Source organism: Xenorhabdus aichiensis (genome assembly GCF_028598775.1).
In the GTDB taxonomy this organism is placed as follows: Bacteria; Pseudomonadota; Gammaproteobacteria; order Enterobacterales; family Enterobacteriaceae; genus Xenorhabdus; species Xenorhabdus bovienii.
The window spans coordinates 1-47,159 of sequence record NZ_JAQRFO010000036.1; the positions used below are offsets into that span (position 1 = coordinate 1).

44 protein-coding genes and 2 pseudogenes are annotated in these 47,159 nt (G+C 40.8%); 21 read left to right on the top strand and 25 right to left on the bottom strand.

Annotated elements, in window-relative coordinates:
• Positions 1-288 precede the first annotated feature (288 nt).
• Positions 289-669, top strand: a complete 381-nt coding sequence (gene panD, locus PSI22_RS14965) for an aspartate 1-decarboxylase (protein ID WP_038187878.1) — start codon at positions 289-291, stop codon at positions 667-669.
• A gap of 82 nt (positions 670-751) precedes the next feature.
• Here the strand turns inward: panD and PSI22_RS14970 are convergent, their stop codons facing one another.
• Positions 752-1,522: an ABC transporter permease gene (locus tag PSI22_RS14970; RefSeq protein WP_273580448.1), complete on the bottom strand. Its 771-nt coding sequence runs from the start codon at positions 1,520-1,522 to the stop codon at positions 752-754.
• Positions 1,519-2,445 carry an ABC transporter ATP-binding protein gene (locus PSI22_RS14975; RefSeq protein ID WP_273580449.1) on the bottom strand — a complete coding sequence of 309 codons (927 nt, stop codon included), beginning with the start codon at positions 2,443-2,445 and terminating at the stop codon, positions 1,519-1,521. Before PSI22_RS14975 ends, PSI22_RS14970 begins: the two co-directional genes overlap by 4 nt.
• Positions 2,446-2,626: 181 nt before the next feature.
• On the opposite strand from PSI22_RS14975, the gene can reads away from it, so the two are divergent.
• Complete coding sequence (can, locus tag PSI22_RS14980; RefSeq protein WP_038187888.1) at positions 2,627-3,280, top strand: carbonate dehydratase; 654 nt, start codon at positions 2,627-2,629, stop codon at positions 3,278-3,280.
• Positions 3,281-3,356: 76 nt separating this feature from the next.
• Here can and hpt read toward each other — a convergent pair whose 3' ends face one another.
• Both hpt and PSI22_RS14995 read right to left on the bottom strand, forming a co-directional pair.
• Complete coding sequence (gene hpt / locus PSI22_RS14985) at positions 3,357-3,902, bottom strand: hypoxanthine phosphoribosyltransferase (protein ID WP_012990014.1); 546 nt, start codon at positions 3,900-3,902, stop codon at positions 3,357-3,359.
• A 487-nt stretch (positions 3,903-4,389) separates the two neighbouring features.
• Positions 4,390-4,566, bottom strand: a pseudogene (locus PSI22_RS14995) (integrase domain-containing protein); the annotation flags it as partial.
• A 1,115-nt stretch (positions 4,567-5,681) separates the two neighbouring features.
• On the opposite strand from PSI22_RS14995, the gene PSI22_RS15000 reads away from it, so the two are divergent.
• The 4 genes from PSI22_RS15000 to PSI22_RS15015 are packed head-to-tail and all read left to right on the top strand — an operon-like array spanning position 5,682 to position 9,110.
• Entirely contained in the window at positions 5,682-6,920 is a 1,239-nt protein-coding gene (locus PSI22_RS15000; protein ID WP_273580450.1) for a DNA methyltransferase, read from the top strand.
• An 11-nt stretch (positions 6,921-6,931) separates the two neighbouring features.
• On the top strand, positions 6,932-8,047 hold the full coding sequence (locus PSI22_RS15005; protein ID WP_273580451.1) for a DUF262 domain-containing protein: 1,116 nt from the start codon (positions 6,932-6,934) through the stop codon (positions 8,045-8,047).
• Positions 8,044-8,733 carry an MAE_28990/MAE_18760 family HEPN-like nuclease gene (locus PSI22_RS15010; protein ID WP_273580452.1) on the top strand — a complete coding sequence of 230 codons (690 nt, stop codon included), beginning with the start codon at positions 8,044-8,046 and terminating at the stop codon, positions 8,731-8,733. The genes PSI22_RS15005 and PSI22_RS15010 overlap by 4 nt, the downstream gene beginning before the upstream one ends.
• A 32-nt stretch (positions 8,734-8,765) precedes the next feature.
• Complete coding sequence (locus tag PSI22_RS15015; protein ID WP_273580453.1) at positions 8,766-9,110, top strand: hypothetical protein; 345 nt, start codon at positions 8,766-8,768, stop codon at positions 9,108-9,110.
• Between the two features lie 170 nt (positions 9,111-9,280).
• On the opposite strand, the gene PSI22_RS15020 is transcribed toward PSI22_RS15015, so the two are convergent.
• The 5 genes from PSI22_RS15020 to PSI22_RS15040 all read right to left on the bottom strand — a co-directional run bounded on the left by PSI22_RS15020 (position 9,281) and on the right by PSI22_RS15040 (position 11,356).
• Entirely contained in the window at positions 9,281-9,643 is a 363-nt protein-coding gene (locus tag PSI22_RS15020; RefSeq protein WP_273580454.1) for a DUF7079 family protein, read from the bottom strand.
• Positions 9,628-10,161, bottom strand: a complete 534-nt coding sequence (locus PSI22_RS15025) for a hypothetical protein (protein WP_273580455.1) — start codon at positions 10,159-10,161, stop codon at positions 9,628-9,630. The genes PSI22_RS15020 and PSI22_RS15025 overlap by 16 nt, the downstream gene beginning before the upstream one ends.
• 26 nt (positions 10,162-10,187) lie before the next feature.
• Positions 10,188-10,406, bottom strand: a complete 219-nt coding sequence (locus PSI22_RS15030; RefSeq protein WP_273580456.1) for a hypothetical protein — start codon at positions 10,404-10,406, stop codon at positions 10,188-10,190.
• A gap of 4 nt (positions 10,407-10,410) precedes the next feature.
• A complete protein-coding gene (locus tag PSI22_RS21400; RefSeq protein WP_306310603.1) occupies positions 10,411-10,965 on the bottom strand; it encodes a PAAR domain-containing protein in 555 nt (184 codons plus the stop codon).
• Positions 10,966-11,146: 181 nt separating this feature from the next.
• Entirely contained in the window at positions 11,147-11,356 is a 210-nt protein-coding gene (locus PSI22_RS15040) for a hypothetical protein (protein WP_442316498.1), read from the bottom strand.
• A 146-nt stretch (positions 11,357-11,502) separates the two neighbouring features.
• Here PSI22_RS15040 and PSI22_RS15045 point away from each other — a divergent pair, with 146 nt between their 5' ends.
• The gene (locus tag PSI22_RS15045; RefSeq protein ID WP_273580457.1) at positions 11,503-11,850 is read left to right on the top strand and encodes a YacC family pilotin-like protein; all 348 of its coding nucleotides are present in this window, start codon (positions 11,503-11,505) and stop codon (positions 11,848-11,850) included.
• Positions 11,851-11,923: 73 nt separating this feature from the next.
• On the opposite strand, the gene PSI22_RS15050 is transcribed toward PSI22_RS15045, so the two are convergent.
• From PSI22_RS15050 to sbnA, 3 genes are all read right to left on the bottom strand, one after another.
• Complete coding sequence (locus PSI22_RS15050) at positions 11,924-12,463, bottom strand: cysteine hydrolase family protein (protein WP_273580458.1); 540 nt, start codon at positions 12,461-12,463, stop codon at positions 11,924-11,926.
• A 134-nt stretch (positions 12,464-12,597) separates the two neighbouring features.
• Complete coding sequence (sbnB, locus tag PSI22_RS15055) at positions 12,598-13,605, bottom strand: 2,3-diaminopropionate biosynthesis protein SbnB (RefSeq protein ID WP_273580459.1); 1,008 nt, start codon at positions 13,603-13,605, stop codon at positions 12,598-12,600.
• 9 nt (positions 13,606-13,614) lie between these two features.
• The gene (sbnA, locus tag PSI22_RS15060) at positions 13,615-14,550 is read right to left on the bottom strand and encodes a 2,3-diaminopropionate biosynthesis protein SbnA (protein ID WP_273580460.1); all 936 of its coding nucleotides are present in this window, start codon (positions 14,548-14,550) and stop codon (positions 13,615-13,617) included.
• Positions 14,551-14,774: 224 nt separating this feature from the next.
• On the opposite strand from sbnA, the gene PSI22_RS15065 reads away from it, so the two are divergent.
• The 6 genes from PSI22_RS15065 (at position 14,775) to PSI22_RS15090 (ending at position 22,453) form a co-directional block, all read left to right on the top strand.
• Positions 14,775-15,575, top strand: coding sequence for a formyltransferase family protein (locus PSI22_RS15065; protein WP_273580461.1), 801 nt, complete (start codon positions 14,775-14,777; stop codon positions 15,573-15,575).
• 3 nt (positions 15,576-15,578) lie between these two features.
• Positions 15,579-16,220: a LysE family translocator gene (locus tag PSI22_RS15070; RefSeq protein WP_273580462.1), complete on the top strand. Its 642-nt coding sequence runs from the start codon at positions 15,579-15,581 to the stop codon at positions 16,218-16,220.
• A gap of 410 nt (positions 16,221-16,630) precedes the next feature.
• A complete protein-coding gene (locus PSI22_RS15075; protein WP_273580463.1) occupies positions 16,631-17,662 on the top strand; it encodes an ABC transporter substrate-binding protein in 1,032 nt (343 codons plus the stop codon).
• Positions 17,663-17,773: 111 nt separating this feature from the next.
• Positions 17,774-19,852, top strand: a complete 2,079-nt coding sequence (locus PSI22_RS15080; RefSeq protein ID WP_273580464.1) for an ABC transporter permease — start codon at positions 17,774-17,776, stop codon at positions 19,850-19,852.
• Positions 19,853-19,867: 15 nt separating this feature from the next.
• Positions 19,868-20,923 (top strand): ferric ABC transporter ATP-binding protein, encoded by a 1,056-nt coding sequence (gene fbpC, locus PSI22_RS15085; protein WP_273580465.1) that lies wholly within the window; start codon positions 19,868-19,870, stop codon positions 20,921-20,923.
• 189 nt (positions 20,924-21,112) lie between these two features.
• Complete coding sequence (locus PSI22_RS15090; protein ID WP_273580466.1) at positions 21,113-22,453, top strand: MATE family efflux transporter; 1,341 nt, start codon at positions 21,113-21,115, stop codon at positions 22,451-22,453.
• A 78-nt stretch (positions 22,454-22,531) separates the two neighbouring features.
• Here the strand turns inward: PSI22_RS15090 and PSI22_RS15095 are convergent, their stop codons facing one another.
• The 4 genes from PSI22_RS15095 to PSI22_RS15110 form a co-directional block, all read right to left on the bottom strand.
• Complete coding sequence (locus PSI22_RS15095) at positions 22,532-23,191, bottom strand: DUF799 domain-containing protein (RefSeq protein WP_273580467.1); 660 nt, start codon at positions 23,189-23,191, stop codon at positions 22,532-22,534.
• On the bottom strand, positions 23,191-23,547 hold the full coding sequence (locus tag PSI22_RS15100) for a DUF4810 domain-containing protein (protein ID WP_038249110.1): 357 nt from the start codon (positions 23,545-23,547) through the stop codon (positions 23,191-23,193). Before PSI22_RS15100 ends, PSI22_RS15095 begins: the two co-directional genes overlap by 1 nt.
• A gap of 21 nt (positions 23,548-23,568) precedes the next feature.
• Positions 23,569-24,240, bottom strand: a complete 672-nt coding sequence (locus tag PSI22_RS15105; RefSeq protein ID WP_038196718.1) for a CsgG/HfaB family protein — start codon at positions 24,238-24,240, stop codon at positions 23,569-23,571.
• Positions 24,241-24,773: 533 nt separating this feature from the next.
• On the bottom strand, positions 24,774-25,820 hold the full coding sequence (locus PSI22_RS15110; protein WP_273580468.1) for a 3-oxoacyl-[acyl-carrier-protein] synthase III C-terminal domain-containing protein: 1,047 nt from the start codon (positions 25,818-25,820) through the stop codon (positions 24,774-24,776).
• 915 nt (positions 25,821-26,735) lie between these two features.
• Here PSI22_RS15110 and PSI22_RS15115 point away from each other — a divergent pair.
• Complete coding sequence (locus tag PSI22_RS15115) at positions 26,736-28,061, top strand: SLC5/6 family protein (RefSeq protein ID WP_273580469.1); 1,326 nt, start codon at positions 26,736-26,738, stop codon at positions 28,059-28,061.
• Between the two features lie 948 nt (positions 28,062-29,009).
• Positions 29,010-29,564: pseudogene (locus PSI22_RS15120) on the top strand (tyrosine-type DNA invertase); the annotation flags it as partial.
• Between the two features lie 325 nt (positions 29,565-29,889).
• Here the strand turns inward: PSI22_RS15120 and yjiA are convergent.
• The 4 genes from yjiA to PSI22_RS15140 form a co-directional block, all read right to left on the bottom strand.
• A complete protein-coding gene (gene yjiA / locus PSI22_RS15125; RefSeq protein ID WP_273580470.1) occupies positions 29,890-30,843 on the bottom strand; it encodes a GTPase in 954 nt (317 codons plus the stop codon).
• 61 nt (positions 30,844-30,904) lie between these two features.
• Positions 30,905-31,108 (bottom strand): YbdD/YjiX family protein, encoded by a 204-nt coding sequence (locus PSI22_RS15130; RefSeq protein ID WP_012989953.1) that lies wholly within the window; start codon positions 31,106-31,108, stop codon positions 30,905-30,907.
• Between the two features lie 104 nt (positions 31,109-31,212).
• Positions 31,213-33,366, bottom strand: coding sequence for a carbon starvation CstA family protein (locus PSI22_RS15135; RefSeq protein ID WP_273580471.1), 2,154 nt, complete (start codon positions 33,364-33,366; stop codon positions 31,213-31,215).
• Positions 33,367-33,620: 254 nt separating this feature from the next.
• Positions 33,621-35,099, bottom strand: coding sequence for a phosphoethanolamine transferase (locus PSI22_RS15140; RefSeq protein WP_273580472.1), 1,479 nt, complete (start codon positions 35,097-35,099; stop codon positions 33,621-33,623).
• 583 nt (positions 35,100-35,682) lie between these two features.
• Between PSI22_RS15140 and PSI22_RS15145 the strand changes: the two genes are divergently transcribed.
• The 3 genes from PSI22_RS15145 (at position 35,683) to PSI22_RS15155 (ending at position 37,957) form a co-directional block, all read left to right on the top strand.
• Positions 35,683-36,288 (top strand): plasmid pRiA4b ORF-3 family protein, encoded by a 606-nt coding sequence (locus tag PSI22_RS15145; RefSeq protein ID WP_273580473.1) that lies wholly within the window; start codon positions 35,683-35,685, stop codon positions 36,286-36,288.
• 228 nt (positions 36,289-36,516) lie between these two features.
• A complete protein-coding gene (locus PSI22_RS15150) occupies positions 36,517-37,476 on the top strand; it encodes a hypothetical protein (protein WP_273580474.1) in 960 nt (319 codons plus the stop codon).
• Positions 37,477-37,486: 10 nt separating this feature from the next.
• Positions 37,487-37,957 carry a hypothetical protein gene (locus PSI22_RS15155; RefSeq protein ID WP_273580475.1) on the top strand — a complete coding sequence of 157 codons (471 nt, stop codon included), beginning with the start codon at positions 37,487-37,489 and terminating at the stop codon, positions 37,955-37,957.
• Between the two features lie 34 nt (positions 37,958-37,991).
• Here PSI22_RS15155 and PSI22_RS15160 read toward each other — a convergent pair whose 3' ends face one another.
• Positions 37,992-39,005, bottom strand: coding sequence for a Fic family protein (locus PSI22_RS15160; RefSeq protein ID WP_273580476.1), 1,014 nt, complete (start codon positions 39,003-39,005; stop codon positions 37,992-37,994).
• Positions 39,006-39,161: 156 nt separating this feature from the next.
• On the opposite strand from PSI22_RS15160, the gene PSI22_RS15165 reads away from it, so the two are divergent.
• The 3 genes from PSI22_RS15165 to mutS all read left to right on the top strand — a co-directional run bounded on the left by PSI22_RS15165 (position 39,162) and on the right by mutS (position 43,033).
• Complete coding sequence (locus tag PSI22_RS15165) at positions 39,162-39,551, top strand: GFA family protein (RefSeq protein WP_273580477.1); 390 nt, start codon at positions 39,162-39,164, stop codon at positions 39,549-39,551.
• A gap of 221 nt (positions 39,552-39,772) precedes the next feature.
• On the top strand, positions 39,773-40,093 hold the full coding sequence (locus PSI22_RS15170; RefSeq protein ID WP_273580478.1) for a hypothetical protein: 321 nt from the start codon (positions 39,773-39,775) through the stop codon (positions 40,091-40,093).
• Positions 40,094-40,471: 378 nt separating this feature from the next.
• On the top strand, positions 40,472-43,033 hold the full coding sequence (gene mutS, locus PSI22_RS15175; RefSeq protein ID WP_273580479.1) for a DNA mismatch repair protein MutS: 2,562 nt from the start codon (positions 40,472-40,474) through the stop codon (positions 43,031-43,033).
• Between the two features lie 166 nt (positions 43,034-43,199).
• On the opposite strand, the gene rpoS is transcribed toward mutS, so the two are convergent.
• The 4 genes from rpoS to surE all read right to left on the bottom strand — a co-directional run bounded on the left by rpoS (position 43,200) and on the right by surE (position 46,852).
• Positions 43,200-44,195: an RNA polymerase sigma factor RpoS gene (gene rpoS / locus PSI22_RS15180; protein WP_038180995.1), complete on the bottom strand. Its 996-nt coding sequence runs from the start codon at positions 44,193-44,195 to the stop codon at positions 43,200-43,202.
• A gap of 53 nt (positions 44,196-44,248) precedes the next feature.
• Positions 44,249-45,316, bottom strand: a complete 1,068-nt coding sequence (gene nlpD / locus PSI22_RS15185; RefSeq protein WP_273580480.1) for a murein hydrolase activator NlpD — start codon at positions 45,314-45,316, stop codon at positions 44,249-44,251.
• Between the two features lie 151 nt (positions 45,317-45,467).
• On the bottom strand, positions 45,468-46,094 hold the full coding sequence (locus tag PSI22_RS15190) for a protein-L-isoaspartate(D-aspartate) O-methyltransferase (protein ID WP_273580481.1): 627 nt from the start codon (positions 46,092-46,094) through the stop codon (positions 45,468-45,470).
• Positions 46,088-46,852, bottom strand: coding sequence for a 5'/3'-nucleotidase SurE (surE, locus tag PSI22_RS15195; RefSeq protein WP_273580482.1), 765 nt, complete (start codon positions 46,850-46,852; stop codon positions 46,088-46,090). The genes PSI22_RS15190 and surE overlap by 7 nt, the downstream gene beginning before the upstream one ends.
• Between the last annotated feature and the right edge of the window lie 307 nt (positions 46,853-47,159).

The following is a 47,159-nucleotide window of genomic DNA, read 5'->3' on the forward strand; positions in this document are numbered from 1 at the left end:
TAAATAAAATCTATAATTTATTTAAGTCAAATTCTAATTAACAATATTGTCGAAAATTCAAAATTATGTGAACCACTTCAAACTTTGGAAATGATCATGATATTTTTTGGTTTTGACATTCAAATTATACCAATTATTCAAATACATACAAAAATATCGCCTTAAATACATCGAAATAATATTTTAAAATTGCATTTTGGTGTTTTTTTGACAACCTGATATAGTCATCCCTTCCGTGTCCTGTCTTACTTCCGCAGGTACGGCATCATCAATTTAGGAGCAACAAACATGTTACGCACCATGCTACAGGGGAAATTACATCGAGTAAAAGTGACACAGGCCGATCTTCATTACGAAGGTTCCTGTGCCATCGATCAGGATTTTATGGATGCAGCCGGCATTCTGGAATATGAAGCGATTGATATTTATAACGTTGATAATGGAGAACGATTCTCAACTTATGCAATTGCCGCTGAACGTGGTTCCAGAATCATCTCCGTCAACGGTGCTGCGGCACGTCGTGCGGCGGTAGGCGATAAGCTGATTATTTGTTCATATGTCCAAATTGCTGATGAGCTGACTAGATTTCACAAACCCAAAGTAGCTTATTTTGACGGTGATAATGTGATGAGCCGGCTGGCAAAAGCGGTTCCCGTTCAGGTCGCATAACCGTTCCCACCAATGACCGACTCACTATTGCGCCACTCCGCCGTAAACAACGGCGGAGCGTTATATTTATAAATTCTTGTTTTTAGGTTCTCAGCCCTCGCCCTGACTCGATCAAATACCAAGCCAACAGATAAAAAACAAAGATAAACATACCCAGCATACCTAACGTCATCGTCAGAGAAACATCAGTAATACCAAGAAAACCGTAGCGGAAGCCGCTGATCATGTAAACGATCGGGTTGAGCTTGGATACTATTTGCCAGAATTCAGGCAGCAGGGTCAGGGAATAAAATACGCCGCCCAAATAAGTCAAAGGCGTCAGAACAAAAGTCGGGATGATGCTGATGTCATCGAACGTTTTCGCATAAATGGCATTCAATAACCCTGCCAACGAAAACAATGTGGATGTTGCCAGCAAGGTGATCACCACCATACTCCATGAATGGATCTGCACAGGTACGAATAATTGGGAAACCAGTGTCACCAAAATACCCACGCACACTCCACGGGTAACTCCACCGCCAACAAATCCAGCAATAATGATATGAGTTGGCACGGGAGCGACCAGCACTTCTTCAATGCTCCCCTGGAATTTAGCGCCAAAGAAGGAGGAGGAAACGTTAGCATATGAGTTGGTGATCACAGACATCATAATCAGCCCTGGAACAATGAACTGCATGTAACTGAACCCACCCATCTCACCAATACGGGAACCCACCAGATTACCGAATATGACGAAATAGAGGGACATTGTGATCACCGGCGGCAATAATGTCTGTACCCAAATACGGCCAAAGCGGGTTATTTCTTTCATCCAGAGGGTTTTTAACGCGACCCAGTACAGTTGAATCATTGACTCGCTCCTTGATTATTATTGGTCAACCCAACAAATAGCTCTTCCAGACGATTCGCTTTGTTGCGCATACTGCTGATTTGAATACCCTGCATGCTCAGTTGGGAAAAAAGATCATTCAATCCCTGACCACGCTTGACATCCACTTCCAGCGTTACCGCATCGACCAGACGATAATCATAACCCTCAACGACAGGCATCACACCGCTGGGCGTTAAGTCGAGCAAAAACGTTTCGCGTTCTAATTGGCTGAGTAGATCTTTCATACTGGTATTTTCCACCAACTCACCATGTTGAATAATACCGATGTTACGGCAAAGCATTTCAGCCTCTTCCAGATAGTGAGTGGTCAAGATAATGGTGGTTCCCTGCGCATTCAAGGCTTTCAAAAACTCCCACATGGAGCGACGCAGTTCAATATCGACCCCCGCCGTCGGCTCATCAAGGATCAGCAACTTCGGCTGGTGCATCAGAGCACGGACAATCATCAGGCGGCGCTTCATTCCTCCTGACAGCCGATTCGCCCGCTCGTTACGTTTTCCCCATAGATCCAGTTGGGACAGATAGGTTTCTGCTCTGCTATACGCGACATTGCGGGGTACGCCGTAATATCCCGCCTGATTCAGTACAATCTGAATCACGGTTTCAAATGGGTTGAAATTAAACTCCTGCGGAACAAGCCCTAGTTGCCGTTTCGCATTGACAAGATCCGTGTCAATATCGTAACCAAACACCTTGACCTTACCGCTGCTCTTATTGACCAAAGAACTAATGATACCAATAGTGGTCGATTTCCCTGCACCATTGGGTCCCAACAATGCATAAAAATCGCCTTCTTCTACACGTAAATCAATCCCATGCAACGCCTTCACTCCGCCTGCATAGGTTTTCGTAAGCTGTGTCAATTCCAATGCATAAGTCATAAATAAAAAACACCTTTATTCTTTGCTATTTTTGAGTGCAAGAGACAAATTATGCCATTATTTTGCCTGCCTTTCTTTGCAACGACAGGGATCAAACAAAAAACATTGTTCAATTAAATATTAAATTCTCAATTAATGTTGTATATGATTCTATCTCAAAAACGTTGCTAGGCTATTAGTTATGATGAGAAAAATTGAAGAATTGTTTGCCAGGAACAAGCAGTGGTCACAATCCGTAAACGAAGAAAATCCTCACTTCTTCAAAGAATTGTCAAAAGTACAAAACCCCCATTTTCTGTGGATAGGTTGTTCTGATAGCCGCGTGCCTGCTGAAAAACTGATTGACGCTGCACCGGGTGATCTTTTTGTTCACCGAAACGTCGCTAATCTGGTTATCCATACTGATTTAAACTGTTTATCTGTTGTTCAGTACGCCGTTGATGTGTTACAGGTTGAGCACATTATCATCTGTGGTCACTACGGCTGCGGAGGCATAGAAGCTGCGGTAGATGGCACTGAATTAGGCTTAATCAATAACTGGCTGCTCCACATTCGGGATTTATGGTACAAACACAGCTCCATGCTCGGCGAGTTGCCGCCTAATGATCGGCTGAATCGTTTATGTGAGTTGAATGTCATTGAACAGGTTTATAATCTCGGCCACTCGACTATTATGCAAGCAGCGTGGAAACGTGGGCAGAAAGTCATGATCCATGGCTGGGTATATGGCTTGAAAGATGGCGAACTCCATGATCTGGATGTTACCGCTGACAGCCGTGAAAAATTGGAACTTAATTACCGTCAGGCCATTTCCAAGCTGGCGCATAAGAAATAACAGATCCACATAAAAACAAATGGCAGCCTTGTGCTGCCATTTACTCACAGTTCCCTATACGGTTTACCGCAGGAATTTACTCTTCCAGCAGAGTCACATGCCCAATGTAAGGCAAGTGGCGGTAATGCTGGGCATAATCAATGCCATAACCGACCACGAATTTATCTTCAATCGAATAGCCAATCCACTCAACCGGCACATCGACTTCACGGCGGGAGGGTTTATTCAGCAACGTACAGATCGCCAGAGAGTTCGGTTCACGGAGCGCAAAAATCTCACGGATCTTATTCAGTGTATTGCCTGAGTCGATAATATCTTCAACGATCAACACATCTTTGCCACGAATATCTTCATCCAAATCCTTGAGGATTTTCACATCGCGGGTAGAGTTCATCTCATTGCCATAGCTGGACGCAGTCATAAAATCCACTTCGTGGGGAACCTGAACTTCACGGCACAGGTCTGCCATGAATATAAATGACCCCCTCAACAAACCAACCAGCACCAATTCACGGTCGCTATTGCGATAGTGTTCTGTAATCTGTTGCCCCAATTCAGCAATACGTTGTTTAATCTCTTGTTCAGAGATCATCACTTCTACAATATGTTTTGGTTTACTCATAACTATATATTTTTAAACAAAAATTAAAATAAAATCATGTGTCTTTTTACGAAAAGTGATACACCGATTGATATACCGTTCACCACACAAAGACGCACACACAAAAACATGAGAACAAAATATTTTGCAAAGCATATCAGAATTCACCACCTACAGTAAAAGAAGGGTTGAATCTATGACTACCTACAAATATCGTTGCCAGTGAGTAGATCAGTAAACTAAACATTCTGGCCTTGTGATAGGAGGTTGCGGCGCATTTCGTCGGAAGGTATTAAAGATTGCGGTGACGGATAACCAATTGTGCCACCTCATCAAAACAAATAACATCGTGGATAATTAGATTATGTGACTATTTCCCTGATATTTTCCGGTATTAGAATAATTATTTTAATGATTTATCGCGAATTTTGCGTTCGATAAGATTACCGTTCATATCAAAATAACGGCTAGACCAGATTTCAGACAGGTGAGTGTTGAGATAATTCCATCATTCCAAACCTCCCTGACTATAAACTCTTTCGACGTAACGCCCGCGACCATTACTATGCCCCAAATCCATTGAAACCAGTGCCCTTACCTCCTGACGACTAAAACCATTTTGTTGGTAAAAACTCAGTGCATCCTGTGCCCACGCATAACGCAAACTATGGGGAGAATGGCAGCTCTTTAAACCAATTATGGCTACCACCACCCTGCCGGGCAAAAAATTTTAATTCCTTAATCAATCGGCTCATCTGCTTCTCCCTACTTATACCTGACAACATGCAATCTCTGGCGCGCGACAATGCTAACAAAACAAGAAATACCTGCTTTGTCCTTGACGGATATCTGGGCGCCAGAGTGAACGCGTGCGGGGTATCGGTTGAGTACGCTGTACTGCCGCCTGCATAAACAGGTCATCCCCACTGACAAAAAACCAGCCTCGATATCGTCAAGTTCTCCTTTTGATGCTTTTTCAATCTATAAAATGCAGTGTCAGATTCACTGCGCTGTTAAACAGGCGAGAGCCTGTAATAGCGATGTTGTCCTTTTGCTGCGGCGTCACTTTCAGCGATAAATCTGCAAAAAGTGACGCCTTAAGTCCCGCAAACGGTCAGCAAAAGTAGTGCGAGAATTGAAATGCCAACAGGCACAGCAAAATGCCGCAAGGTTAAGTGTCAAACGGTTGCAATGAGCTAATTGTTTTGGTGTGGAAAATCTGTTCACTGCATATTTCAAACGGAGATAGTTAGAAGTATGAACTGGATGTGCGAAGGCCATCTTGCGCGTATGACGTGAAATGGGATCAAAACGTAGCTCAATTCCATTGGACAAAAGATAAATGAAGATATGGTCTGATGCTGATATGAAAAATAAATGCATGATTCAACGTTCAATACACTTGAATGACAATATAAAAACACCCTTTTGAGGTATTTTTTAGTTTAGTTTAAGAGACCTTTATCACCGAACTTGCTAGGATTGTTCATACTGGCGATATCTGCTGCCAAAGGTGTACAGATGTACCACAATTCTTGCTCTCCCTTTCAGGCTACGGGAGTTCTTATAGTCGTTTTTGGCGGCTATGTGACCATCTGTGATGGTGAGTAAGTTGGTGCAGGTTAGCAATTCTTTTGAGTTGTGACAAAAAGATGCGTCAGTTCTGAGTATGTTGAATACTGTTTAACGACGCATACCGACAGTGTTTCTCAGGCAAGGTCATGTTACAATTATATATCCCCTAATTTCTTGAAGTAAGGTGAATCATAGAAATGACTCTAATTTATTATGGTAAAATGTGTGAAAACGTTAGCATTACATAATCCAAAGCGTATTACAGAAAAAGAATACAGAGCTGAATGGTACAGCTATTATGCTGGCTTTTCTCACACATTTGTTCGAGATGTTTTACGCACACTCAACCCTGAAAAAGATGCAATCATTCTTGACCCTTGGAATGGTGCAGGAACCACTACCTTAGCAGGTGCTTTGGAAGGTTATCAAGCTATTGGTATTGACTTAAATCCTGCAATGGGAATCATTGCAAGAGCAAAATTGTCAACTAAAGAAGATATTAAAAGAGCGCTAGAAATTGTTAAACGTTTACGTGTAAACATCCTGCCTAAAAATATTTTAAATAATGACGACTATTTGCTAAATTGGTTTTCTTCAAATACGGCAAGTTATTTTAGGTATATATCAAATAGCGTAATTAAAAAAAACAAATCTATTTCTGACTCAAAAACTAATTCCGTCATTTTACTGGCTTTGTTTAATGTTGCAAGAGAGCTTGTCTCCAAATTTATTCCCTCAAACCCTATGTGGGTGAAAAAAGCAAAAAAAGAAGAGGACAAAATCACAATATGTAACAAAGAAATAAAAAAAAGAGTGATTGAATTTCTTTACCAAAAAATCGATACTATTTTAGATGATGATTTTAGTGATAAAGTATCTTTATACTGTGCTTCCTCTACTAGCATTCCAGTTTCTGATAACACAATAGATATTATTGTTACGTCTCCTCCATATTGTACAAGAATTGATTATGGTATAGCTACATCACCAGAACTTGCCATTTTATTTGGAAATGATCCATCAAAAATAGACTTTGTTAGACGTTCTCTAATTGGACGCACCACTATTGATAAAAAAACACACGAAAAAACATCTTATGGAAATACTGCCGATACTATTCTTTATAAAATCCTAAATCATAATTCACACGCATCATCTACTTATTACTACAAGAACTATAAGCAATATTTTCACGAAATTAAAAAATCCATTTCAGAAATCAGAAGGGTGCTGAAAGTTGATGGATTATTTGTATGCGTAGTGCAAGATTCCTATTATAAGGAAATATATTGTGATCTTGCTGAAATATTAATAGAAATGGCAAAGGATAATAATCTAGAATTTATATCAAGAAAAGATTTTAACGCAAAGATAGTAATGGCTAATATTCATAAAGGTACCAGAAAGTATAGACCCAATATAAGCGCAAAAGAGTCAATATTAGTTTTCAAATCAATAAACTAAGGATTAAACATATGAGCTCAGAAGAAATCTTGCTAGACATTGAACAACAAATTGATAAAGTTCACACACAAAGTCTTGATTTATCCTTTAATGAATTGTTGGATATGTACGAAAGCAGTGAACTTGATATCAGTCCTGATTATCAGAGACTTTTCAGATGGACAGAAGGTGCACGTTCACGTTTTATAGAATCACTACTATTAGAAATGCCTGTACCTCCTATTTATGTGGTTGAAACAGAGAATGGAGTCTATCAACTTATTGATGGTCTCCAGCGTTTCTCGTCGTACCTTCATTTGCGTGGGGAACTAATAGCCGACCATATGGAAATTCAAAAAGGGGAAAAATTAATTTTATCCGACTGTGACATCTTAAAAAGTTTAAACGGGTTAACATATGATGACCTACCTCTAGCTTTAAAAATAAAACTAAAAAGATCATTTGTGCGTGTCGAAGTTGTTAGAAAAGGTAGTGATAATAAATTTAAATATCATATGTTTAAAAGACTCAACACGGGTGGTGAAGCCCTTACTCAGCAACAAATCAGAAATTGCACTATCAGGATGCTAGACCCTAAATTTAATGATTTCATCATCAGACTATCGAAGGATGAAAATTACTCTAAATGCATAAGTTTTATTTCTGAATCACAACGATTCGGAGCTTTCGACCAAGAACTTGTATTGCGATATTTTACTTTTAAAAATAACAGAAATGAATTTAAACATGATATAGCAGATTTCCTAACCGAATATATGGAAAATATTTCATCAGGACAACTAGAATTTGATTATGACGATAACGAAAATAATTTTAAGAAAGTCTTTGAAATTTTATCTAAAACACATGGCGAACGTATCTTTGGCCGGATTGGTACTGATGATAGACTTCAATCTAACTTTAGTATATATCACTTTGAATCAATTACAATTGGAATACAATCAATAATAAATTGTATTGATCAAACAGATGATGAAATAATTAATAAATTGAAAAATAAAATTATAGAACTTAAGAAAGACAGTACGTTTAAAGCTGAAACAACTGGAGGTGGTAAAAACTCACCAGGTCCTTTAACAAGAAGAATTGATATAGCTAAACAATATTTTGAGGATGCTATAAAATGAGCCCTGATGAATTTCTCTCTCAAGTTGAAATTGAGCGAAGCTGGAGAGAGGAAGAGATTCGCTCTTTGAATAACCTAATATCCAAAACTGGTGATGATGCAGACAAAAACCGGATTCGTCGTGCTGTAATTTGTTTACTCTACGCTCATGTTGAAGGGTTTGTTAAATTTTCATTTAATTTATATATAGAGGCAATTAATAAAATGAATCTTAGCTGTCAGCAAGTCAAGCCTATTTTAGCTGCTGCTGTTTATTATACCGATTTTTTGAAAATGAATAATCCTGACATAAAAAACAAAATTTTCAAGAAAGTTTTACCTGATGATTCTCATCTTCATCGTATTTACAGATATGAGGAATTTTTCGAAAAAATACATAACGTTTTAGATTCGACAATTAAAATAGAAGACGGCTATATAAATACCGAAAGTAACGTCGGTAAAGAAATTTTACAAAAATTACTCTATCAAGTAGGACTTTCTCATAATTCCTTAGATAGAGTTATTGGTCCCTTAACTAGGCTAAAAAACAAAAGAAACAACATTTCTCACGGTATTGATAAGTCTATAATTGACACTACTGAATATTCCGAATTTTATAATTGCTCCATGAGTATTATGGGTGAATTATCTAAAGTTTTATTTTCTGCATTTCAAAGTAAAGACTTTTTACTTAAAGCAAGCTGAAATACAATTTTTTTCAAAATAAGGAGGTGGATATGAATGAAGGCATCGCAGACATTGAAGCCTTAACATTACGTTATAGATCCGAACAATCAAAAAGCTACATAACTGAAGCTACAATTTATTATCGTGCTGCTATAGTAAATACATGGATATCCGTTGTTTTTAATTTAATAGGCAAAATAAGAGAACTATCTCTTAATGGAAATACGACTGCGCGTAGCATCGATACCTCATTTCAAACATACATAGATCAAATCAATAAAGGAAACTTACAAGACATATCAAAAGCTCTGGAGTTTGAACGTGAAATCATAAACACTTGCCGCGATAAACTTCAATTTTTCTATCAAAAAAAATTAGCAATATTAATGAATTAAGAGAAAATCACCATAGATATGCACATCCTTCATTCCAATAAATTAGAATACCATATACCCCTTCTGCTGAATATGCGAGATTGCATATTCGCAATACGATAGTTCATGTTCTTTCACACCAGCTGTGCTGGGTAAAAAATACCTTGCCGAAATAAATTTGAATATTCTTCTCAAGAAGAATTAGTCAGCTTTTTCTTCAAATGTTGCCACTCTTTTTCAAGGTACTTACGCAAAAAACATCGCCTGATATTTTCTTTTATTTTTTCTATCTTACCTCCTGTTATTTGTTTTCGCCTTAGCTCCTGAACATCTTCCCAAAGTTGTTCACGATCAAAAAAAGTCCATACAGGAGGCACAGGGGTAAGCCCATTGGTATAACATATCGGAGCTACCCACTCGAAGAAGACCATTTCCACATGCTCAAGAGGGAAACGTTTAGCTACAGAAACGATATATTCGTAGTCAACTTCATTATCTACAAAGATATCAGATAACGCTTCACACAAATCTATATCTGTTAGTTGATTGCCCAATGAGTAAACTCCTCTATTTCATCATCTAAAGCATCGGCAACTACCGAACCAGCAACTCCTCCAGCTATGCTACCTAATAACACTACAGCAATAGCACAAACGGGAGCACCAGGGCCACATAGTGGCGTTACAGCTAAACCAGCGAGGCTTCCACCTGCCACTCCACCACCAATTTGTATACCTTGTTTGACCGCTTCTTTAGATTTATTTTCAGCATTCAATATTTCATGCGTTGCTAATATTGCCGTAAATATTGTGCCTGCTTTTCCTATGATTCTTAACCTTTTGTTAGCTGTTGTAAATTTAGGGTTATCTCTGGCTGATGATTCTATTATCTCATAATAAATAGCATTTTTTTGATTTGGAGTAAGATTGGAAAATACGTTACTAAATTTTTTTCGAGAGTATTTATCAAGAAGATCGTTGAGAGAAGGAGGTGTTTTTTTATGCCTTTCAGCAACTGCCAACCCTTGTGCTGACGTGATTTTTCTATGTTCAGCCATGATTTGGTTACGCATTTCATAGCAAAATTCCGCGGCTTCTTTTACTGATATTTTTTCGATCTTACCATCTGCTTAACTTCAGAAGTCACCCTTTTTATATTTGAAGCGTAGTTTTGCCTAACCTTAGCATCACTTATAGCATCAGTAGAAAACTTGAGGGCAGAACCTTCTAATGCTGCAACGGCCTTATCCAATATAGGATCATTAATAGAATGTTCTTGTTTTCCCGAAAATGTTCCTTCAACCATTTCATATGCCATGATTTCATCCAATAATTTTGCTTAATAAAATTTCTGTTAAACTTTGTGAAGAACTTTCTTTTTCAAAATTTTCTATTTCAAGTTTCACACACTTATGGCCTGTTATTGATGTGAACATGACTTTATTTTGTTGATTAAATTCGCCATTAAGAACCGAGCCATCATCAAGCGTAACAAGACATTTAATACCGCAATAATCAATCTCAGGAGAGACACTAAAACCAATCCATTTTTTTGTTTCTGATTGCAATTCCAGTGGCTCTGTCTTTCCAGAAAAGTGTGCTTCATTTTGATAACTATCAGGAATGGAGTTAATAAGATTTGCCCTACAAGGACAAGTGCTCTGACTATCCAACGTCCCAGCCAATTTAGTTCCCATATCAAAAAAGCAATTCACACCGCCCATAATCGAAAAGTTACCTGAATGTTTTCCACAGGTAACAAAAGAGCCTTCTATCGCAGCATTCCTCCCATAAAATGTAATGTTACTGGTTCCTGTAAGAACTACCCCTCCACAGCTTGTCTTATCCCCTACAGCCAAAAAATGTCCTATAGCCATATTCCTTTCTCCCTATGCTGATACAATTTCACTGATAGAACAATTTATGAGCACCAGGATATAACAAAAAAATTTAATAATTCCACTATGAGCAAGAGTCATTCAATAAAAATGTGATAAATGTCATTTTTCAATCAAAATCAGATTATTACCTATTTTAAATTTCACGTAATACAACAGATTAAAACCATGCTGACGCGCTATGCTTGTGTCTGGCTGGCTTGGATTCTGGCAAAGGCAACGCCAGCGCATCAGCAACAACTTTTGCCGCCTCAGTGATGAAGATCACTTTAGTTCTTGCCACTAAATCCAAACCATCACCATATCTTGGTTCGTCACACTGGTGGCAATGCCCGTTACCGTTATGATGGTCGTCAATAACAAGAGTCACTTTCCCCTTAACCCACGTGTTCGCAGCGTCAGCATGCCGCAGAAAAAATGGCAATTTTCCTAAAGTTGAGAAAATAAAGTTTGGCTAACAAAGATATTAATATGTTAGTTTAGGTAAAACAGTAGAAAATCAGTATAATAGAAATTATGCAAAAGATTGCTTTGTTCACTTACATCCTGGTTCTGTTCAGTTTCGCTCAACCCGCAAAAGCCCTGTCTGAGGAAGAAGCTGAAAGTCTTGCTGATATGACAGCCGTTTACATTTATTTGAAATATGATTGTGGCTATAGCCAGATCCCAGACCGTGAGATCAGGCGTGCCATTATTTATTTTGCCCAACGTAACAAGTGGGATCTCAATAACTACAACAGTCAGTTAATGGAAGAACTGAATCAGTCAGGCTACAACGATCTGAAGGGAATCAATCTGCCTCAAAAGGCAAAATGCCAATCGCTTGCCCGACTCTCTCTCAGCCTGCTCGCTTATGTAAAATAATTTCACTGGCAGATAATTAATCTGCCAGTTATATATTCCATTTACCCAACAGAATATTCATATTTTACTCAGATCATACTCCGAATGCTTTGCTTGTCGTAATTTCAACCCCATAGATGGTTTTCAGATAATCAAGGGCAGCTTGTTCATCGATACCAGGAAAAGCACAAACAGCATCGGACAATACCGTAATGCCATAACCACGAATAAATGCACCGTAAGCCGTATGGCGGATGCAGCAATGGATATGCTGACCTGTCAGCACCACTTCAGTCACGCCATATTGTGCGAGAACATCTTCCAGATCCGTTCCGTCGAACGCATTATAAAATCGCTTAGGAGAAACGATTTCACGCTCCATGCCGATTGGAGCCAACTCATCAATCACATCCGCCCCCCGCGTACCGGCCATGGCATGTTTTCCCCAGATTTCCATTTCCCGATCATCCGCACGATGGGCATCATTGGCATAGACCACCAACCAATTAGGATTGTTTCTGGCATGTTTGATCATTCGCTGAATAGACGGAATCATTTTCATCGCATTTTCTTCATTGGCGAGGACGCCGGTTACAAAATCATTCAACATGTCGATTATGATAAGTGCTTTCATCTGTATGGCCTTCTTTTGATTCTTGTATGCTTAAATGCCAATTGGAAAAATCCAACCTATCCTCCATCATATATCGTATATTAAAAAAATAACCCTCTTAATTTAGTCTATTAATTAATTTATTAAAAATACATTCATCTCATTACGGGTAAAGGGTGAAAATCTGAAATTGTAACGCCAGATATATCCTTCAAATCATAATATATGTTCTCAGCGACTGCAATATCCAGCATTCCCATTCCAAAAGGAGAATATATTCTTAACTTAGTTTTATCGGGTTTAACTTTACCCCGAATAAGATCAGATATACTTCCTTTTATAAATTGTGTATCACCCGTCTCTTCTGCTGTAAGATGCAGAGAAGTATGAGCTTTAACTGCATGAGAAATATCATCAACATAGTTTTCTGCTTTTAATATGATATCAGTAGAAAGATCACGTAGAGAAATATGTAAAACGGTTGGATTATGGGAGAACAGCGCGGGATCAACGATATGGGGGCTGACAGCCGAAGTAGCAAAGATAATCAAATCTGATTGACTAATCGCATCAGTCGTATCCAAATATTTAGCCTCAATACCTAATTTCTGTTTACAGTATGAGATAAATTTGGCAGCATTAGTTTCAGATAAATCACTAACAACAATATTCCCGACTTTCCAGCCTGTGCTATATAAATATTCAACGATAGAAAAAGAGATCAATCCTGTCCCTATGACAGCCAACTGATCACATCTCTTTTCCTGATGAAGATACTCCGCACCAATAATAGCGGATGTAGCGGTTCTTGCTGAACTAATTTGACTACCTTCAATACAAGCAATAGGGTAGCCAGTATTACGATCATTAAGAATGACAACAGCAGAAGCCCGGTTTAATCCATGCTGTATATTATCTGGAAAACTACTGACCCATTTGATTCCGGCTACTTTATTACCATGCTCTATCGATGCAGGTAGAGCAATTATCCTATTTTTGTTACTGTCAGGAAATCTCAAGAAATAACTATCAGGATTAGTTACCATTCCATCGCTAAATAAACAATAAGTTTTTTTAATTATTTCGATAATCTTTTCCTTATTCTCTTTTATCCAGACTTCAACATCATTACCAGAAATAATAGTGAATTTATTATCAGTCATTTTATTTCCTTAATTATAAAATTTATTAACCCAATCATCATTATATATAGTGTCTATATATTTCTCTCCCATGTCAGGAGAAATAGCCACAACAATTTTATTTTTCCCAATCATACTTTGATAATGCCGGACAGCCGCTAAAACCGTCCCTGTTGATCCTCCTAAAAGGAGCCCCATTGAAGCTAACTCTCTGCAAGTGAATACTGTTTCTTTCTCATCTATGTAAATAATTTCATCGAATTGTGAATATTTTCTAATTTCTGGTGCCTTACTGGTTCCCAAACCAGGAATCCTCCTTTTACTTGGTTCACCACCAAAAGTGACAGACCCCTTTGTATCAACAGCAATAATTTTCGTTGAGGGAGAGTATTTACGTATGTAGCTTGACACGCCTCCAAGAGTTCCTGTCGTTCCCACGCCAATAAATACATAATCAGGATACGGGTATTTTTCCAATATATTTTTTCCTGTCATACTATAATGAGAAAGAACATTATTTTTATTTTCATACTGATTAACCCATATTAAATCCTGATCCTCTTTTAGCATAGATTCAATTATTCTTATCCTTTCTCCCAAATAACCTCCATTATTATCTTTACTTTTCGCTATAATAAGGTTTGTTCCATATGCCCGGATCGTCCTCTCAGTCAGAGGAGCTATATTCGGATCACTAACACAAATAAATGGATAACCTTTCCAGGCACAAATCATACTCAATGCTAACCCTAGATTTCCTGACGAACTCTCAATCAACTTTTTTCCTGTTCTTAGTACCCCACTATCCTCAAGCGCTGAAATCATATATAGCGCAGGCTTTATTTTTATTGATCCTGTAACAGAAACCCCCTCCACTTTTAATGAAACAGCGGAATCAGGAATCCAACCATTAATATTTATAAAGCATCTGTCATTAATTAAAGATGATATGTCATCGAAGAGCATATTAATCTCCTTTATCATGACTAAAAATAGTAATTAAATCATTAAATACAGATAAAAAACTCCAATAAAAAAAACAACACATAACAATAAGGAAATAGGTTTAAAACTATAAATAGTCAACTTTATTTCATAACAAAAATAAACTATAGTCTGACTAAAAATAAAACCATTGTAAACCTCCTCCATTTAAAAACCAGTTACTTTTTATAATAATAGGATAAAATATGTTTACTGTTATAACTGAAACTTTTTTTCACACTAGTTTTCTCCATAAAAAACTGAGTCATTTCCAGCTAAATTGGATAATCAGAAACGCCAGAAAACTAGATATATCAACACTCAACAATATACATTATGAACTTTCAAAAAAGGATAAAATAACAGATGAGGATATTAACAAGTTAGAAATATCTTATAAAGGCCTCAGTGAACCAGAAAAATATCTCGCAAAAAATTATGGCATCCCAGAAACTCATGCTTTATCTTCCGCTAATATCATTGATACAGAAAAACTGGGAATAAATTTTTATCAAGATTATCTGAATAATGAATGTAGTAAATATAATGATGGTGCTCTTATTTTCCTTGATGTCATCTTGGCTCCATTCTGGCTTAATCACTTTGAACAAAAGATCGTTAACGCTCATTCTGCCGTTCTTCCCTATGCCAGAGGCATGTACGCAATAGAACAACTAACTGCAACAGGAAATAAAGACGCAGTCGAGCGTGCAGCCGGTGCAACACTACACTATGTAGACACAGGGATAGACACGGGGGCTATTATAGAGCGGAAAAAGCTACTTTCACTCTGGTCGTTAGAAACAATATGGGCAGTAAAAGGGGAATCTTACCTACTCGCATTTGAGCTGATAAAAGACTACCTGGAAAGAAGCAAACCATTTAATTTTATTGATACTCTATCGGTTGAATATGGCATTGACAGCCCTCTCTTTACTAGCAAAACTTTTACGGATAAAGTAAAGCGTCAAGCAGAATATTGTTTTCTCAAAATGAAAGGAATTTAAAGTATGCTGGATGTGAACTGGATACTTTTTCTCGTAACGGCTCTTACTATTAATGCTATTCCTGGTGCAGATGTGATATATGTTACGAGTAATTATCATCGAATAGGCTGGAAAGCGGCTGCGTCATCAGCCATAGGGTTGGCAATTGGCTATTATTTCTATGTTTTTATTACTTGGGCTGGGATAACCTCCATACTGATGTCTCTTCCGGCTCTGTATACCATAATACAGACAGCAGGCGCGCTTTATCTAATTTGGATGGGATATAATATCTATCGCTCTAAGCCATCTGAAGTTACTGCATCGTCAGAAAAAAATGACCGTAGCATAAACAGAAAAAAATCCAGTTCCTATCTCCTTAACGGGTTATTGATCAGTATCCTCAATCCTAAAGTTGGCGTGTTTTTTGTCTCTTTCTTTCCTCAATTCGTTCATCAAGACAGCCCTGATTATCTCTTACTTGTTCTCGGTACAATATTCTGTACAGGCGCCACTTTTTTTAATATTTTATATTGCTTTATCACAGCCCAGCTCAAACGGATATCACCAGAGAAAACCAATTTCATTCTCGGGCGTATTCCCGGTCTTATTCTTATTATCCTTGGGGTAATGATGATATTAGAATCAATAAAATCAATCATATAATTGATATCTGAAAAACAGGGGTAAACAGCATAATTTCCTCTGCTTTTCAGATAAATACTAAATCCAGCCATAAGGATAAGGTTGTTTTCGATTCTCTTCCATATTATATATTTCGTGCGGCCATACGAAATATATCCATTAATTATCTCTGGGTTTTTATAGGTATTTATATTACTTATTTAAGTATAATTTAAAATAAATAACGTGATTATATCATGAAAAACTATTTTTAATTTGTTATCCCGATTACAAATTTTACCTATAAATTTGCACAAAGAGATTTTGCCATTCATGATGTCTTTCACCTGAATTAACAATTCAATCTTATTTAACAAGAAATAATTAGGCTTATTAGTACCCGCATTAAAAAACTCAAAACAAAAAATTCCGAATATAAGGACATCACCCTAATGAAATTGACATCTCTCTTTACTCTCATCACTATGGGATTAACCGCTACGGTGATCACCAATAACGCACAGGCGGCTGGCCGCTTGAATGTTTATTGCAATGCCACCAACGCCATGTGTGAAGCGGAAACTCGTGCTTTCAGTGAAAAATATAATGTAAAAACCACCTTCGTTCGCAATGGGTCCGGTAGTACATTGGCAAAAATCGAGGCAGAAAAACGCAATCCACAGGCAGATGTATGGTACGGCGGCACTCTCGATCCCCATTCCCAAGCGGGTGAAATAGATCTCTTGCAACCTTATCAATCCCCGAATCTGGCACAGATCATGCCTCAATTCCGCGATCCGGCGAAACGCAAAGGTAACTATACCTCTGCGGTCTATATGGGCATTCTCGGTGTCGGTGTAAATACCGAACGCCTGAAAGAGAAAAATCTGCCCGTACCAACCTGCTGGAAAGATCTGATCAAACCGGAATATAAAGGCGAAATCCAGATAGCGGATCCGCAAAGCTCTGGCACAGCTTACACAGCATTAGCCACCTTCGCCCAATTATGGGGTGAAGACAATGCGTTCGATTATCTGAAAAAACTCAATGGTAATATTTCACAATATACCAAATCCGGCATTGCACCAGCACGTAACACCGCCCGTGGTGAAACCGCTATTGGCATCGGCTTCCTGCATGATTATTCACTGGAAGTTGAAAATGGCGCGCCAATGAAACTCATTGCTCCCTGTGAAGGAACAGGCTATGAAATCGGCGGCGTCAGTATTATCAAGAATGCGCGCAATCTGGATAACGCCAAATTATTTGTCGATTGGGTGCTGTCCAAAGAAGCTCAAGAATTGAGCTGGAAGAAGGGAAAATCCTATCAGATCCTGACCAATACCACCGCAGAGTCTTCACCTGCAACACTGAATCCCGCTGAATTAAACCTTATCAATTATGATATGGATAAATACGGCTCCAGCCAAGTACGCAAAGAATTGATCAACAAATGGGTGATTGAAGTGAAAATGGGTAAATAATCCCTTTTTGTCACATCATCAGTGGCACCCGCTCAAGCAGCGAGCCTGAACATGCCTCGCTGCCCAATAACTTAAATATTCTCATTATCATAAAATTTTATCGGGGGAATTATGTCTCATACCCTTGCCTTGCCTAGGAAACAAGGTCGGGATGCTGTTTTCTGGTGGATTATGCTGGCATGGCTGTCATTTGCTCTGCTGCCATCATGGAGTCTGGATTACGGCCTTCTCGATTCGACACAAGAAGAGATACTGGCAGCTTATGGCTGGCACAGTGTCAATAGCAGCATATTGTGGTTTCTGCTGCCATCCCTATTGTTATTGCGTCCACTGACTCCCGCCAGTCGCAACCAACGTCAGCGTCACTATTTTGACGGTGGGTATGCCCTGTTATGTGCGCTGTTCATTATCATTAGCGCTACATTGGCCGGACGTGGGCTAGGTTACGCCACTATCGTGCTGTTTATTGCACTCGGAGCCATCATCACTCTAGCCCTGACCCGTCTGGAATGGCTCGGTGGTGACAGTTTCGTGATTGGTTCACTGGTGGCGATCACGGCTCTGATTGGCGTATTTATTCTGTTCCCCAGTATCGCTATCTTTATCCCTATGTTTAAAGATGAAGCTGGTCAATTCGCGCCATTTGCCTTTATTTCGATATTGGGACAGCCCCACATCATTAAAGTCATTGCCAACTCAATCCTACTTTCCGTTGCTGTCGGTGTGGGATGTACTGTCTTTGGGTTGATTTTGGCTATTTATACCGCCAGAATCGCCAAGCGTTCCGCCATCATCGGTCGTATTTTTTCCATTTTACCGATTGTCACACCACCTTTTGTCGTCGGTCTAGGTGTAACACTGATGATGGGACGTTCGGGTTATATCACCGAATTTATGGCAACGTGGTTTGGTCTGACGAATACCAACTGGTTATACGGTTTTACAGGGATTTGGATCGCCCAAGTGCTGGCATTTACCCCGATGGCCTTCATGATTCTGGATGGTGCCATCAAGACGATCCACCCATCACTGGAAGAGGCTTCCTATACCCTGCGAGCCAATCGCTATCAAACGTTTTTCCATGTCTTTCTCCCTCTGCTGAAACCCGCTCTGGCCAATGCTTTCCTGATTGTGGTTGTTCAATCACTGGCAGATTTCAGTAATCCACTGGTATTGGGCGGTAACTTCGACGTACTGGCAACCCAGATTTATTTTTATATTACGGGTTCACAACTTGATTATCAGTCTGCCAGTACGCTTGGCGCATCATTATTGGTCTTCTCGCTATTAGTCTTCTGTGTCCAGTATATGTGGATCGGCAAACGTTCTTACGTCACGGTTTCCGGTAAATCATACCGTGGTGATGTGCAGCCATTACCCGTTTCTCTGGTATGGGGCGTTTGTACCACTCTGTTTATCTGGGTGACTTTCAATATTCTGTTGTATGGCAGTATTTTCTACGGCAGTTTCACGGTGAACTGGGGCGTAGATTACACACTGACACTGGATAATTTCATCAATCTATTTGGTCAGGGAATGAGTGATGGTGCATGGCCTTCACTGCTGGATACGCTGCTTTATGCGGGTATTGCCGCGCCCATTACGGCTATTTTGGGTCTGTTAATTGCCTATGTCGTGGTACGACAAGAATTCCGAGGCAAGAAAGCCATTGAATTTACAACCATGCTCTGTTTTGCCGTTCCCGGTACGGTAGCTGGCGTGTCCTATATACTGGCCTTCAATGATGCTCCATTTTACCTCACTGGCACAGCGGTGATTATCATCGTTTCCATGACGATGCGGAACGTTCCCGTTGGCATTCGGGCGGGTATCGCCGGGCTTGGGCAAATTGATAAATCGCTGGATGAAGCTTCTCTCAGTCTACGGGCAGGTTCAATGAGAACAATCTTCCACATTTTGCTGCCGCTCTTACGCCCTGCCATTTTATCCGCGCTGATTTACAGTTTTGTCCGTGCCATTACTACCGTCAGCGCCATCGTATTTTTAGTGACACCAGACACCCGCGTGGCAACGGCCTATATCCTGAACCGCGTTGAAGATGGTGAATATGGTCTGGCTATCTCTTATGGCTCGATTCTGATCGTCGTCATGCTGGCGGTGATTTTCCTGTTTGACTATTTGGTTGGCGAAGCGCGAATTTCCCGCTCGAAAGCCAAAAATACCCAGTAATCACGGAGTGATAAGATGACACAACAACATTTTGTCGAGCTAAAAAATGTGACTAAACGGTTCGGTAGCAACGCCGTGATCGATTCCCTGAACTTATCCATTCCTCAAGGGCATATGGTAACTCTGCTGGGGCCATCAGGATGCGGTAAAACCACCGTACTACGTTTAGTCGCTGGTTTGGAAAAGCCCAGCGAAGGAAATATTTTCATTGATAGTGAGGATGTGACAGAACGTTCCATCCAGCAACGGGATATTTGTATGGTATTCCAGTCTTATGCACTTTTTCCTCATCTGTCTTTGGGCGAAAACATCGGTTACGGGCTGAAAATGCAGGGGCGGCCAAAAGCAGAAATTCGCGAGCAAGTCAGGGAAGCGCTGGAACTGGTTGATTTGGCCGGATTTGAAGATCGCTATGTTGACCAAATCTCTGGTGGACAACAGCAACGGGTCGCCTTGGCTCGTGCGTTGATCCTCAAGCCTAAAGTTCTGCTATTCGATGAACCATTGAGTAACCTTGATGCCAACCTGCGCCGCAATATGCGAGAGAAAATCCGCGAATTGCAGCAACGTTTTAATATCACCTCCCTCTACGTGACCCACGACCAAAGTGAAGCTTTTGCCGTTTCTGATACCGTGCTGGTGATGAATAAAGGCAAAATTATGCAGATTGGCTCGCCACAAACACTCTATCGCCATCCAGCCTCACGATTTATGGCAAGTTTTATGGGGGACGCCAATATTTTTCCGGCTACATTAGGGTTGGATTATGTAGAAATCTTCCAATACCGGTTGCCCCGCCCCGCGCATTTTACGACAACTCGCTCTTCCATTACGATAGGCATTCGCCCTGAAGCTATTACTCTGGGCCAACAGGGAAATGAAAGCCAACGCTGCAAAGTCAGTTATGTGGCCTATATGGGAGCGCAATATGAGGTGACGGTTAATTGGCGTGGACAAACCCTGTTGTTACAGATCAATGCCACACAACTGCAACCGCGTGTCGGTGACAAGTACTATCTGGAAATTCATCCGGTTGGCATGTTTGTTTTGGAAGGGGAAATCCAGGGTTAGCTTGGCACTAGGCTCCTGCGGCTCCCACCGCAGGAGATTTTTTATCTCCAGTCCTTCCTTATGCCATCGGTACAAATAACGTAACCCGCCTACCAACTGACCAATAAACCTTGTAGAATTACCTACACTTTCTAGGTATGTCACACCGTAAAAAGACCATTCATTCCACTTCAATCGATAGGTTTTACAATGCATCAATCTGATGTTGTTGATCGTTCGCTTTTCTCACTGAGCTGGCCGATCTTCATTGATATTTTTCTTCACATGGCGACGTTATTAATCAATACCTATATGGTCAGCCATATTTCTTCGGCTTATCTGGCTGCCATGGGAGGAGGCAATCTTGTTTTCGATCTCTGCATTACGATTTTCAATTTCATCAGTGTGGGTTGCAGTGTTGTAATCGCGCAATATCTTGGTTCAGGAAAACGGGATAAAGCCAGCCAAGCCATTCATATCTCCATTGCTTTCAATTTCGTACTGGGTCTTGGTTGTGCGCTGGTCACGGTTTTCTTCGGTTATAAGATCCTGCACATCATGAATCTGCCCGAAAACCTGATGGAAGATGGGGGCGCTTATCTGCGTGTCCTGGGTATCTGCCTGATCCCAGAAGCTATTTCGATCATTCTCGCCGCCTGTCTGCGGGTTTATGGTAAGTCGAAGACTGCCATGTATGTCACCCTGATTGCTAACCTGCTCACCATTGTCGGTAATATGGTTGTTCTGTATGGGTTCTTTGGATTGCCTAAATATGGGCTGGAAGGCGTGGCGTGGTCTACCGTGTTTGGCCGTACTGTCGCGGTTATTTTACTCAGCGGGCTGTTGTTTTATGGCTTGAAGATTAAGCTCAATCCTAAATTGCTCGTGCGCTGGTCGAGAAATATGCTGGGCAAAATCCTGCATATCGGTTTGCCTGCTGCCGGTGAAAATCTGGTGTGGATACTGCAATATATGGCCGCACAGGCATTTATCGGTCTGATGGGTGAAACGTCTCTGGCCGCGCAAACCATGTATTTCCAGTTATCACTGTTCATTATGTTGTTCGGTATTTCCATCAGTATTGGCAATGAAATTATGGTTGGGCACCTTGTGGGCGCAAAACGCTTCGAAGATGCCTATATCCGTGGATTAAATAGCCTGAAAATCGGAGTTATCGTTACGTCTGGTGTCGTACTGGTTTTCTGGATGCTCCGGGAACCCCTCCTCAACATGATGACGGAAGATAAAAAAATTATTGAGCTTCTGCTGCCTCTATTCTTGTTATCAGTATTTCTGGAGCCTGGGCGCACCTTCAATATTGTGATGGTTAATGCCCTGCGCGCTTCCGGTGATGCCCGCTTCCCGCTCTACACTGCACTGATTTTCATGTGGTGTATCTCCATTCCTATTGGCTATTTTCTGGGGATCGTGATGAATATGGGCATTCTGGGGATCTGGATTGGCTTCTTCTGCGATGAATGGATGCGAGGACTTGTGAACGCTTGGCGCTGGAAGTCCAAAAGATGGCAATCCAAGCGATTGGATATTTGATATCTGAAATAGAGGTAAAAAATAAACAATGCCGCAAAGAATATCTGCGGCATTTTTCACGCTAATAACACAAAAAAATTATAATTTTTCTTTACCGTAGTGCTCCGAACGCGGCCCATACAGCAATCGGCCATATTGACCTGCGCTTAACAGACGATTACTGGCAATGCCTGCAATATCATGGCCTCTGTCAGTGATCGTATTCGCGATTTGAGAAATAGCCGCAGAGACTAACATTCCTATCAGCCCACCACTGGAGTGATTATCATTTTCTGTTGAAGAGGCCGTCGCCGTACCACTCCACAGTTGCTTACCACTGCGTAGATCAACCAAACGGGCTGCTGCGCTGACACGAGTATCGCTGCTAATAACTAGATATTGTGTACCGTATTGCGTGATATCCAGATAAAGCGCAGCATCTGCACCAAAAATATCATGCAGCTTCTTATAGCTGATATTTTGGATATCCTGCGCTTCTGTCACACCATTCTGTCGGAATGTCTCTTCAACCACCGCAACCGGGAAAACGTAATATCCAGATTCAGCCAGTGGGTAAGCCACCTGAGAAATCAGGCTGCCCCCGGCTTGTATTTCCACAGATTTGTTCACTGCGGGCAGTACCAGAATGGATTTAGGCTTACTTTCCCTTAGAGCCGTATAATCATAAGGCTTTTGTTGAACACATCCTGTCAGTGTCAGCAATAATAAAGCGGCAATAGCGCCCCAAAAACGGTTCATTATTTCACTCCCTTACTTTTGCTCAACAGAAAATCCATATAAGGTGCCGCTTCAGGGAATAAATTTTTCTCTATGGCAAACTGCTGAAAGGCTTCATCAATTTTGCCTGTTTGACTGTAAAGCAGCCCCATTTGAGCATGCAGGCCAGGAGGAACAGACTTATCTTTCGCTTTGGCTAATTCAATCACCTTCTGCAACGCCTGAATCTGCTCCTGTAGCCCCATTTTGTCCTGCTGATAGTATTGATAAACTGTTGGCTGGTAATCACCCCATTCGTAAATGGTCTTCGGCGCTTTGACACATCCCGCTAACAGTAATACCCCTAACAATATCCCCGTCTTTTTCATCAAAAACATTAAACTATCTTCCCGATATAATTAGTTAACTGGCTTCCATGCGCCATTTTCAATACCTGCCACAAGGTCGTTGACGGCTTCACGAATCGCCAGATCCAATACCTTGCCATTCAGAGTTGAGTCGTAACCGGATGCACCGCCAAATCCAATAATTTCACGGCTGGATAATTTATATTCCCCTGCCCCTGCTGAGGAGAAGACGACTTCAGACGTTTCAACATTAACAACATTAAGCATCACTTTTGCATAGGCAACCTGTGATTTACCACGCCCCAAAATGCCCCATAATTGATGGTCACCCACTTCCTTGCGGCCAAATTCGGTCACAGCACCCGTAATGACATAGTTAGCCCCTTTCAGCTTCTGGGCTTTACCCTGCAAACCGGCTTCCGCTTGCAATTCTGCCATGTTGGTACGCTCCAACACATTGAAGCGGCCGGTCTGCTGTAAATGCGTCACCAGCGTTGTTTTTGATTGATTGCCTAAACGATCAATGCCGTCAGAGAAAATGCCATTCTGATAGCTTGAGCGATTTTCAAATTTACCCACAGCGATAGGACTGCGGATACCTTGATAAATAGTGTTATACGAAGAGACTTTTTGAACCTGGAGAGTTGAAGAGGATTCTGTCGCACATCCTGCCAGCATAAGAGAAGCCAAACAAAGTGAAGCCAGAGTGAATTTACTTTTCATTATAATGTCTTCCTGAATCTGAATAAATTTTCAATTGAGCCTGTCAGATTACTTATACAGGCGGATACCGCTAACATAAAACGGCAAAATAATAGATATTGTTATAGGAAAAGTCTATTTAAATAGAAAATGAGCATAATGCCCATTAGCCGAATAAATTCACGACATTGATAAGACTGATTTACCGATAATCATCAATCAGCATTACGTTAAGCTATTTATAGAAGGATTATTGAACAGATTGATCATAGCCATTACCTGAATTCAAATAGTGGAAAAACCGCGTGATTTTTCCACTTTGTCATTGGCCGTCTATGTCATTTAGGGAGACATATTCCCCTGCTAACACAATCAAAAAGACTCTATTTTATTCATCAGGCCAACTGAAATCATTCTTAACATTCGCTAACTAAATCTATCCATAGCATTATTTTGCCATATAGAAATCGTTATATTAAACAATCAGAATCATTATCATAAAATTTAAGTTTATATATTCAGTCGGCAATTAAATAAATCAGACGAGAGATTAATTATAATTTAAACGACATTGCGGAAAACACCATTCCACCACTGCCTGCCCATCCCATGCAGAGTTTATCTCTTTCGACCCGATCTTTCTCAAGAGCATCAGCGATGCCAAAAGGAATAGAAGCGGTAATAATGTTACCGGTTTTCTGACCGATATTGTGCATTTTGTCAGCGGCATCGACGGCTTTACCAAAGCCATCCCACATATTTGGGGCACCTGTATGGATGAAAATCTTATGGATATCACTACTGGCAATATTATGCTGTTTGAATACCTTGGGCACTTCTTCTCCCGCATACTCATGGAGTGCTGCGGCATATGAATTGAACTGATATTTACCTCCCAGAGGCGAAATAAGCTCAATATCACTATCATTGCAAAACAATTCCCAATTAGGTAAAGAGATATTACATATGTCACTTAAATCGGGTCTGCTAATATAATCAAATTTAAAATTATCTGTATCTTCATTGCTCAATATGGTTACGGAAGCCGCTTCACCTATTGTAAAACTAGGATATTTATAGGCCAATTCAGAAGCAGAATTCAAAGAAAAATTCTTTCTGAATGGGCCGCCTTCAGACATGCCAAATTCCATATTAATAATAGCCGCATAACGTATTTCACCTGCTTTCATTTTACTATTAATGATATCCATTGCCGTTACCCAACCATTACAGGCATCAAGAACATCATAATTCCGGCAATTCAATCCTAACGCCTTTGCAATAAAAGTACTGTTTGCAGGCTCAGTGAAACCACGAGTGACGTTAGGATAAATCAATAGATCAATTTCGGATTTTCTGATATTCGCCTGTTTCAAAGCCTGTTCAAAAGCTTCTTCCATCAGACGCATCGGTTTTTCACCTTCACCCAGCCAATATCTGCTTTCAAGTCCTGTTTTATCCAGTAACCTTTGAATCGTTCTTAGTGTTTTGGGCAAATCATCTTGGAAAGTTTCTTTTGAATGCTGCTCTATTAAATCAAGTACATCACTATTAGTTACGCATCTTGACGGTAATAAACCTGAAATTCCGATAATTTTCATTAAAACTCTCTATATAATGTTACAAAAATTATTTCACTATGACGCAAATTTCATCGGTGAAATTACATTGAATTAAAAATCTCATAAATCAAAAAATAAGTTTATTTATAATACAATGCAATCATACCTTATGGAGTTAATTTTAAAATGTGACAGTTCTAACAAAGTTTTATTTACAACGAAACAAAATCTATAACATTCATATATTTATTGACTTATAAAATTTAACACATTTACAATTTAATAAAACCATTAAAATTAATATTATTATATTATCTCAAATAATAACGTCGGTAATTAATAAAATGAATAATTATACTGAAGAACGATATTCTATTTAGAATGCGAAATTACAGGTTATTTGAGCACAAACAAGGAAATAGCCCAAACTACAGGCATGTTATTCGCTTGTTTTTCATCCTTAGTACCTCACGGGATGGCCGGAAAAAAATCTAGATTAATATGCTGAAATACCCCATAATATTAACAATAAAAAGGATTTAATACTGACAGGGTGTTTTGAGCAGGTGCAAACGTGATAAAGCACACAACTTTTCTCTCTAATTGTTTGAATTGTTAATATCACAAATAATCATAATACCTTATCGTTAAGATATAATAACGTTATTTATCATGATGATACAAATAAACCCACGTTCTTTTTCTGTATGGTTTCCCTTTGCTATCTCCCATTGAAAACAATAAATAGCGATTTCTTCTTTCCGAAGAAGTTGTTCTCTCAAAAGTCGTATTAAATGGAATTTTTAGGGAAATTTTTTCTCCCAAAAATCCTTTAATATCCACACACGATAGTTCACTTACTTAATGAATGGTTATTTTGTGTTTATGTGATGCGTTTCTTTCTGTACCTGTTCAATACCTATTACAACACCAAAGATGTAAGCGAGAGCTATTATGAAAACAGCAACAAAAAACAATGAGGTCACGACCCATGCCTCTCCGGCAGCCAAACGGGCCAATATGACTGAAGTTGAATGGAAAAAAGCCATAAAATTCGACAGTACCGACACAGGTTGGGTCATCATGAGTATTGGTATGGCAATCGGTGCCGGAATTGTTTTCCTGCCTGTTCAGGTCGGTTTGATGGGATTGTGGGTTTTCCTGCTATCTTCCATTATTGGCTATCCCGCCATGTATCTTTTTCAGCGATTATTCATCAACACCCTCGCGGAATCACCAGAATGCAAAGATTATCCCAGCGTGATCAGTGGTTATCTCGGCAAAAACTGGGGCATTTTGTTAGGTATTCTCTACTTTATCATGCTGGTGATCTGGATGTTTGTGTACTCGACTGCCATTACCAACGATAGCGCCTCTTATCTGCACACATTTGGTATTACCAATGAGCTATTATCCAAAAATCCGTTTTATGGGCTGATCTTAATTTGTATTCTGGTGGCAATTTCCTCCCGTGGAGAACAGTGGCTGTTCAAAATCTCCAGTCTGATGGTGCTGACAAAATTATTTGTTGTCGCCGCATTGGGTCTTTCAATGATTGGGATGTGGCATCTGTACAACATCGGCGTGCTGCCACCTTTCGCCATACTGATCAAAAAAGCCATTATCACGTTACCCTTTACACTCACTTCCATCCTGTTTATCCAGACGCTAAGTCCAATGGTGATTTCTTACCGTAACCACCAGCAAAATCGTGAAGTTGCGCGCTATAAAGCGCTCCGAGCCATGAATATGGCGTTTGGCGTCCTGTTTTGTACGGTATTTTTCTATGCCATCTCCTTTACTTTGGCAATGGGCCACGATGAAGCCGTCAAAGCCTATGAACAGAATATTTCTGCACTGGCTATCGCTGCACAATTCTTCCCTGACGGCTGGGTAGTTACGGTCAGTGTTATTCTCAATATTTTTGCGGTGATGACTGCCTTCTTTGGCGTCTATCTCGGGTTTCGCGAAGCCAGCCAGGGAATTGCCATGAATATTCTCGGGCGCCTGATGCCCGCTGAAAAGATCAATGAAAAATGGGTGCAAAAAGGCATTATGATTTTTGCCATCTTATTGGCATGGAGTGCCATTATCCTGAATGCGCCAGTCTTAAGCTTCACTTCCCTCTGTAGCCCAATATTTGGCATCGTCGGTTGCCTGATCCCCTCTTATCTGGTCTACAAAGTACCCAGCCTCCATCATTACAAAGGCGCCTCGCTAATCCTGATTATCTTCACCGGGATTTTGTTATGTATTTCTCCTTTTCTAGCCTTTTCTTAATGTGAGAAAGGTGAATGACGATCAGTTTTGTCCATTCGCTCGCCACACGATGCAACAAACGGATACACAAATCATCGAAATTATGGTGTATAAGGCAAGGGTTGCCTGAATAAGCAAACATACTAAAGGCCTTTATTTTTAAAAGGTCTTTAGCATCAAAAAAATGATATTCGACAGTACATAATTCAGAAAATAATTATAATAATGAAATTATATTTAATTAATTATAATCCACACCTATTTTATTAAATTTCACGAGCCATATAGAATAAAAAAATAATCCTTTTTAATTAGCAAATTAATAATTTCAATTATTAATAATAACTCATACAACTAATTTATCCTAAATTAGGGACTTTCCTTTTCATTTAGTGCTAAATTCCTCTCTATTAGTGGCATATGACTACCACATTGATTTTAAATTATCCCTACAAATAACAGTGTTAAAAACCAAATAAAATAAAAAATACAAAATTTAATACCACAAACTAGCTAACAAAAATGAGATACGGATGTTTTTTTGATCGCCCAATAACTAATACTTTAACGCTTTAGTTAAATCGTTTACTTTTTTGGTCAAATGCAGTAAAAGTACAATTTCATTACCCAGAAAAGGAACATTGAAAGAATAAAAATCTAAAAATAAAATCAGACCAAATTTTTAGTCGCGAATTTTAATCAAACAATTTTTATTGTGGAATTCTGCTTATGATTGCCCCATTCTGTACATCAGAACCACATAACACGTATTTATACAATTACAATCAATATTTTCATTAAAGATAAGACGAATAGAAGCAGCAAATTTTTTTTATTTACTGTTTTCCAATTAGATTAATCTGGTATTTTGCTAATCATGTTTAAAGATACTGATGGCTGGTTTTATTCGATTGGTTTAAATACCTTGCTATTTACAATTAATCTATCTGATGTCATAGGAATGATAATGTCATGAAGCAACGTAAATTTTTAACCCGATACGAAATAGACGCAATTTTGGAAGAAACAAAACAAGGACGTCATGCAGAACGGGATTACTGCATGCTATTAATGTGTTTTATTCACGGGTTTAGGGTTAGTGAATTGTGTAATTTATGTTTATCCGACCTCGATTTAAATTCAGCAATTATTCATATCAGGCGGTTAAAAGGTGGGCTATCAACAACACACCCTCTGATTCCAAAAGAAATTGAAGCACTTAAAAAATGGCTTGATGTCCGCCAGAAATGGCGGGATGCCGATGCGCCGTGGGTATTTCTTTCCCAAAAATCCGGCTCTATTTCACGCCAGCAAGTTTATGGGTTACTAAAGCGCTATGGGAAACAGGCGTCTGTCAGTGTTTCTCCACATCCGCATATGTTAAGGCATGCCTGCGGCTACGCACTGGCGGATCTTGGCCGTGATACACGTCTGATTCAAGATTATCTCGGGCATCGTAATATTTCACATACGGTGATTTACACCGCCAGTAATGTGAAACGTTTTTCCAGAATTTGGGAGTAGCCTACGAAGTAAGCCTTTTATTTATCATTCCCGTTTTCACTAACATGATCTGTTATTGCAACAATCTCCACCGGCTAACTTGTGGAGATTGCGGATGGATAATTCCTCCATAACATAAATAATGAATTGCCTTAAACCTATGATAAATTCAATTTATGAATAGGTTTTATTCTTGTTGTTTTATTTTTGTTAAAATATTACTTATATTTTTACAAGAAACCAAGACGAAAAGAGTGCATATATAATATAAATTTCTATTTAAATATGAGCAGCGGATTTTTATACAAACTATTTCACTGCTCAATAAAGAATAAAATATGATCAACTACAATTCCGCAAACTTTTCACGGATTTTCTGTTCAGGTAAATCCATGCCGATAAAAACCAGCACGCTGAAGCGTTCCTCGTTATCGTGCCAAGCTCTATCCCAGTCTGCGCTATATAGGCGTTGTACTCCCTGAAACAGTAATCGGCGTGGCTCTTCTTTAATAGCGAGAATACCTTTGTAACGCAGCAGATTATCAGCGAAACTCAGCAGTAACTCTTCCATTAAGTCAGAAACCTCGGCCAACCCAACCGGATGCTTCAAGTTAACGACAATCGACTGGATGGTGTTCTGTTGCTTGGGAATAAACCGGAATACCGGGTTCGAAACCGTCAGCTTATCATTGAGCATGAAGCCTTCGATATCAAACAGCAAACTTAAGTCAGCCTCACCGTGAACCACTTTATGAATGGGAGCCTTGGCATTAATTCGCTGTAAACGTTCAAGCAGGGCATCATGCTCAGGGGCAACATCTGTTTTCGTCAGCAAAATTCTATCGGCATAACCCACCTGTGACTGCGCAATGGAAAAGCGATTAAGCTGCTGATCAGCATGCATCGCATCCACCAGTGTGATAATTCCATCCAGCAAAAAACGCTGGCACAGAATTTCATGGGAAAAGAAGGTTTGCATGATGGGGCCAGGATCTGCCATACCTGTACATTCAATAATCAGACGGTCAAAATCGATCTGCCCTTTGTCAATTCCGTCCAGTAAATCCAGCAAGGCATCTTCAAGCTCACTTGAGCGACTACAACAGATGCAGCCGTTACTTAATGTCTTAATCTGGGTTGCCCTATCCCCAATTAATTCATGGTCAATGGGCACTTCACCAAACTCATTTTCGATGACAGCAATTTTATAACCATGTTCGGCATTGAGGATGTGACGCAATAACGTCGTTTTGCCCGATCCCAAAAAACCTGCCAGAATTGTGACTGATATGGGTTTCATTTTCGTTTCCTGTTTCACTGACAACGATTTTCTTTCTTTTGATCTTTTGCTCACTAAAACACTAACAGCAGCGCATGCCGCCTTTGCCATCACCACCATAGCGCGCATTCTGACGCTCACGGAAAAACTCTTCATAGGTCATGTAAGGTTTATCTGGGTGATTCTCCTTCATGTGCTGGACATAAGTGTCATAGTCAGGAACTCCCACCAACATGCGGGCAGCCTGCCCCAAATATTTACCCGCCTTGCCAAGATTACCAAACATACTGTTCTCCAAAGAAAAATACCCCACATAATACAAAGACGATTATGCGGGGTATAGCCGTTATCGTTGAAACTTACTTGGCTGGCATCAGTCTGAGTATCACATCAGTGCGTAGAAGAAACTTTTACCCCACCTTCAGGAACAGGAACATAAGGCGTTTCGTTATCTGTACGCTCTGGGTTTTTGCTCGCTTTTATCGCGGTTTTGATGCCATAGATTATGATGCTATAGACCACCACAAGAAACAGGATACTTAAGCCCGCATTGGTATAGTTATTCACGACAATGTGATTCATGTTACTGATTTGCTGGGCTGTCAGTTCTGCCCCGCCTTCAGCGATACGCTGTTTATATTCTTTCGCCAGGAAGAAGAAACCTTCCAGTCGTGGGTCGTCGCTGAATAATTTCAGCCCCAGTGCCCATGTCGTACAGATCAGCAACCAGATTGCAGGAATAACAGTCACCCAGATGTACTTGGCGCGTTTCATTTTGATCAGCACGACAGTTCCCAGTACCAGCGCAGCCGCTGCCAGCATCTGGTTCGAAATCCCAAACAGCGGCCACAGGCTCTTAACGCCACCCAACGGATCAACCACACCTTGATACAGCAGATAGCCCCATAAGCCGACACAGCCCGCTGTACCGATGATGCCAGCAACCAGAGAATCGGTTTTTTTCAGGAATGGAACAAAGTTCCCCAGTAAATCCTGCAACATAAAACGACCGGAGCGCGTACCTGCATCCAGTGCAGTCAGAATGAACAACGCTTCAAATAGAATACCGAAGTGATACCAGAATCCCATGTTTGCCGCTGGAATAATCTGGTGGAATACATAAGCGATCCCCACCGCCAATGTTGGTGCTCCCCCGGCACGGTTCAGCACAGATGGCTCACCAATGTCTTTCGCCGTTTGCAGAATTTGCTCGGGTGAAATAACAAAGCCCCATGAGCTTACGGTCGCTGCTGCATGGGCTGTCACATCTTGCAGTGATGCCATGATCATTGGCGCCTCTGCCGTCCCCAGATTATGCAAGTCAGGCATAGTAATACCCAATGCTGCTGGCGGCGTGTTCATGGCAAAATACAGGCCCGGCTCGATAATGGACGCAGCAACCAGCGCCATGATCGCAACAAACGATTCCATCAACATCGCACCATAACCAATAAAACGGGCATCTTTTTCGTTTGCCAGCAATTTAGGAGTAGTACCGGAAGCGATCAGTGCATGGAAGCCAGATACCGCACCACAAGCAATGGTAATGAACAGGAATGGGAACAGCGTGCCTTTCCAGACTGGCCCAGTACCATCAACGAATTGCGTCACGGCCGGCATTTTCAGGTCAGGATTCAGGATCACGATCCCAATAGCAAGACCGACGATCACCCCGATTTTCAGGAAAGTAGCCAGATAATCACGTGGAGCCAAAATCAGCCAGACTGGCAGTAATGCGGAAACAAACGCATATCCAATCAGTGTGTAAGTGATGGTGGTATCTTTAAAGGTCAGTGCAGGCCCCCAGTAAGGATCAGCCGCAACAACACCCCCAAACCAGATTACAGCAACCAGCATGACAACCCCGATCACGGAGACTTCACCCACACGCCCCGGACGGATATATCGCATGTAGAGCCCCATGAAAAGCGCAATCGGTACAGTGGAGCAAACGGTAAATACGCCCCACGGACTTTCCGCCAGTGCTTTCACGACGATCAGAGCCAACACCGCCAGAATGATAATCATGATCAAGAAGCAACCAAACAGAGCAATCGTTCCCGGAACCTGTCCCATTTCTTCTTTAATGATTTCACCCAGTGATGCCCCATTGCGGCGGGAAGAGATGAACAGCACCATAAAATCTTGTACTGCCCCAGCAAGCACAACCCCTGCCAGCAACCACAACGTCCCCGGCAGATAACCGACCTGTGCCGCCAATACCGGCCCCACCAATGGCCCCGCTCCCGCAATGGCCGCAAAGTGATGGCCAAACAGGACATTTTTGTTAGTCGGTACGTAGTTCAATCCATCATTATTGACGACCGCAGGTGTTGCCCGTGTCGCATCTAACTTCATCACCTTGGTGGCGATATAAAGGCTGTAATATCGATACGCCACAAGATAAACCGCCACGGAAGCAACGATTATCCATAAGGCACTAACATGTTCTCCCCGACGCAGCGCAACGACCCCAAGGCAAAATGCGCCAATTATCCCCAATATCATCCAGGGGATATGTTTTAAAAATTTATTATTGTTCATAAAACACCCTTTTTAAGGTAAGACGAACAGCAAGTCATGATTTAATCTTTCACTTCCCTCTTTATAAGCCAGCTATCTGATAGCCAGAGGGAAGCTATACTCCTCGCCACACTGCACTATGATATGAAACTTCCACCCACGATATCAGGAGGATCTGAGCCAGCGGTTGAATACCGTATTAAACGGTCAGAATCCTCTGATCAGTGGTTCGGATACGGATGCAATGGGTGACGTTTTGTGAGTTAATTCACTGTTCATAAACCAAAATGAATGGCGTCGTTATTCAGGCGATTAAAGTCCATATGTTCACCATCAAATGAAATGACAGTATGTTGATTCTGGCATTCTTGATTGGAAAACCAGTCATACTCTGAGGCCAGCCGAGGCTCTTCAACCCCTAACCATAGAGATAACATGGGCAAAAGATGCAAGCCGCTGCGCTGGGCGTCTATTTTATTTCTGGCTGAATAGTCATAAGAGGTAATAATAAAAGGAACTTGATAATTCTGTTGATTTTTATCGCCATGAGTCAAGTTCTCGTTATCCGTTCCTTTATGCACAAAGGACAATCCATGATCGGCAAAATAAAGCATTGTCCAGTTCAACTGGTTTTGATTGGCAATGTTTTCTATTTCAGCCAGCAGGCTATCGGTATTATGGATACTCTGTACATAGCATGAGATATTTTTGGAATGGAAATCAGTACTGTACTGGTTATTGGTTCTGGCACAGGGCTGCGGATGCGAACCCATCAAATGGATGACAACCAGTTTTTTCTTTTTATCATGCTGATCATTCGTCAGTGCGTTACGGACATAAGGTAATAAATTTTCATCCGGCATATAGCTCCTGTCATCTGAGCTACCTTCTTTCAAGAACATCGAATGTTTAGCCTGTTGGCCGATCATTGCCACAGGAGAATCAAACCCTCCCTTCATCCCTTGATTAGAAAGCCAGTAAGTTTCAAACCCCGCTTTATTTGCCAGCGTGACAATACTGTTATTCAAATTAATCCCATTCGACTGACGGATCGCCAGAGAATTCGTCAGTGATAGCTGGGTTGATGGTGCGGCAGAAATATAATGGGTGAACAGGGTTGCATTTGTATTATCCAGCCACGGTGTATTTTTACCGGGAAAACCATAAGCGCTCAGAAAATCTTTTCGGACACTTTCACCAATCACCATAATATAAGTGTCGTATTTTTCTTCTTTGACTACGGGCTGCCAATCATCCTGAAGTTTGATAATTTTGGCGAAACGGCTATTTTCAGACATCACTTTAGTGTAACTCTGGTAAGCGTCACTGAAAAATCGGACTTCAGGTAAGCTGGTATTCAAAAGTTCCGTACCGTTTTCAAAACCAGATTTAATATATCCTTTGGCTGGTGACCAAAATGCAGGAATGAAGAACAGAAAAAATAACCATTTTTTATTTTTTCCTGATAAGTTTACATTTAGCCTGAATGAAAACATCATCAAGGCAAAAATACCCATCACGGTTAAGTAAGTTGAAACAGGAAATCCACTGATATATTCCAACGTTTCATTCTGGTTTGTATAAAGCAGTGAGCCTACCGCATTAATATCTGGAAAACCGTAATTCAGGCCAACTGGTGCGTACAGTATTGCCACAAGGGAAAAAAAAGTAATCAAAAAGAGATATACACGCTTACTGACCGCCGCCAGCAATAAGAATAAGGCAAAGGCACTGAAGACATATATCAGCTTCAATTGATACCCAAAACATTTATGTATAAGAAAAATAAGAAAAAATAGCGCAACAAAACAAGATACCTTCTTGTTTTTATCAAAAAAGGACATAAATTTCCTGTTATTTTAGATAGCCGTAGATAAATTTTTGCTAGCGTCAATCGTTTTGACTCCAAACCCTATCCATTTATTGCGAGATCATTCAGGATAAACGATAACAAAAAGAAGTCGTTGAAAATGAAAACCCGACAAAAATCACGGACACTACTATTCACCCCTTACTGATTTTTGCCAGACGATAAAATTAGCTCGATTTTACTACAGTCTTCAATGCGAAAAAAATGATATTTTTCACAAAGGAATAAATTCTCTTTTTCAAAGAGAATTTATTAACAGAAAAACAGTTAACTTAACAAAATAACAATATCTATATTCAATAGAGTTAGCAAAACCAAATTGCTAAAAAAATCAATCAAATAGCAGACAGACAATTTTATCAGTATAAAAATCATTCGAATTTTAATCCGGATCACTTCATATCGTAACGGAAATATGCGAATATTTAGCTCTTTCCCGTCAATTCATCAACTCATAGAGGTGATAAATGGAAAAGTTCTATCAGTTAAAAATTACGCTTACTGAAACCGAGCCGGTTATATGGCGTCGCTTTGTTGTTCCATCCAATATTTCATTGGATCGTTTGCACGATGTGATACAAGCTGTGATGGGTTGGGAAGACAGTCACTTACATGAGTTCATTTTTAGCGCCAAACGCTTTACCGAAATGCCAGATGGAATGAGTGATTGTCAGGAAGAAGGAAGATTCAAACTGGATTCGCTCATCAAACGCAAAGGAAGCAAGTTTGCTTATCTTTATGATTTTGGTGACGATTGGGAGCATGAGATTGTACTGGAAAACAGTAACTATTCTCCCGAAAAGTTGCCGATGCCTATTTTCTGCCTTGAAGGTGAACAAGCCTGCCCACCAGAAGATTCCGGTGGGGTATATGGCTATATGGAACTCCTTAGTGTTCTTAAAGATCCAACGCATGAAGACTATCAGGACATGTTTGAATGGGTTAATGGCGAAGCTGATATTTCCCCTAATAACGTTTTTTCCCCTGAGAAATTTGATGTAGAAGAAATTAATAATAGACTGGCCTTATATTATCGCTGGTCAAGGGATCGTTACTTATCGATGTTTGAGTGAGTGTTTTACCGACTTTTGCTCGTTTCTCTAAAAGAACGTAGCAAAAGTCTTTCATTCATTGCAAAATATGTGCGATCCGCTTCGCAAACATACTCTATTATCGATTGATTAAGTATATTTTCTATATATACTCTGATAATCTTTCACTAAGATTTAATCTTATGTCACTACAATAATATGACATAGCAATAATTATTAGAGATACTATTAAAAACAAATAGTAATATCATGGAAAATAAAATGATTAACATATGTTTTTGGAATTGTGGAATAACACCACTAAAAAACTCAAAAGCAACCTCTGAAAAAATAATTGTTGCATGTGATGTAATAATTGATTTACTAACAAATGAAACTCATAAATCAGATATACTCATCATATGTGAAGTAAATAAAATATCAATACAAGAAATCATCAATCATTTAAATAGCTCTGGCAAAATAGATCGTGCATTACATTTTGAATCATGTATATTAAAAGCTTCCACTCGTTCAAGCTTTGATATGTGCATTATTTACTCTAAAGAAATATTAGAAATAAAATCAATTAAACAGATAAAATATAATACCCATTATCCAACAGAAGATGAACAGGAATTTAAAAATGGAACGACAATAAAAGCAGGTATTTTAATTGATATACAAGAAGTCAATAAAATGAATTCTAATGGATTTTGTATTATAGCTTCTCACTGGCCAAGTGATTATAATTCTGAAGGAAAGCAAAAACGTATTGAAGCTGCCAATAAGATAAGAAATGTTTTCCAACAGGAGATTCAAGCAGGTAACCAAATTGTTTTAATCAGTGATTATAATTCTCAGCCATGGTCTACAGAAATAAAAGATACATTAGGTGTTAAATTTAATAAAAGTAGTGCTAGAAAAAGTAGCATCCACTTATACAATGCTTCATGGAACCTAATGAAACCCCATGAATATCATTCTAAATCAAACGATAAAGCCCGTACAAGTCATGGAACTTTTGTCTGGAAAGGAGGCCACTCAAAAGAAAATGGATCTGCTATACTTGACCAAATATTTGTTTCTTCAGCATTTATATCTACTGGCCCATGGCATTTAAATGAATCAAGTGTAAGATACATTTACAGTGACATAACAAGCTGTTATATAGACTATAACAACCAGAAAATAGATCATTTACCAATTTTTCTAACTATTGAAAGGTAAAGGAACAGTTATGAGAGATTTAGAAAAGAAAATCACCTCCATTATCGATGAAGGATTAAATAAAAATAGAAAAAATGAACAATCAAAAGCAATGGTTGAAAAAATAATTTCTACTTTCAGTGATACATTAGAGAGTAAATTATCAGGAATTAAAATTATTACTTATTCTGGTAAATATAAAAACCAAATAATTACTCTTCTTGAAGTAATAGGAAAAAACATTAGTAATGAGGACGAAATTACAAATCAATTCATACAGAATGTATATGTTGGTAATACCAAGGAAATAATAATATCACCTATCTTTTCATGGGAAATCACATCCGATAGTGAAATCATCATAAAAGAAGATAGTAGTATTACTTATTGTGTAGATGAAAATGAAGTTATAGAAGCTATTGGTAATATCATTAAAAACAGTTCTAAATTCTGGAGCGCTGTTAATAAACTCACAAAAAAAGAAAACCCCGCTTCTTCATAATAACAAAGGCGTCATGTATGATACATGCCGCCTATTACCTAATTTGCCAATATCCTCCTTTCTTCGCACCTACCCGAATCAAGTGTCCATTTTCCTGTAATACCTTGATATTTCGTTCTATCGTACGACGACTTACTCCCAATTCATCAGCCAATTGAGACATTGTTATCGCTGGATGATCAGCAATAAAAGACAGAATTTTTTGCGAAGTCCTATTGAGGAGAGGCAAATTTTCTACCGACATTTTTACCGACGTTTCTACCGACATCACGACAGCATTCGACTTTTGAGCATCAATACTTTCTCTCAGTGCTTGAGCCAATTTTTCCAGTATAAAATCTATAAATAGAGTACAGTCGCTAACGCGATCACACTCCCTTAATACCTGATAATACGCCTGCTGTTGATGGTAAATTAACGTTTCTACCGGCAACCAAGCCAATTCTGAACGCCATTCACTGAGAATCAGTGTTTGCCATAAACGCCCCATGCGACCATTGCCGTCAGCAAACGGATGAATAAATTCAAACTCGTAATGGAAAATAGAGCTGGCTATTAAAGGATGGATATCAGTTTGCTTTAACCATGTAAGCAGATCACCAACCAAGCGCGATAATTGATTAGCGGGCGGAGCCATATGGATAAGCTGATTTTCTCGATAAATTCCGACATCACCAGCACGTAATTGCCCGGGCTGATCAACTAGCCCCATCATCAACAATCGATGCCCGGTCAACAAGTCAGTTAATCGATGACTCTGCCAGTTCGGTAATTTTTCATAAGCCAATATCGCATTGCGTACTTCCTGAATATCCTTGGCAGGTGCCAATACGCGTTTCCCATTCATAATCGCCGTCACTTGTTCAGTAGACAAACTATTATGTTCAATCGCCAGTGACGCCTGTATCGTGCGAATTCGATTCTCTTTACGCAGCAACGGCGAAAAATGCTCCGCTTGTGCTGACCAACGCCCTAATAATTCGCCTATTTCAACCACTCGATTGAGTATAGCCGGAGTGATAGTGTAAGGAGGCTGGTAATCGGGCATGATAATTTCCTCTTAAATCGACTCGGATTAAAATAATACCTACATTTCTACGCAGTATTTTATATATTGAGCAAAATAAAGGTACAAGTTCGTTATTTTTCTTTGTCTGAATGAGAATAATACAAGCAAAAGTACAACATCGCATAAGGAGTAATCATGAGCCAGAAAGAATATAAGGGTGGATGTTTATGTGGCAATATCAAGTTCATTGCTACCGGAATCCCCGACTTTCCTCACACCTGCTCGTGTACTATGTGCCAAAGACATTCTGGCGCATTGACACTTTGCTGGGTTGAATTTCCAAAAGATGCAGTTCAATGGATTAGCGAAAGTGGCCTTCCGTCATTATACCGTTCCTCAGATTATTCCAGCCGAGCATTTTGCAGCCGATGCGGTAGCTCATTGGGCGCGATTGATGATGGCCCTACGATTGGGTTGATTCTTGGTAATTTCGATAACAATGGACAGCAGGAACTGATTCCGCTATCGCACTCTTATCGAGAGTCACACCCTCAATGGTGGGAAATAGAAATAAAACAAGAATGAGCAGACTGACAAAATGTACAATCTAGGCCCGGCATAAGCCCATCACCCACAGGCCAAGACAATAAACGTCAGTGACATTATCAATGTCTACGTACAGTTTGTCGCTTTATTCATCCCAAAAAACGCCCCTTAATTTCAATGAAAATGGGTTTTTGGTTGGATAGGGTTAAAATAGATAAACTAAAAATAAGGGTATTACTGCTTTGCTTTCAAAATATGCAATGAAAAAGCAAGATGAACAAACTCTTGCTTCCTTAAAACAGCTTGATAATCGTGCCGCATTAGGTTTTTTTGCCATCGCCTTGATACTCGGCATGATAGGCGGTAAAAAGCTGGCCAGAAGTGTCCTTGTCCTTTGGACTCTCTATAGCGTTATCTATATAGTAATGTTCCGAAAGCTATCCCAACGTCTTCACGATAGCGGTCTCCGCGGCCTGGTCAACTTTGGCAACTCATACCCTTTTTATCAGTTCTGCTGGGTAGTTATTATCTTTGCGATGTTCTTTCTCTTTTTGTTTTTCATTCATTTAATTATTCTGTAAACACCATTGAATCAAAACTATCTGATTAAATATAAGAATATTACTCATGATGAGTAGTTAGGTGTAAAAATAAAATCGAGCCGCTTCCCAGTCCTCATCAATAGCCAAAAAATCCTATACATTCTCAATTGCAATCCTGATAGCCTACCACCTAAACTTTCCCTGTCACGTTTTGCCATACTTGGTCACTGCTGGCTGGTTTGAAGCCTTAATGATCACACCGATTATCAGTGATAAGATAACGTTTTCGCCCGGGATGAGGTTCATTGCGTTCCATCCTTAGCTGATTATATTTAGGTTTTGTCATTTTAGATGGGTTGACTGAGCGTCGATGGCCCAACTGAGTCAACAGGAATAGTAAAATTGAATGCGATCAATATGAAAGAATCACCAGCAAAGGATTTAGACAGCCATACTCCCATGATGCAGCAGTATCTGCGCCTGAAAGCCCAGCATCCTGACATTTTGCTGCTTTATCGGATGGGGGATTTTTATGAACTGTTCTTTGACGATGCCAAAAAAGCCGCTAAGTTACTGGATATTTCTCTGACCAAACGCGGGCAATCCGCAGGCCAGCCCATTCCGATGGCGGGGGTTCCTTATCACGCAATCGAAAACTATCTGGCAAAACTAGTACAGCTCGGTGAATCAGCGGCGCTCTGCGAACAAATAGGTGATCCTGCCACCAGCAAAGGCCCGGTTGAACGCAAAGTTGTGCGCATTGTCACGCCCGGTACGGTAACCGATGAAGCCCTGCTGCACGAACGTCAGGATAATCTGCTGGCCGCTATCTGGCATGATAGCCAAGGGTTTGGATATGCCACGCTGGATATCACCTCCGGCCGCTTCCGCGTCTCTGAAATGGCAGACGAAGATACCATTGCCGCCGAGCTTCAGCGTACCCGCCCTGCGGAGTTGCTCTATCCCGAAAGCTTTGGCCCCATGGCACTGATTGAACGCTGTAATGGCCTGCGCCGTCGCCCAATGTGGGAATTTGAACTCGATACAGCAAGGCAGCAACTGAATTTGCAATTCGGTACGCGTGACCTGATCGGTTTTGGGGTGGAAAAATCTACGTTAGCACTGCGCGCGGCTGGCTGCCTGCTGCAATATGTGAAAGATACCCAGCGTACCGCCCTGCCCCATATCCGCAATATTACGGTAGAACGCCAGCAAGAAACGGTCATTATGGATGCTGCAACCCGCCGCAATCTGGAATTGACCCAAAATCTGGCAGGTGGCACTGAAAACACACTGGCTTCTGTACTCGATCAATGTGTGACACCCATGGGCAGCCGCATGCTGAAACGCTGGCTACATACCCCGATTCGCGACAGAAACGTGCTGGAAAACCGCCAACAGGCCATTTCAGCTTTACAAGAGATTGGCTTTGAATTGCAGCCGTTTTTACGTCAGGTTGGTGATTTAGAGCGTGTACTTGGCCGTCTTGCTCTTCGCTCCGCCCGTCCTCGTGATCTGGCCAGAATGCGCCATGCTTTCCAGCAATTGCCCGATATTCATCAGATCATGGCATCATCTGACTCACCTTATATTCAGGCACTGCAACAGCGTGTCGGTCATTTTGATGAATTACAGACGCTGCTGGAGAAAGCCGTTGTCGAAACACCCCCTGTTCTGGTACGTGACGGCGGTGTCATTGCCCCGGGTTACCATGCCGAACTGGATGAGTGGCGTGCATTAGCCGATGGCGCCAGTGATTATCTGGACAGGCTGGAGATCCGCGAACGTGACAAACTCGGCATTGATACGCTGAAAGTCGGCTTCAATGCGGTGCATGGTTACTATATTCAGGTCAGCCGTGGACAAAGCCATTTAGTCCCGATTCATTATGTACGCCGTCAAACGCTGAAAAATGCAGAACGCTATATCATTCCTGAATTGAAGGAATATGAAGATAAGGTTCTGACTTCCAAAGGCAAGGCGCTGGCCATCGAAAAAGCGTTATATGAAGAGCTATTCGATCTGCTGCTGCCTCATCTGGCTGAGCTGCAAACTAGCGCAGAAGCACTGTCAGAGCTGGATGTTCTGGCAAACCTTGCTGAACGCGCTGAGACGCTCAACTATACCTGCCCGACACTGAGCGATAAAACCGGTATTCAAATCACGGGTGGACGCCATCCTGTCGTTGAACAAGTCTTGAGTGAACCCTTTATCTCAAACCCATTAACGCTTTCGTCACAGCGTCGTCTGCTGATCATCACGGGGCCGAATATGGGGGGTAAGAGTACCTATATGCGTCAGGCCGCCTTGATTACGCTGCTGGCGTATATCGGCAGTTTTGTTCCTGCCGAGAAAGCGCTGATTGGGCCTGTAGACCGCATTTTTACCCGCGTGGGCGCTTCCGATGATCTGGCATCAGGACGTTCTACCTTTATGGTGGAAATGACCGAAACCGCCAATATTCTGCATAATGCAACAGAGCATAGCTTGGTCTTGATGGATGAGATCGGGCGCGGTACGTCCACTTATGATGGTCTGTCCCTTGCATGGGCCTGTGCGGAAAGTCTAGCCAATCGCATCAAGGCGATGACGTTATTTGCCACTCACTATTTTGAGCTGACAACGCTGCCTGAAAAACTGGAAGGTGTGGTTAATATCCATCTGGATGCTGTCGAGCATGGCGAGACCATTGCCTTCATGCACAGTGTACAAGAAGGGGCGGCAAGTAAGAGTTATGGACTGGCTGTCGCCTCTCTGGCAGGCGTTCCCCGTGATGTCATCAAACGAGCGCGCCAGAAATTAAAGGAGCTGGAATCTCTCTCCAACAATGCGACGGCAGGTCACGTCGATACACCGCAGTTGACGCTGCTAACGGAAGAAGCATCTCCAGCAGTTGAAGCGTTGGAAAATCTGAATCCAGATACATTGACACCACGTCAGGCACTGGAGTGGATTTATCGTCTGAAAGATATGGTGTAACAGTGAAGTCTAATACCCGTCTGTTAGAACCAAGAAAGATAAAAAATAAAAGATAAATAAAAGGTGGGCTTATTTAGCCCACCTTTTGGTTAAACCATAATATCTCTTTCATCTTTCAAGTTGCTACTTTATTAGTTGCAACTTGAAATCTATTGGATATAAATATTTAAGTGCGGAATAATGATTCAATATTCAAGCCTTGAGTATGCAGTATGTCTCTGAGACGGCGCAAACCCTCAACTTGAATCTGACGGACTCTTTCCCTTGTCAAACCGATTTCTCGGCCAACATCTTCTAATGTTTCTGCTTCATACCCAAGCAACCCAAAACGGCGAGCCAAGACTTCACGCTGTTTTGCATTCAGTTCAAACAACCACTTCACAATGCTTTGCTTCATATCATCATCCTGAATGGTTGTTTCTGGCCCTGAGTCATTTTCATCAGATAAAATATCCAGTAAGGCTTTATCTGAATCCCCACTTATTGGTGTATCAACAGAAGTAATGCGTTCGTTAAGCCGCATCATACGGCTCACATCATCAACCGGTCTATCCAGTTTTTCCGCAATTTCTTCGACACTGGGTTCATGATCCAATTTATGGGCTAACTCTCTTGCAGTACGTAAATAAACATTTAATTCTTTGACAATATGAATAGGCAGACGGATCGTACGTGTCTGATTCATAATAGCCCGCTCAATTGTCTGGCGGATCCACCATGTTGCATACGTAGAAAAACGAAAACCTCTTTCAGGATCAAATTTTTCCACCGCACGAATAAGACCAAGGTTACCTTCTTCAATGAGATCCAAAAGTGCCAACCCTCGGTTACTATATCGGCGAGATATTTTAACTACCAACCGCAAATTACTCTCAATCATACGTTGGCGAGCAGCAATATCTCCCCGAAGTGCCCGTCTTGCGAAAAGAACTTCTTCCTCTGCTGTCAGCAGAGGTGAGAAACCAATCTCTCCGAGATAAAGTTGTGTTGCATCGAGAACCCGTTGGTTAACCCCTTGCAACAAATCCAAATCTTCATCAGCATTGGTTAAATCATCCCCGTCTTTCAGCAACGCTTCATCAAAGTCATCGGCTTCCATGCCATGTTCGTCTAAATCCGCCTCATCATACAACTCATTAACTTTAAGCGTACTTTGGCTCATCAGCTGCTCCTACCCATGATAATGCGGGCAGGAATTCAGAATCCTGCCCTGGTTTATCGCTGCGGAAGATGACGCAGCGGGTTTACGGATTTTCCCTTGTAACGAATCTCAAAATGTAATTTGACTAAACTTGTTCCAGTACTACCCATAGTGGCAATTTTTTGCCCCGCCTGGACATCCTGCGAATCACGAACCAGCATGGTATCGTTGTGAGCATAGGCACTCAGGTAGTCATCGTTATGTTTTATAATTATGAGATTTCCATATCCACGTAATGCGTTTCCGGCATAAACTACTTTCCCACTGGCAGTTGCAAAAACGGGCTGGCCACGACTACCCGCAATATCAATGCCTTTATTTCCACCCTTAGAATCCGAGAAGCCTTCAAACACTTTCCCTTCCGCAGGCCATCCCCAACTATTGCTACTACTGCTATTACTGCTGATGGTACTGCTAGGACTTATGTCTGTTGCCGGAGATGATTTCAGAGCGGGACTTTCGCTAACAGAAATTGATTTCCTTGGCAACATCTTTTCGGAACTCGGTCTATCAATGTTTGCAGGATACGCATTACTTTTTTGAAAATCAACCTGCTCAATTTTAGATTGGGTACTATTTGATGCTAGGAATACACCATTACTGGAGTTTACATTACCCATTCTCAGGACTTGCCCAACATTGAGGTTATAAGGTTCTGAAATGTTATTTCTGTGAGATAAATCACGAAAATCAATGCCTGTAATCCATGCAACATAGAACAAAGTATCGCCACTTTTGACCGTATAGGTGCTGCCGCTATAGCTTCCTTTAGGAATATTCCCATAATTGCGGTTATAGACGATCCGTCCCTGATGTGAGCCATTTTCAACAGCACGATTCACTAAATAACGATTTTCCGAAGCACGATGCTCTGATGAACGATTTACTGAAGTGGTTGAAGGGGAAGATGGCATGGGTGTCGAGATGGACGAGGTTCTGGAAGGGATCCCTCTATTTTGTTCCTGCTTATCAATACTCACTATCGGCGCTGGACGATCTGATGTATTGCTACAACCTGCCAGCACCACTCCCATAACAGAGCTTATCCACTTTATTTTTTTCACTGAGTTTCCTAAATTCATACCTTATTCCCCCGTAAAGGCAAATATAAGTTTTAAGCATAATGATTTATAAAGAAATTTCGAATTACAAAAGATTTAAAGCAAAATATTTTGCTTAACTTCAGAAAAAATGACAGCCAATTTAAAAATAATGACAAAATAAATTAGCAGATTATGCTAGTTCGCCTTGAATGAGGGGTACAAAACGGACAGATTCGATCACTTCGCTGTGAAAATCACTGCCATAACGATGTACCACTTTAAGCGACTGAGAGCGCTCCCCCACGGGCAAAACCATCACTCCGTTATCTGCAAGTTGATACAACAGAGCCTGTGGAATTTCGGGCGGCGCTGCCGTGACAATAATGGCATCAAATGGCCCTTTTGACCGCCATCCATTCCAACCATCACCGTGACGGGTTGATATATTGTGTAAATCAAGCTGCTTCAATCTGCGTTTAGCCTGCCACTGCAAACCTTTAATACGCTCCACAGAGAAGACGTGTCTGGCCAGATGGGCGAGTATCGCCGTCTGGTAACCAGATCCCGTTCCAATCTCCAGCACATTGGCTTCAGGGGTTAAGCTCAACAGTTCTGTCATGCGGGCAACAATGTAAGGCTGAGATATGGTCTGCCCATGTCCAATAGGCAGTGCCGTATTTTCATAGGCTTTATGCGCCAAAGCTTCATCAACAAAACATTCCCGAGGAACTCTGGCGATAATTTCCAGCAAGTGCTCGTCCTGTATTCCTTGCTGGCGTAATTGGGTCAGCAAATTTTTCATTGACCGACTTAGCATTCTCCCATATCCCCGACTTTTACCAACCAATCGTTGATTAATTCCTGCGCGTTATAAGCGGTTAAGTCCACCTGTAAGGGAGTAATGGAGACAAACCCGTCTTCTATCGCTGCAAAATCTGTTTCTGGCCCTGCGTCATGTTTCTCGCCAGGAGGCCCTATCCAGTAAAGCATGTTACCTTTGGGATCTTCCAAGGCGTAAACTTCTTTAGCAGCACACCGACTGCCACATCGTGTTACCCGAAAACCTTTGATCTGCTCAATAGGAACGTCAGGCACATTGATGTTCAGAATATTGCCTGCCCTTAAGGGGAATTTTTGCAGCAGGTTCAATAGGCGCATTGTAACTTCCGCGGCTGTTTCATAATGTTTATCACCATTGAGTGACACCGCCAGCGCCGGTAATCCTAAATGACGCCCTTCCATCGCGGCAGCCACTGTGCCGGAATAAATTACGTCATCACCAAGGTTGGGACCACAGTTGATTCCTGAAACCACAATATCCGGACGAGGCAGAACCAGGCGATTAACGCCCAGATAGACACAGTCCGTCGGCGTACCTTCCTGAACGGCAATATCACCATTATTCAGCGTATTGATACGCAGGGAACGATCCAGCGTTAAGGCATTCGATGCTCCGCTGCGGTTACGATCAGGCGCGACCACCTGAACATGATAGTGTTCCCGCAATCTGGCCGCTAAGGTTTGAATACCCGGTGCGGTGACACCATCATCGTTACTCAGCAATATCCGCAGCATTATTATATCTCATTGATTTTATTAAGAGTGGCATAAGTGGATACTATATATTGTCCTGCATGTTGTCCTATTTAATTGGAGTGACCAATAATCAGACAATGTTTGGCTGTTAAGAAATCGATTGATCTTAGCATGACGTTACCAGTTTTGTAGAGCGCTTTGAGTTCTGGTTATATAAAGGAGGATGCTCACCTATATAAAGGAAAGAATCTGGTGCTTGTAATAATACTGCCCACAATTTCCCCAATCCACCCAACTACCCGCTGATCTCACCTATTGGCTATTTATTGACGGCTGACGTGACGCT

Bases quoted from the DNA above. Each gene is read 5' to 3' on its own strand.
- PSI22_RS15110 (WP_273580468.1), bottom strand. From the start codon at position 25,820: ATGAAAATTATCGGAATTTCAGGTTTATTACCGTCAAGATGCGTAACT.
- PSI22_RS15130 (WP_012989953.1), bottom strand. From the start codon at position 31,108: ATGTTTGGTAATCTTGGCAAGGCGGGTAAATATTTGGGGCAGGCTGCC.
- PSI22_RS15050 (WP_273580458.1), bottom strand. From the start codon at position 12,463: ATGAAAGCACTTATCATAATCGACATGTTGAATGATTTTGTAACCGGC.
- PSI22_RS15155 (WP_273580475.1), top strand. From the start codon at position 37,487: ATGAGAGATTTAGAAAAGAAAATCACCTCCATTATCGATGAAGGATTA.
- PSI22_RS15010 (WP_273580452.1), top strand. From the start codon at position 8,044: ATGAGCCCTGATGAATTTCTCTCTCAAGTTGAAATTGAGCGAAGCTGG.
- PSI22_RS14970 (WP_273580448.1), bottom strand. From the start codon at position 1,522: ATGATTCAACTGTACTGGGTCGCGTTAAAAACCCTCTGGATGAAAGAA.
- PSI22_RS15100 (WP_038249110.1), bottom strand. From the start codon at position 23,547: ATGTTTTTGATGAAAAAGACGGGGATATTGTTAGGGGTATTACTGTTA.
- PSI22_RS15015 (WP_273580453.1), top strand. From the start codon at position 8,766: ATGAATGAAGGCATCGCAGACATTGAAGCCTTAACATTACGTTATAGA.
- PSI22_RS15160 (WP_273580476.1), bottom strand. From the start codon at position 39,005: ATGCCCGATTACCAGCCTCCTTACACTATCACTCCGGCTATACTCAAT.
- sbnA (WP_273580460.1), bottom strand. From the start codon at position 14,550: ATGCTCTTCGATGACATATCATCTTTAATTAATGACAGATGCTTTATA.
- PSI22_RS21400 (WP_306310603.1), bottom strand. From the start codon at position 10,965: ATGGCTATAGGACATTTTTTGGCTGTAGGGGATAAGACAAGCTGTGGA.
- PSI22_RS15115 (WP_273580469.1), top strand. From the start codon at position 26,736: ATGAAAACAGCAACAAAAAACAATGAGGTCACGACCCATGCCTCTCCG.
- PSI22_RS15065 (WP_273580461.1), top strand. From the start codon at position 14,775: ATGTTTACTGTTATAACTGAAACTTTTTTTCACACTAGTTTTCTCCAT.
- PSI22_RS15095 (WP_273580467.1), bottom strand. From the start codon at position 23,191: ATGAACCGTTTTTGGGGCGCTATTGCCGCTTTATTATTGCTGACACTG.
- PSI22_RS15005 (WP_273580451.1), top strand. From the start codon at position 6,932: ATGAGCTCAGAAGAAATCTTGCTAGACATTGAACAACAAATTGATAAA.
- PSI22_RS14975 (WP_273580449.1), bottom strand. From the start codon at position 2,445: ATGACTTATGCATTGGAATTGACACAGCTTACGAAAACCTATGCAGGC.
- PSI22_RS15030 (WP_273580456.1), bottom strand. From the start codon at position 10,406: ATGGCATATGAAATGGTTGAAGGAACATTTTCGGGAAAACAAGAACAT.
- rpoS (WP_038180995.1), bottom strand. From the start codon at position 44,195: ATGAGCCAAAGTACGCTTAAAGTTAATGAGTTGTATGATGAGGCGGAT.
- PSI22_RS15045 (WP_273580457.1), top strand. From the start codon at position 11,503: ATGCAAAAGATTGCTTTGTTCACTTACATCCTGGTTCTGTTCAGTTTC.
- can (WP_038187888.1), top strand. From the start codon at position 2,627: ATGATGAGAAAAATTGAAGAATTGTTTGCCAGGAACAAGCAGTGGTCA.
- PSI22_RS15135 (WP_273580471.1), bottom strand. From the start codon at position 33,366: ATGAACAATAATAAATTTTTAAAACATATCCCCTGGATGATATTGGGG.
- PSI22_RS15090 (WP_273580466.1), top strand. From the start codon at position 21,113: ATGCATCAATCTGATGTTGTTGATCGTTCGCTTTTCTCACTGAGCTGG.
- PSI22_RS15105 (WP_038196718.1), bottom strand. From the start codon at position 24,240: ATGAAAAGTAAATTCACTCTGGCTTCACTTTGTTTGGCTTCTCTTATG.
- PSI22_RS15150 (WP_273580474.1), top strand. From the start codon at position 36,517: ATGGAAAATAAAATGATTAACATATGTTTTTGGAATTGTGGAATAACA.
- sbnB (WP_273580459.1), bottom strand. From the start codon at position 13,605: ATGACTGATAATAAATTCACTATTATTTCTGGTAATGATGTTGAAGTC.
- hpt (WP_012990014.1), bottom strand. From the start codon at position 3,902: ATGAGTAAACCAAAACATATTGTAGAAGTGATGATCTCTGAACAAGAG.
- yjiA (WP_273580470.1), bottom strand. From the start codon at position 30,843: ATGAAACCCATATCAGTCACAATTCTGGCAGGTTTTTTGGGATCGGGC.
- PSI22_RS15080 (WP_273580464.1), top strand. From the start codon at position 17,774: ATGTCTCATACCCTTGCCTTGCCTAGGAAACAAGGTCGGGATGCTGTT.
- PSI22_RS15170 (WP_273580478.1), top strand. From the start codon at position 39,773: ATGAAAAAGCAAGATGAACAAACTCTTGCTTCCTTAAAACAGCTTGAT.
- PSI22_RS15145 (WP_273580473.1), top strand. From the start codon at position 35,683: ATGGAAAAGTTCTATCAGTTAAAAATTACGCTTACTGAAACCGAGCCG.
- PSI22_RS15165 (WP_273580477.1), top strand. From the start codon at position 39,162: ATGAGCCAGAAAGAATATAAGGGTGGATGTTTATGTGGCAATATCAAG.
- PSI22_RS15190 (WP_273580481.1), bottom strand. From the start codon at position 46,094: ATGCTAAGTCGGTCAATGAAAAATTTGCTGACCCAATTACGCCAGCAA.
- PSI22_RS15075 (WP_273580463.1), top strand. From the start codon at position 16,631: ATGAAATTGACATCTCTCTTTACTCTCATCACTATGGGATTAACCGCT.
- mutS (WP_273580479.1), top strand. From the start codon at position 40,472: ATGAAAGAATCACCAGCAAAGGATTTAGACAGCCATACTCCCATGATG.
- PSI22_RS15025 (WP_273580455.1), bottom strand. From the start codon at position 10,161: ATGCGTAACCAAATCATGGCTGAACATAGAAAAATCACGTCAGCACAA.
- panD (WP_038187878.1), top strand. From the start codon at position 289: ATGTTACGCACCATGCTACAGGGGAAATTACATCGAGTAAAAGTGACA.
- surE (WP_273580482.1), bottom strand. From the start codon at position 46,852: ATGCTGCGGATATTGCTGAGTAACGATGATGGTGTCACCGCACCGGGT.
- fbpC (WP_273580465.1), top strand. From the start codon at position 19,868: ATGACACAACAACATTTTGTCGAGCTAAAAAATGTGACTAAACGGTTC.
- nlpD (WP_273580480.1), bottom strand. From the start codon at position 45,316: ATGAATTTAGGAAACTCAGTGAAAAAAATAAAGTGGATAAGCTCTGTT.
- PSI22_RS15070 (WP_273580462.1), top strand. From the start codon at position 15,579: ATGCTGGATGTGAACTGGATACTTTTTCTCGTAACGGCTCTTACTATT.